The organism is Actinomycetes bacterium, from assembly GCA_022396035.1.
In the GTDB taxonomy this organism is placed as follows: domain Bacteria; phylum Actinomycetota; class Humimicrobiia; order Humimicrobiales; family Humimicrobiaceae; genus Halolacustris.
On record JAIOXO010000014.1, the window covers coordinates 1 to 43390 of the forward strand.

The window sequence follows — 43390 nt, forward strand, 5'->3', positions numbered from 1 at the left end:
GGCACCCCAAAACACAAAAATTGCCCGAATTTTTACCTCCAAAACTTCTACATGGAAAATGTTCTGTAAAGCTAATGTTAAAATGTTCCCATTTTTGCAGGCGTTTGGGGTAAAATTGATAGAAGATGATTAATCGCTGGGTAAATTATTAGTTAATTTATTTTCACAGGTTATTAGTATAGAATAAAAATACAATTACTGCTTATATAAGGCAGTAAAAATAAAGGGGGCCCTGAGCTATGGAGAAAAAGGTTTCTAGAAAGAAATCACAGGAAATAGGCATAAGCGGCCTAAACAGCATAAGCAACCTTGAAGCCGGTATAATGAAGGTAGTCTGGGAGAAAGAAAAAGCCACAGTAAGGGAAGTACACGAACTGATGCTGAGAAAGGAAATGGGAAAAAAGCAGAACGGGTTTATCCCCTACACCACGGTTATGTCTACCATGAACACCCTGGCCGATAAAGGGCTGCTGAAGCAAGATAATTCAGCCAAGACCTATATTTATTCACCGGCAGTAACTAAAACCCAGCTGGCAAAGAGTATCTTTCAGTCAGTGGCAGACAAGATTCTTGATGGTACCAACCAGCTGACCAGAGTAAATCAATTCTTAAAAAACATGAAATAGCCAGTTATTGCTGGATCTTTATGCTATCCACCTTGGCTACTATGACCGAATCGATACTTTTGTCTCTGGTCCGGTCGGTCATGCGTGCAGAACTGCCGTTTACTACCAGAACCTTCTCTCCTATCCCAACCCCTACCAGATCAACTGCCACCACAAAGGGTTCCAATAATTTACCGTCAAGGTCTATCGCTTTTACCACCATAAGTTTTTTGCTATCCAGGCTGCTATCTTTCTGGGTGCAAACCACATTTCCAATTACCTGCCCTAAAACCATAATTAGCCAATCACTTCCTGCCAATATTTACTTTATCTATTAAGGCTACAATGGTAGCATCAGTGGGCACATTTTCTTCATCAAAAGCCCATGAAGCCTCAGAACCATCCTCATAGCCCACTATATCTCCCATGCCTGAAGAAGTTACATCCAAAGCCACCAGAAACTGCCCCTCTTCTTCTCCGGTTTCCAGGTCCAAGGGCTGTATCACCTGTAACTTTTTTCCTGTCAGGCCTTCATACTTGATGGTAGCCACCACATTGCCTATAACTTTAGCATAATACAAACTGCATCATCTCCAACCATGATGATAGCATACCGCTCAACTTTGACCAATAGCCAGTTTGGCTGCTTTTACTGTGTTCTTAAGCAGCATGGCAATAGTCATGGGACCCACCCCTCCGGGTACCGGAGTTATATATCCTGCCTTAGGCTCGACATTCAAAAAATCCACATCCCCTATAAGGGTAGCGCCCTTTTTCTGGAAATCCTCTTTTCTCCACTCCAGCAAATCGGGACCGGCCTTATCCCTGGTAATCCGGTTTATGCCCACATCAATAACCACTGCCCCCTGTTTTACCATATCCTCCTTTATAAGGTAGGGCACCCCGGTAGCCACAATCAGGATATCGGCATCCCGGGTATGGAGGGAAAGGTCTCTGGTCTCTATATGGCAGACAGTAACCGTAGCCCATTCATTTAAAAGAAGTAAAGTAGTGGGTTTACCCACAATTTCGCTGTGTCCCACCATGGTTGCATTCTTACCCTTTATGGTAATGTCCTCTCTTTTCAGCATTTCGATTATTCCCGAAGGTGTTGCCGGAACCAGGCAATCCTGCTGGGCCACCAGCTTGCCCATATTAACCGGATGAAAGCCATCCACATCCTTTGCCGGGTCTATGGCCATTAAAACCTTTCCGCTGTCTACCTGTTTGGGCAGGGGGAGCTGCACCAGTATGCCGTGGATATCCAGCCGTTGATTTAACTGTCCTATCTGGGCCAGTACATCCTCGGTACTCACCGTATCATCCATGTTTATAGTTTCGGATTTGATACCTACCTGATTGCAGCCTTTTTCCTTACTGGCCACATAAACCTTGGAAGCAGGGTTATCCCCCACCAGTATTACCGCCAGACCAGGTACTACACCCTTGCTTTCCTTCATCTGGTTTATTTCCGCTTCTACCTCTTGTTTTATCTGGGCAGATATGTCTGTCCCGCTTATTAATTTAGCTATTTTAATCACCCCTTGAAAATAGGAATATTTAATAAAACTTATCTAGAACAGGCCAACAATATTGCCCTGATCATCAAGATCCACCTTGGTGCCTGCGGGAACCTTGGGCAGGCCGGGCATGGTTCTCATCTCTCCCAGAAGAGGGTAGAGAAAACCGGCCCCGGCCGAAGCCCGGATATCCCTTATGGGAACCGTAAACCCTGTTGGCCTTCCCTTGAGATTAGGATCATGGCTTAAAGATAAATGAGTCTTGGCCATACATATTGGAAGACCGGCAAATCCCTGCCTGGTATATATATCTATTTTTTCCTGGGCCGCGGGCAGGAAGTTAACCCCGTCAGCACCGTATATTTTGGTAGCTATAGTTTCAATTTTTTTATCAATAGGCCAGTCCAGAGGATAAAGGAACTTAAACTCGGATTTCTTTTCTGCTGCCTTTGCCACTGCCTCTGCCAGCTCTGTACCGCCTTCTCCTCCTTTAAGCCAGACCTTGCTCACTACCGCATCTTCAGCTCCGGCGGCTATGGCCTTTTCCCTTATCACATCTATCTCCTGCTGGGTATCGGTATCAAAATGGTTGATAGCTACAACTACAGGAACCCCATGCATTTTCACATTTTCAATCATCTTCTCCAGATTCTGGCATCCATGGGCTACTGCCTCCACATTGGGGGTGTTCATAAGTTCTTTGTCTACCCCCTGCCCGGGTATAAACTTAAAACCTCCGCCATGCATTTTAAGGGCCCTTACCGTAGCAACTATAACTGCCGCATCCGGTTTGAGGCCGGAGTACCTGCACTTTATATTAAAGAACTTCTCAGCACCAATATCGGCGCCAAATCCGCTTTCAGTAACCACATAGTCGCCCAGCTTTATAGCCAGCCGATCAGCTAAAATGGAGCTGTTTCCATGGGCAATATTGGCAAAGGGACCGGCATGAACAAAACAGGGTGTATGCTCAATGGTCTGCAATAGATTGGGCTTAACCGCATCCTTTAAAAGCACCGCCATAGCTCCCGCGCACTTTAAATCTTCAGCAGTAACCGGGTCTCCGTCCCGGGTGGAGCCTACAGTCATCTTGGCCAGTTTCTCTCTCAGGTCCTTCAGGCTGGTAGTTAAAGCCAGTATGGCCATTACTTCACTGGCCACCGTAATATCATAACCGGTTTCTCTGGGCACACCATTAAGCGGGCCTCCCAGACCCACAACTATATTCCTTAGAGCCCGGTCACTTACATCCACTACCCGGTTAAGGGTTATGCTAAAGGGATCGATATTTAAGTCATTCCCCTTCATTATATGGGTATCCAGGAAAGCTGCCAGCAGATTATGGGCAATTCCTACCGCATGTATATCCCCGGTAAGATGGAGATTAAAATCCTCCATGGGCAGCACCTGTGAATACCCTCCACCGGCTGCGCCTCCCTTAATTCCAAAAACCGGACCCAGTGAAGGCTGCCTGATACAGGTAATGGTCTTTTTACCTATCTTGTTTAAGGCCATACTTAACCCGATGGTGGTTACCGTTTTGCCTTCCCCCAGAGGGGTGGGAGTTATGGCTGTAACATCTATATACTTGCCGTTTGGCCTGTCTCCCAAGCTGTCCAGTGCATCCAGCTTAACTTTAGCCTTGTAGTTACCATACAATTCCAGATACTGCTGGTCCAGGCCCACAGTGTCTGCTATTTCATAAATATGTTCCATATGGGCAGCTTGGGCTATCTCTATGTCGCTTTTCAAGTTGGCTCCTTTCAAAATTTGGCAATAGCTAATATAAGGTGTGGCTTAAATTATATATAAATTAATACCCTGTTACAAACTTATTAGCATACAATTCAGATCAGGAACTACTAACAGAATATTCCTTGAGGTATTTGGGGACTTCCCCCGCTTCCCGGGGCCCTACCACCACTTTCCATTCATCTCCCAACTCTTCTTCCAGCTCGCCCTGCAGTTGGGCCACATAACCAGGAATAATAAGTTCCCTGGTCTTGGCCTTATCCTCTATGCCGCTTTTCTTGACAAACTGGGCTATAAGTTCGGGTATAAATTTGCCTGCTGCCCAGGCGGTCAGAACCGACTGGCCTTCAACATTCATTACCAGCACCCAGCAGGGTACCTTGCTGTTTTCCACCTCTCCTGAAATTATGAAATAGGTAAGGGAAAAGTTGGTGGTTATAAGCACCGGAGAATCAGGACCGGGATTGCCAATTTCATATATCTTCTGTTCAACCTGCATGGGCTGACGGGGATCGGTGTATATATTTTGCCGGTAAACCAGCAAAGGATAAATATTCTGGTATCTGGCATTGGAAAGTACAATTATAGAAGCATATTTAGCTACAAATACAGAAGCAATAACTGTCTCCGTGGCCTCATCCTGGCCCAATTCATCTGCAAATACTATGGTAGGATAACCAAACAGCCGGTTCTTCTTTTTAATAGCTGCCGTACGCAGGGTTATCTGGTTGAATAAATCTTCCTTAATATCTCTGTTGCCTATATCTATAACCATGTTTTTAATGCCTGCAGACCTCAATTTATCGGTAACCTGGGCAATATCATCAAAGGTTTTACCCCTGACTGCTATGGGACAGCCGGTTTTCTTGCCGATTTCTATAAACTGGTCCGCATTGTCAACAGTAGCTGCATGCAGAAGCGGCTTCCTGTCTGAGAGTTGTTCGGCCAGCTGCCCTAAAACTTGTGCATCTTCGCTTACCAGTATCAGTGCTCTGGAAGTAGCGGAAGCTACATTTTGTACCACCTGCTTAAATTTCTGGCCATCCCCGGATTTATTCTTAATGCATACCGCATCCAGGGTCAATACCTGGCCTACCCGTTCATACTGGATACTGTCTATCTGTTTTACCTTCTCTTCTATCTCTTTTGCATCCATAGTGTCTTCGATGGTTACCGCAAACCCGTTCTGATTGATAAAGGTACGGTCATGCCTGAACAAGACATTCTCTTCACCAACCGTAAAAGAGTTATCTCCTTCTCCAATCTGTACTTTGAGTATGGGGGGCTGGGAAGCCTCTGCCAGCTCGCTTTTTGCCTCCTCTGAAACATGAGGGCATTTTTCTAGCTCTACCTTGCCTGCTGCCAGCTGCATAGCAAAAGCAAGACAGGTTGGAAACCCGCAGTCCTTACAATTAGTTTTAGGAAGTTTTTTAAATATTTCCAGACCACTTAAAGCCATGTTATTACTCCTTTAGTATTAAAATTTTTTCCATTTTATTTACATCATAGGTTCCATTTCCAGTACAGGGTGCCCCACTTTTTCAATCCACTGGGCCACCTCTTCTTCGGTAACCGCCTCTTCTTCGGTAGCTATTTTATCTATAAAATTGTCCAGGTTAAGTTCCTGGGCCCTGGCCTCTATAAGATCCCTTATCTCTTCCTTAAGCTCTTTGGGTATCCACACCAGCCTCTCCAATCCCCCGTCAGCTTTTATAAACTTCTTGGATCCTATAAAGAACTTGCTTATGCCTATAAACCCGGGGGTTTGAATACCCCCGCCAACCATACCCGCTATGGTGGAAAACTTCATCCCGCAGGGGGTTATACTTGAAAATTCCCGGTTTACGGCCATTACTCCATTAGTGGACGGCAGAATGGTACAGATGACCTCAAAACACCCGCAGGAAGTCATGGGGTCAACAATCATGGAGTAAGCAGAAAATGATTCCAGGCTCTGATTGCTGGTTTTAAACACAAAATCATTTACTCCCCTCCATATACCCAGATTCTCATCCACCGTTTCTCCCTTCTTTACCGGCTGGTTGGGGCCGGTGGGGCTAATCTCATAAGCCGCCCTGCAATCCAGCCAGTTATAAGCCCCGCAGAGTCCAGGCCTCTCAGGAGATACCACACATACATGATTGGGGGCAAATGACTGGCACAGGGTACAGGAATAGAAAATATCCACACTTTCATCGGTAAGTGAGCCCATTCTCTCATCCCTGGTTTTAAATATTTTTCTGGCCTTATCCCTTAAAGCCAGAACATCCTCGGTATTGGTGTATATCTTAATCTGCACCTTATCCATTATATTGCCGAAATCTGAATGCATCTTGGCATGAAGGATAGTGCCTATATGCCTTATCTTAAATCCGCTTTTTACTGCATCCTTGGAAAACCTCACCCAGGATATATCCCTCTGGCCCATATGGAAAATCCCGGAAGGATAATTCAGGAAATAGTGTATCTGTCTTTCCATAACCGGCTCAAAATCCTGCTGCATCTTTCTTCCTGATACCTCTACCAGTATGCCTAAGGGAAGGACACTGTCATCCTCAACTTCATCTACTTCCGGCCCAATGACCTCTATTTTACCATCTTCCACCTCTGAGGAATCAGCCATAAGCAAAAGCTCAACCGCCGGGCTTTTATTTCCTCCGAACTCCAGGTAAGTATTTTCTTTTCTAACCCTTTCCCCCTCAAAAGCAGGACCGAAGGGTACCGGTACATCAACCTTGTCTACCGTAATCTTAAGTCCCCTTACCTCTATAGCCCTGCTAACTATGTCCTGTTCGGGGATATTGGATACCACATGCTCATAGGTGCAGACACCCCGGGGCAGTATCTCCGGTATATCGGTATTGGCTATGGTGGGAAAACCAAAATTTATCGCTCCTGCCGCATTGGCGTATTTGTAGTCATCAACCTGGCCCAGGGCCAGTACAAAAGCAAAAACCCGGTTTTTATTATACATAAGCATACGCCGGTAATCTCCCGGCTGTACACCCCCAAAACTCATAGCTGCCCTGGCCGCAAATCCCAGTGAGTAAACAGTGGCAGTTATATCTTTCCCAAAGGGAACCAGCCGGGTATCCCAGCCCAGCTCTACCCCTTCCTGGTCCAGCTGCTCAGCCATGGTTACCCCGTCAGTAGAGCCGCTCATAAACACATAGATATTTTTCTCCTGCAGCTCCCTGGCTATCTTAACCGCCATCTTACTGTCGGTAGCAGCTCCAACACAGGCAGCAAAGCCGGGAGCGGTACCATCAACAAACTCAATTCCTCTCTCCCTGATTATTACATCAGTAGCGGCTCCCAGCCATATACCCTCTACCGGGGTGGGTTCCTCCAGGTATTTTATGGCCTCTATAATTTCTTCCACCCACAGGGTAGCTATACCTGCATCCAGGGTACCCCCCAGATAGGGTATCCACACCTGCTGGCTGGGCACCGCGGGCAGTAGCTTTTTTGCCTCTTCTATAACCTGCCAGCAATCCCCCAGCTTCTCTACTTTGATACCAGCCATGCTGTATATAACAGGTAAAAAGTAACCGGTATTGGGAAATTCCAGTACCTGGTCTTCCCCTTTGCTTTCAATTGCTTCTTTTAACTTCTCTTCCGCCTGGTTTACTATGCTGTAGGCACCGTTAATTGCACTGGTAGCTATAATCTTAGACATTTCCTAACCCCCTTCTTGCTTCCATATCAAACAGTACCCGTTCCTTCTTAACATCAATTTTTAGCGCTTTCCTTTTATCCTGAATATGGGAAATTACATTCTTTAACACCTGGTCAATATCTTGGACATACTCCAGCTTGCCTCCATATTTCTTTTCCCATACATTGGTCATTATATCTACTACTTCCTGGCTGGACATCACCGGTATGGGTTCACCGCTGAATACCACATAAACACCGCTGGCTACAAAGTAGCTTCCAATGGATAAAGCCTTTTCGCTCATCCATTCTGGGGCTATTCCCGCTACCGGTAAATCACTTATATCTTCTCCCAGGCCTCCTTCCGCTACCACCTCGGACAATATGGTCAGAATCCTGGAATTATCCACGCAGGAGCCCAGATGCAGAACCGGAGGTATACCCACTGCTTCACATATGGATTTAAGTCCGTCCCCGGCCTGGCTGTAAGATTCAGGCATCATCAGTCCGCATTTTGCCGATGCCAGGGCCCCGCAGCCGGTCTGCACCACCAGATAATCCCTTTTAATCAGTTCGGTAGTAAGGTAATTATGGTATTTATCCTGGACATGCCTGGCATTATTGCAGCCCACTATTGCCACTACCCCCTGGATCCTGCCATCAATTATTCCGTCATTTAATGGCCTGAAAGATTCCCTGAATTTCCCCCCCAGCATATACCTTATATACTCATGGGAAAATCCCGCTACAAGGTCAGAAGTAATCTTGGGAATATTCAGCTTTTTATTGCGGTTGGGGTAATTATCAACGGCCATGGTTATTATCTCCCTGGCCGTCTCCAGAACCTTTCTTTCATCAAACTGTATATGGGTTGCTCCCGGAATCTTGCACTTTGCTGAAGAAGTTATCAGCTTGGTATGATATTTTTTGGCCAGTGGTCCCAGAGATTGCATAATGCACTGTATATCCACCACCATTACATCCACAGCAGCAGTCAGTATGGCTAATTCCTGGGAAAGGAAATTACCAATGGGAGCCACTCCCTGCCTCATCAATACTTCATTGGCAGTACAGCAAATACCTACCACATTAATACCCTTGGCCCCTTTGGTTTTAGCATATTCTAAAAGCTCCTTATCATCAGCCAGCTCTGCTATTACCTCGGACAGGGTAGGTTCATGCCCATGTACTACCAGGTTTACCTCATCCTCTTTTAGCATTCCCATATTGGTTTTTGCCGACAATGCCTGGGGGGTGGTAAACAGTATATCCGTAATTTCGGTACCAATCATGGAACCGCCCCAGCCATCAGACAAGGCATTCCTTAAAGCATGATCCAGTATATGTTCAGCCTCCTGGTCCACTCCCATATGGGTACGATGCATGGTTTCCACCACTTCCCGGTCAATTCCCCGGGGCATTATATTGTTTTTGCGCCATATTTCCTGCCTCTTTTCGGGCGCAATCCTGGTAAGATCAATTTCTCCTTCCTGCTGGCCAAACAAGGCCAGTGACTTATTTGCAGCATCCAGTGCTATCTCCTTAATCTCTCTGTCCTTGATTTCAATACCCAGGTTACGGGCATAACTCAATAATTTCATTTCATCCTTTATTTTCAGCCCTTCAGCCTTGCCCTCAGCCACATCCTTAAGCAGCAAAGCCAGATCCCGGCCATGGTCAGAATGCGCAGCTGCGCCGGCAGCTATATGCCGGGCCAGGTTTCTGGCGGCAATGGTTCCCATGGTTGCCCCGCACAGCCCGGTTTTTCCTTCCTTTACCCTGCAGGGGCCCATGGAACAATTCTTACAGCAAATCCCTGCCGTGCCCGCGCCGATAGGACAGCACTTCATGCTGCTGGCCCGGTCAAAAACAGTTTCCACTGTTTCATCTAAATTATTGATTATCTCCAGAATAGCCTTATCTTCACTGTATACTTTATCTTTTTTATCTTTGGAATTCATTTACCGCACCATCCTTTACAGTAACTTTCCTATACAATCTTTTATTATTTCCACTGCCTTGGGGTGACGCATAACTACAATATTTGCCCCTGCCATCAACATACTCATAACTGATATGGTTTCCCAGTTAATACCCCTTGGTTCCCTCTCGCCCCACTGGGGGTAATCCTCCTGGCTTCCCTTTACTTCCTTTACCTTCCAGACTTCGGGAGCTATATTGCAAATCATGGGCATCTGGGTCATTTTGTCATCCTGAAGCAATGCCGCTATTTTAAGCCTTTCCATACAGGAATAGCAGTATTCTATGCCATAACCCAGCCCGGAAGTGGAAGGATCCATTACTATCCTTTCCGGTGACAGGCCCAGCTGGGTTAGAAGTATATTTAGTTGTTTGGCAATGTTTACATCCAGGGGATTAAGTGAAACTATATTATGGTTGTAACCCATGCAGGCGGCAGCAATGGTCTTATAATTATCTTCCTCTACCCAGCCAATAAGCAGATCGGTATTCTGGTTAACCTCGGCAACTTTTTTCATAACCTCGGCCACCCTTTCCAGGGGCCCGTCCCCGTAAATTATGACTGGCACCTTTATGGCTTCCCTTACCTGCTTAACCATTTCTGCTGCATCATCTGCAGACATATTGCCTGAATCAGGATTAATGCTTGTCATCTGCAGACAGATGGCATCTGCACCATAGTCAGTCACACATTTCTGGGCCCATTTAACCGGATCCTCCCATACGGATGAAAAATAAGCAGCCACATCTTCCGGCCAGCCCTCAGGTTTGCTGTCGTATACCTCCATGGCTACTATTGGCCGGTTTGGCATCTCTCCTTCAAAGGTATAAAAAGGCAGCGTCTTATCTCCCCCCACTATTACCTCCGATGAATCACTGCCCAGGGTTACATTGCAAATTTCCCCGGCGTACTCGTTTTTTGGAATCTGGAAGCTCAATTTTCCCCTCCTATCCTATTTATAATTGTTACTTAATTGTTACTAAATATACAACCTTATGTAAAAAAATTTACAAATCATATTATTTTACCATTTATCTTTAAAAACTTCAGTTAATTGATTGATTTATTTTGAAAAAATAGGTAATTGCTCTAATAAACTTCTGACTTGCTTTAAAGGTAAATTATCCTTGCTTAAATCAAAAATGGATTGGCCGGATATATCCATATCCATTATTTCCTCATCCTGTCCTATGACCGCAGCCAGTTTAAGGCTGCTGTCCTCAACCTGTTTAATAAGCCTGGGGTCCAAATCGCCGTTCACCCGGTTGACCACCAGAAGCTCCTCTGAGGCTTTTAGTTCCAGCTGGCCGGCCAGATCCCTGATCCTGGCAGCAGTCATTATCCCCCGGGGAGAAGGATCGGACACTATTACCAGGTAATCAATGCCCTGAGTAGTTCTGCGGCTTAAGTGCTCCATACCCGCTTCATTATCCATAACCACATAACTGTAGTTATCCTGCAGTATATCAATATATTTTCTGAACAGGTTATTGGCATAACAATAGCATCCCGGTCCCTCGCCGCGGCCCATAACCAGTAAATCAAACTTATCATTTTCGGCCAGGGCCTGCTGCAGGTTCATTTCCACCACCTGGTCCTTGTACATGCCCTTATCCATCCGGGGTGCTTCTTTTTTAAACTGTTCCCTCAGCATCCCCACCGTATTTATCGAATCTACGCCCAGCACCTGGTTCAGATTGGAATTAGAGTCCGCGTCCAGGGCCAGCACCGGGTGCTTGCCCCCTTCTATCAGGCCCCTTATAATCAGGCCGCATAAAGTGGTTTTTCCCGTGCCGCCTTTTCCTGCTACCGCAATATTTATCCCCATCAGCTAACCTTTCTTATATTTATTATCCAATGACAGTATGAGCTGTTCAACAGTAGGAAAATCCTTTAGATCAGTATAGGGCAGAAAAAGTCCCGCCACATACCTGTCCATGAACTTCATATTAACGCTAAGCTCCACATAGGTAAGGGCATCAGCAATGCTTACCGACTGCTCATATCTTGACTGGGAAAGCAAGCTTATGTATGCTCCGGTAACCGAGGTATTTCCGAGAAAGAAATACTTGTTTATATCAATGTCCGGCAGCATGCCTATGACTATTGCATTATCAATATTTAGATTCTTGCCCAGCCCGCCGGCAATATATACCTTGTCCAGATCATAAACACTTAAATCTACCTCTTCCAGCAAAGTTTTAATGCCTGCATATACGGCAGCCTTGGCCCTCATAAGATTGTCTATATCCACTTCACTTATATATATCTTTTTTCCGTCTGCTGAAGCTTCCCTGCCGGCAATTATATACCGGTATTCCCCCTCTTCCTGCTCCAGATAGCTGTTGCCTATATCCTGGTTAAATTTACCCTTCCTGTCTATCACCCCTTTAAGATACATCTCTCCTATAACATCAATTAAACCGGAACCGCATATGCCCCTGGGCTTTCCTCCTCCAATTACTTCCACCCTGCATCCGTAATGCTCCTGGTCTATATATACCTTCTCTATTGCTCCCTCAATGGCCCTTATTCCGCATTTGACTCCCCCGCCTTCAAAAGCAGGACCAGCGGAACAGGAACAGCCCATCATCCATTCATTATTTCCCACTACCAGTTCCCCGTTGGTGCCCAGATCAATAAACAGGGTTAAATCCTGTTTATGGTTCATTCCGGTAGCCAGCAGGCCCGAGGTTATGTCCCCGCCCAGATAGCTGGCCACCCCCTGTATACAGTAAGTAAATGCATTTTTGATATGCTTTATTCCAATATCTGAAGCCCTGCAGTCCGAGAAACGATTGGCTACGGTTACATAAGGCTCCTCCCTGATGTATTTTGGTGAAACCTCGTAAAACAGGTGCATCATAGTAGAATTTCCTGAAATCATCAGAGACACTATGCTTTCAGAATCTATCTGACATTTTAGCAGCAGCCTCCAGATAAGGTTATTTACAGAATCGGTAACCACTTCCTTTAATTTTTTCAAACCGCCTTTTTTACCGGCAAATACAATCCTGTTTATTATATCTTCACCGAATCTAATCTGCGGATTATACTCAGATTCCGTTGCCAGTATCTTTCCACTCTGTAAGTCCACCAGATACATCACCAGAGTAGTGGTACCGATATCCAGGGCTAGGCCGTAAAGCTGAGGGTCCTTTTGCCGGGTATCAACATCTATGACCAGGTTTTTGCGGGTTTCAATCAAGGCCATTACTTTCCAGTCATTTTCTCTGAGCACCCAGGGAAGTTTCTTCAGTACATCTATGGGAATCTCAATATCTTTTATACCCAGTTTGTCCTTCACCACTTTTTTAAACCGGTAAAGGTCACTGGTCCCGAAAGTTAATGATGGCTTTTCCACCTCAACTTCTATGTTTTTAATCCAGGGTTCCGGTTTTACTGTTTCAAATTCCTGGCTGCTTACTCCGGCATAAGCCTTGGAAACCTGTACAAACTGTCCCTTTTCAATTATGGCCTTCACCGTCCTGGTTTCAGGAATTGCCACCACCAGATCACCGGTTACCCTGGCCATACAGGACAGCACAAAACCTTCATTTACTTTCTCATCGGATAAGTATTTAGTCCTTTTGGCATCAACTTTGCCTTCTTTTACCTGTACCACACATCTTCCACAGGTCCCCACCCCTCCACATGATGAATCTATATGGATCCCGCAATCCAGTATTGCCTGGCGCAGGTTATAGTTTTTGGAAACATCGATTTGTTTATTGCTGGGAAGAAACTGGATATGATATTTGTTTTGGCTTACCATTATTTAAAAAATTATATGAATAAATTATAGCCAAGCATCACTTTTAAAAAATTATAGTATAAGGGATACCAAAAAGCAAAAGAGAAAGAGGTACCTGGACCCTCTTTCCCTTACTGGTAAAAGTCTATATCTGAAATCGCTACATTTCCGAAACCTGCAAACTCAGATTTACCCCGTCTTCAGATTCAAAGATAAATATGTTTACCTCATAGCTGCCCTGATTGGCAACAATATTATAATTAGCACCATCTTCTGCTTCAAAAGTCTGCTCGCTTTCAATCTCCCAGCCGGACAGCTGGCTCTTATACCAGTCAAATAGTTCAGCGCCGGTGCCGCCCTCATAACCGGACATTATGGCATACTGCTGTTTGCCGCCATCCTGGGTGGATGAGCTGGTAAAAATGTTTAAATCTGACGGCAGGGGAACTTCATTGGGAAAACCATCAGGAACATCCAGAGATTCCCCGGAAGTTATCTTGGTTCCCCCCTCATCAGTGGTTATGGTAGCCCCTTCATCATCTGAGCTGATACTGAATTCCTCGCCATCATCACCCTTTATTTTTACCTCTCCGCCGCTTATATCCACATCAACATCATCCCCTTCAGAAGCTGCCGCCCGTTCAATCATCCTTTCAGTTATGTTTTCTGCCGCACGGCTGCAGCCGGTAAATAAAAAAACAGTCATGGATATAGCTATAATGATTATAAATAACCTTTTCATTTTTGCTCCTTTTTGTGGATATTATTAATAGGCTTCCCCTGTAATTAATATAGTTTCTTTTAAGCTAAATAACAACATCTATGCTTTAATTTTCCCAGGCGTTTATTCCTTATTTGGAGAATCTATTTTATAAAAACTCATAAAAGCATCATCAGGGATCTCTACCCGGCCAATTTTTTTAAGCCTTTTCTTACCTTCCTTCTGCTTTTCCAGCACCTTCCTTTTTCTGGTTATATCCCCTCCATACAATCCGGAGGTCACATCTTTACGGTATGGAGCTATCCTTTCTTTGGCAATAATCCTTTTGCCGATAGAGGCCTGGATGGCCACCTCAAAATTCTGCCTGGGTATAATCTTTCTTAACTTCTGTGCCAGCTCTCTTCCCAGGTAATAAGCCTTATCCCGGTGGGTAATGGTAGAAAGCTCATCCACCATATCCCCCGCAATCAGCATATCCAGCTTAACCAGATCAGATGCCCGGTAATCCAAAAGCTCATACTCCAGAGAGGCAAACCCGCTGGTGGCCGACTTGAGCATATTGAAAAAATCTACAATTATTTCTGATAGAGGAAGGCGGTATTTTATCTCCACCCTTTCCATGGATAGATACTGCATGTCCACATATTCACCCCTTTTGGCATTGCACAGCTTCATCACTTCCCCAATATAGTCTTTGGGGGTTAAAACCGTTGCATTTACAAAAGGTTCTTTAATGGTCTCTATCTTCTCCAGGGGCGGAAAATCAGAAGGCCTGGTTACCTCCACTTCCTCCCCATCGGTAAGCTCTACCCGGTAGGCCACATTGGGGGAAGTGGTAATAAGCCTTAAACCATACTCCCTTTCCAGCCTTTCCTTGACTATCTCCATATGCAGCAGGCCCAAAAATCCGCACCGGAATCCAAATCCCAGGGCCTGCGAAGACTCAGGCATAAAATCCAGTGAAGCATCGTTTAAGGCCAGCTTGTTTAAGGCATCCCTCAAATCTTCGTAGTCTCCCCCTTCTAGAGGAAACAGCCCGCAGTATACCATGGGCTTGGGCTTCTTGTATCCGGGCAGGCTTCTGGCTGCCGGCTGGGAAACCGAAGTTATGGTGTCCCCCACAGTTATATGCTCCACTTCTTTTACCCCGGTTATAATATAGCCCACTTCTCCCGGCCCCAGTACCGGCTTGGGTATCATCTTGGGAGCAAGTAACCCTACTTCCTCCACTTCTGAAGTAACTTTTTCCCCCATAAACCGTACTTTCATACCTTTTTGCATGGTTCCATTAACCACCCTTATAAGGGCAATCACTCCCCGGTAGGTATTGTACTGGGAATCAAAAATTAAGGCCTGCAGGGGCTCCTCTCCTGCTCCGCTGGGAGCAGGAATCCTTTCCACGATAGCTTCCAGTATCTGCTCTACACCTTCCCCGGTTTTAGCGCTTACCCTGATTATCTGGCCGGCATCCACTCCCAGAATCTTGGACAGTTCCTGCTCTACCTCATCTATGCGGGCACTATTTAGGTCTATCTTGTTTACTACCGGGATTATCTCCAGGTCATTATCTATGGCCAGGTAAATATTGGCCAGGGTCTGGGCCTGTATGCCCTGGGCGGCATCAACCAGCAGAATTGCGCCCTCGCAGGCAGCCAAACTCCTGGAAACCTCATAACTGAAATCAACATGTCCGGGGGTATCTATAAGGTTTAGGGTATATTGATTGCCATCAGACTTGCTGTTATACAGCACCCTGACTGCATGAGACTTAATGGTGATGCCCCTTTCCCTTTCAAGGTCCATATCATCCAGGTACTGGTCCAGCATATCCCTGGCGCTGACTGTATCCGTGACTTCCAGTATTCTGTCAGCCAGAGTAGACTTGCCGTGGTCGATATGGGCAATTATGGAAAAATTCCTTATTAATCTGTTTTCAACCATTTATGTTCTAAAACCCCTGTCCTTAAATTTTTTAACCAAATCCAATGCAAATTTTATCTCATCCATCTTAAATATATAGGTTAATGCAATATAAACTGCCGCCGCTGCCCCGATGGTAAGAGCCAGGCTGCCTATCAGCTGGCCCAGACCCTGGAAGGCATAACCCTCTAACAGTCTCCATAAACCAAATACACAAAGTCCCATTATAACTGAAGCAAAAAACATCTTAACATAGGACCTGGCTATCCTCTTTCCTCCCAGGTTGCCTACCCTCTTTCTCAATATAATTAAGAGAGCCACCGTATTAAATAATGCAACAAGCGAGGTGGATAATGCAAGCCCTCCCACATCCATAAATTTTATAAGCAGCCAGTCTAAAAAAAAGTTTACCACAATAGAGACAGCAGCCACTTTTAAAGGAGTCCTGACATCCTTAAAAGCATAAAATACCCGGTTTAGTATCATCAGCAGGCCGAAAAATACCAGTCCCAGGCTATGGAAGATAAGAATATAGGCCACCTTCTGGGTATCCTGGGCCGAAAAATTATAATGCTCAAAGAGAACCTTTATAATGGGCTGGCTCATCAATACCAGTCCTACTGTAGCCGGCAGCATTATATAGCCTATCTCTCTTACCCCCAGAGAGAAACTCTCCTTTAGGCCCCTGGCGTCATCAGCGGCTGCCTGCCTGGAAAACAGGGGGTAGAGCACAGTTATAACTGCTACTGAAAAAACACCCAGCGGCAGGTTGGCCACCCTCCAGGACAGGGTAAGGGCGGTAGTATTTCCGGCGCCCAGGCCCAGGGCAAAAAAATTATCCACACTATTATTTAACTGCACCGCTCCCAGGCTGAGTAATATGGGCAGCATCAGCCCAAAAATCTCCTTTACCGCCGGATGCCTTAAATTAAGATCAAATCCATACCTTAATTTAGATACCTTCAGCCGGGGAAGCTGTATGGCCAGATGTAAAATTGATCCCGCCATAACTCCTACCGCCATGGAAACAATCCCCAGCTGGCCCGATATCAATACCACTGCCAGGATAGTGGCTATATTCATAACCAGCGGAGCAATAGAGGGGAGCGCAAATAAATTATGGGAGTTAAGTATACCGGTAACCAGGCCGGATAACCCCAGCGACAGCAGGGAAAAGATCATTATCCGGCTCATAACCACAAACTTGCCTATATCCATCTGGTTATCAGCAATATTGGAAAGCAGCAGACCAATCTGGGGAGAAAATATAAATATCAATATGGATATAATCAGGAAAGCTATTACCATTATATTGGCCACCGAATTTACAAACACTTTTACCCCTTTTTTGTCCGGTGAAGACAGATAGGAAGAATATATGGGTATAAAAGCAGCCACAATCAGGGACTCCGCAATCAATACCTTAAACAGGTTGGGTATAAAATAAGCCCAGGTAAAAGCATCGGTATCATAGCTGATCCCAAAATAACCGGCCATTATCTGGTCCCTGACCAGGCCGCTTATCTTGGATAACAGTATCGCCAGAATCACTATCACCGTAGCATTAAATATCTTCCTGCGGGAGATAAAACTGTCCTGCTGCATACAATTACCTCTTGATATAATGAAAAAAGAATTATATCATTTAAGTTCTTTAAATTATAATATTTTTCAATTTTAGTAAAAAGTGCTAAAATTGGTGTCCGTAATTGGAATTGAAAGGATAAGATAGGATATGCCAAATATCAAGTCTCAGGAAAAAAGAGATAGACAGAACATAAAAAGAAGACTTAAGAATAAAGCTCTGAAAACCAGGATTAAAAGTGTAAACAAGAGTTTTCTGGCAGCTGTAGAGCAAAAAGATGTTGAAGCTGCCAAGAAAAACCTGAGCATGCTGTACAAAGCCCTGGATAAAGCAGCCAAAAAAAGTGCAGTAAATGAAAATTTTGTGGCCAACAATAAGTCCAAAGCTGCCAAAAAGATGGCTTCGCTTAATGCTTAAGCTTCTATAATTTCCATTATCATTTTACACATATGATCGGTAGTTTTCTGCGTATCGCGGAATATCCGGTCATATTTGTTTAATATGCACATTATTTTGCCAATTGCCTCCGGCTGGTAGTAATCAGCGAACTTTTTATACTTGGCTATAATCCGGTTCTGCATATAGCTGGAAGCCCTGATATTGCCCTGGATGTATTCCTGGGCCTCCTGGTCCAGGTTATATTTAAAATAAGCCAGGGATTTAAACATCCGGTGCAGAAGGGTTATAGCACCCATGGAAACTCCTCTGATATCTTCATTTAATTTAATCATGGAATCCAGGGCGCTTAAGGCGCCGTTTTTATCCTTTGACCCTATGGAGTCTACCAGATCAAAAATCTGCAAACTGTACACCCTAGTCACCAGGCGGTTAACCGCCTCCCGGGTTATAGCCTCTTTCCGGGGCCCGGACCCATAGGCATATATTTTCTCATATTCGTGTTTTAAGGTCTCCAGCCTGTAATCCACATTTTCTAAAAATATTTCCATAGCTTTACCGCTGAACTTTAGCTCATCCAGCTCTGCTTTTTCCTTCAGCCATTTTCTGGCATTTTCTGCAGTAGGTTCCTGAATATTTTTAACCGTACCTGTATCCTTTACCGCTGCCATCAGCTTTGCATTAAGTTTCCTGCTGGTAGCAGTCATCACCAGAAATACCCCGCCGGCAGCCAGACCGGGTATTTGGGCAGCCAGGCTTTTTTGCAGGGAAGCCGGGCTGGTCTGAATATCCTTTAATATCAACACTTTATTATCGGAAAAAAAAGAAGGAGTAGATAAAAAAGTAGCAATATCCGCTTCATCTGCAGTTTCATAGCTGTCATAAAACTTATAATCGGTGTCCAGATTTATCTTCTTCTTTATTCCCTTTCTCACCGCTGCTATTCTTTCATCTAATATAGCGCTGCTTCTGCTTATATAAAGAATTACCGGTTTACCCTTTTGGGCCATGTTTGTCCTTTTCTATCAGGTATTTGTATAATAATAACAATAAAAAAAACAAAAGCACATAATAGATTGTTATCCAGAACCGGGGAAAGTCAGCAAATTCCCATTTTAAGACACTTATCCGGCCCACATAATAGGCAACCTTTTCCATATAATATAGAAGCGGCTTGGCCATGATCAACAGGGGGCCTCCCAGCGGCGGCCAGATTAAAATTATAAAAGAAACCAATAGAAGCACTATCATGAGCAGGTAAAAAATGGGCAGTATCAATATATTGGAAATCAGGCTGGTCCAGGTAACCAGGCCAAAAAAGTAAGCATTTAAGGGAAAGGTGGCCACCACTATCGAAAAGGATAAAATCACTGCCTTGATCAGGTAGTTTCGGGATAAAGGGCACAGCTGTAACAGCAACGGAAAGATAAACAGGATAGCCGCTATACATATAAAGGAAAGCCAGAAACCAAGGTCGGTAAAAAAGGAAGGCACCACCAGCAGCAGAACCGAATAAGCGGTAAAGAAAACACCGGTTTTACTGTAAGGCCGGCCCCATGACTGCGACATAGCAGCCGAAACCATCATTACCGATGCCCGGAGCAGGGTTGCTTTTAATCCCACCAGGAAATTAAAGAAGGCCAGTATGAGCATAACCAGGATCAGCATCCACCTGGTTCTTCTAAACAGGAATAAAAAAATATACAAAAGAACTGATATATGTAAACCGGAAATGGCCAGTATGTGATATATTCCTGAATCACTGAAGATTTGTTTAATATTGTCTCCAATGTGGCTCCGGTTACCCAGTATAAAAGCCTCGCACATAGCCCCGTATTTGTAATCCAGGTAAGTATAATAAGTTGAGCTCAAGCAGCTATAGGTCCTCTTCCTTATCCCGTACAGGTCAAAGCAATCACCCTTTACCGCCACTTTTTGGGCCAGAAACTGGCCCTGGGTGTACTGGCCGGATACCTGTATGAAATCATCTCTGGCCAGCTCTACATCAGAGCTGGCTTTTACCGGTAACTCTTGCCCCTTCAGTCTCTGGCTGCCGGCAATCAATCTGTCTGCATCCAGATTGAAATAATAAAAACCATATTTTTTTTCCGGATGGCTGGCTATCCTTCCCCCGGCCTCAAAGCCAGCTTTATCCCCGATATTAAATTCAGCTGGTCCCGGGTGCAGCTGAAAGCTTATCCACCCTAAAAGAACAAACACCACCAAATTCAGGATATAAAATGCTGCCCTGAATCTGTATGCTGCCAGAAACAGGCAAAATATAAACCCCAGCAGGGGTACCAAAACATGAATCTTTAGTTCCATTGAACGGGCCAGCAGCAGCCCAGCAGTTATTCCTGCAGCCCAGCAGGCAGGATAGCCGCCTATATGGATATTAAGTCTTTTATCTCTTGAAATTTTTTATCCCCTATTCCATCAACCTCTTTTAGGTCTTCCTTGCTTTTAAAAGGCCCGTTGGTGTTACGGTATTCAACCATATTCCGGGCTATAGCCGGTCCGATACCGGGAAGGCTCTGCAGCAGCTGGCTGGAAGCAGCATTAATATTTAGGAGGCTGCCATCTTCCTGGCCTGCTTTTGGGATCAGTATTTTTTCCTCATCGGATACTTTCCTGGCCAGGTTCACTGAATCCAGGGCTGCATCCCCGGTCGGTCCACCAGCCATTTCCAGCACATCGCAAACCCGGTCGCCCGGACTTACATCATATACACCCGGATCGAGCACCTGGCCGCAGATATAGACGGAGATGGCGGAAAGCTGGGTAGAATCAGCCTGTCCGTAATAGCTTTTTAAAACATTGTCCTTAACCTGAAGATCTGACTTCATTTTCAGATAAATCCCGGAAAAAACGGTTAGAAGAACCATAACCAAAGCAGCCATCATTGCATAGAAATGCTTCTGCCTGCAGTATCTTAGCCGGTCTATAAATAATTTGAGCCTGAATAGCTTTTCCATAATTATGCAAATACATATTAGCATAATTATATAAAATTAAAAATATGCAATGCTTGATTAAGCATTAAATTATTAGCATAATAATTAGCAGGGAGGTAGATATTATGAATAAAATATTAATGCTGGTTGAAGACTATTTCAGGGATGAGGAAGTAATTTATCCCTATTACCGTTTTCAGGAAGCCGGCTATGAAGTGATTACCGTAGGTCCGGAGAAAGAAAAAGAGTATTATGGAAAATTTGGTATACCCATAACCGCAGATATATCACCGCAGGAAGCTGATTTAAGCCAGGTGGCTGCCGTAATAATTCCCGGCGGCAATGCTCCGGATAAAATGAGGATCAATAAAGGCATGGTTAATCTAATAAAAGAGGCCTACCGGAAGAAGAAAATAATTGCTGCCATATGCCATGGCGGCTGGATGCTGGTAGAAGCAGATATCATTAAGGGCATAAAAGTAACCGGGTATATAGCTATAGCCACCGATCTTAAGAATGCCGGGGGCCAGTACCTGGACCAGGAAGTGGTAGTAGATGATAATATTATAACTTCCAGAAAGCCAGCCGATTTACCGGCATTCTGCAAATCAATACTCCAGCGCATACAATCTTGATTCAGGCCGGAGTTATTTGGCTACCAGGTTTATAAGTTTGTCCGGGACCACGATAGTTTTAACTATCCGCTTGCCCGATAGAAAACGCTGTACATTATCCGAAGCAAGGGCTTCTTCCTTTACTTTGTCCTGGGACAATCCCGCAGGCAGGTCAGCCTTGTCCCTGACCTTTCCATTAACCTGGAACACAATGGTAACCGTTTCTTCCCTGGCTGCCTGCTCATTATACCGGGGCCAGGGGATGCGGTGTATGCTTCCCTTCTGTTCCATTATTTCCCACAATTCTTCAGTCACAAATGGGGCCATGGGCGAAAGCAGTATAAGAAGATTTTTAATGAGCTCAGAAACCAGCACCCTGTTTTTCTGGCCATCGGGCATCTGTTCATCATACCTGTAAAGCAGGTTCACATATTCCATAAGTGCACTTATGGCGGTATTAAAGTTAAACCTCTGGAGAATATCCTCACTTACTTTTTTAATAGTCTGGTGAAGCTTTTTGTAAGCCTCTTTTTCCAAACCCTTCAGCCGGTCCTGGTCTATGCTGCCCTGGCCATTTAAACCCTTTATCAAACAGGCTTTAGAGCTGGCCAGCCTCCATACCCTGAGCAGGAAACGATTGGAGCCTTCCACCCCGCTGTCACTCCAGTCTACCGCTGAATCAGCCGGTCCCATAAACAGGATATAAAGTCTCAGGGTATCAGATCCGTAGCGGTTATAAATTTCTGACGGCCTCACCAGATTTCCCCTGGACTTGGACATCCTTTTTCCCCCCAGGTTTACCACCCCATGGGGAAAATATTTAGTAAACGGCTCCTTGAACCCTACCATGCCGGCATCATATAAAACCTTGGTAAAGAACCGGGAGTATATAAGATGCATGGTAGCATGCTCGATACCCCCGATATACTGGTCAACCGGCATCCAGTAATCAACTTCATCCTGATTAAAGGGCTGCCTGCTGTCATCAGGGCTGCAATACCTTAAAAAGTACCAGGATGAGCATACAAAAGTGTCCATGGTATCTGTTTCTCTTTTAGCTTTTCCCCCACATACCGGACAGACAGTATTTACAAACTCATCACAGTAAGCCAGCGGTGACAGGCCGGTAGGTTTAAAATCAACATCGTAGGGTAGTCTTACCGGAAGATCCTGTTCGGGTACAGGAACTGTGCCACACTTTTCGCAGTAAATTATGGGTATGGGCGCACCCCAGTACCTCTGCCTGCTTATCAACCAGTCCTTTAACTTGTAATTTATTTCAAATTTTCCTATTTTCTTCTCTTCCAGAAACCTGGTAATTTCCTTCTTTCCCTGTTCTGAATCCATATCGGTATAAGGTCCGGAATTAACCATAATACCTTTTCCCTCATAAGCGGAATTCAGCAGCCCGGAAGTTTTTCCGGTTTCTGATATAACCTCCCTGATGGGTATATCGTATTTTCTGGCAAAGTCAAAATCCCTCTGGTCATGGGCAGGTACAGCCATTATGGCTCCGGTGCCATACTCAATAAGTACATAATTGGCTATCCATACCGGCACCCTTTCGCCATTAAGGGGGTTTATGACATGCCTGCCGGTAAAACACCCTATCTTTTCGGTCTCTGCAGATCCTCTCTCAATGTCGGTCTGCTTGGATATTATATTTTTTACCTTTTCTACTTCTTTTTTGTATTCACTGTCAGTTACAATCTGGTCCACCAGCTTATGCTCGGGAGACAGTATAAAAAAGGTCACTCCATACAATGTATCCGGTCTGGTGGTAAACACCGGTATAGAAGTGTCTTCTTTCTCTAATTTAAAATTAACCACTGCCCCCTCGCTCCTGCCTATCCAGTTCTTTTGTATGGTTAGGACCCTTTCCGGCCATCCCTGCTCAATAAGTTTCATATCATCAATCAGCCTCTGGGCATATTTGGTGATCTTGAAAAACCATTGGGACAGAGTCTTCTTGACTACCGGGCTGTCACAGCGCTCACATTTTCCGGTCACCACCTGTTCATTGGCCAGTACCGTCTGGCAGGAATTGCACCAGTTGACCCCCGCTTCCTTCTTTTCAGCCAGCCCCATTTTATGCAGCAGTAAAAACAGCCACTGGGTCCACTTGTAATAGGCGGGATCGGAAGTAATTATTTCATCCTCAAAATTATAAGTCATTCCCATCCTTTTTAGAGCCACCCTCATCTTCTCTATATTGGCCATGGTGCTTTCCCTGGGATGTATGCCGCTTTTTATGGCCGCATTCTCTGCGGGAAGGCCAAAGGCATCAAAACCTATAGGATGAAGGACATTATGGCCTTTACGGTTTAATATTCTGGCTGCAACATCCCCGATGGTATAATTTCTGGCATGCCCCATATGAGGCTCACCTGAAGGATAAGGAAACATTTCCAGCATATAATACTTGGGATCATCTTTGCTGGTTTCTAACCAATATATTCGGTCACTGTTCCATTTTTTAATCCATTTTTTCTCAATTTTTTGGGCATTATAGTTTTTATGGTTGGTTGATTTGTCCAATCGGGGATCCTCTCTAACTGTTTTAGCTATTCCAATCTATAACCTTGGAATCTTTCCATAATCTTTCAAGCTCATAATACTGGGCAACTTCATTGGTGAATATGTGGACCACAAAGTCATCATAATCAGCCAGTATCCACTTTCCTTCCTGCAGCCCGCTTACGGTTACCGGCCTTATCTGCTTTTGTTTTAGGGCTTTGTTTATATCTTCATATATCCTAGCCGTAAGCCGGATATTCTTGGCACTGATTATTAAAAAATAATCAGTAATAACTAGCCTCTGACGCATGTCCAGTATACTGATATAATCTGCCTGTTTCTCATCTGCAATCCTGGCAGCTAATTTTACTGATTCTATAATTTTATTGGCTCTGCTTTCTTTATTACTGATTGGTGTAATCACTCCCCAATATTACGCTGATATCTACATTATCAACATTGCTGTCCGATGATTCAATAACTCCCACTCCCAGTTGCTGCTGTATGCTCTGGGCAAGTTCCGGTACCCCGGCCCCGGAAGTAAATACCATAATCTTGGTCTGGGTGTAATCCCAGTTATCTGCATTTTTGGTCTCTACAATTTCCATTATCTGGGAATCCGCATTGATATTATCATTGAGGATACCCTCCACCGTAGTTGCCAGGCCGGTAGTTCCTTCCCCGTTGAGTATATTTACTTTTATAAGTTCTGAAGTTTGTGGTGCCTCTTCGGCTTCCTGCTCCCCTTCAGTTTCCTGGACAGTAGTGCTTCCAACCGAGGCTGCATCAAAATCCTTGCCCAGTATTACCGTTATCTGGGCCTGGCCAGAGCCTTCATTGGTAATTATGCTCCCGGCATTCAAGAAACTGAGAAGATCCTCTGCTGCACTCATAACATGGCTTTCAGCAGAAGCTACAATTATCTCTGTAGAAGCATAATCAAAATTATCTGCATTGCCTACCTCTCCCACATTAAATTTTGGGTTTCCGTTTTCATAAGCCAGGCTCTCAATCAAGTCCCCGGCCTGTCCGGCTATTCCCGGAGTGCCTGCTCCATTTAAGACATTTACCGTAACCGCCTCGAAGCTCTGCATCTCCTCTACTTCCGCTATCTGCTGGTCGGAGAATATATCACTTATCCTGGAAATATCAGGCACATAATAGGTTTCTCCTTCCAGCTCTACCGAGGAAATATCCAAACCATATACCATATCATTGGTACTCTCTATCTTGGCAAAGGTAGCCAGTGTTCTGGAAAGATCTTCCAGACTCAGGTCAGTATCTATATAGTCGCTGATTGCCGACAAATTCTCAGCCAGCCGCTCGGAGCCTTCCCCATTTATCTTTATAAGCAGAGCATTGAACACAGATTTCTGTTTCTTGGTATCCTCCGTGCTTATCTCTCCTTCCTGGCCGCTGAATTTCTCCAGATAATTTACGGCGGTAACCCCATCCATGTTATTGGGCCCAGCTTCCAAAGTCACCTCAGTACCATCGTCAAGGGTAAGAGTAACCGCATTATCCAAAGGCACACTAATGCCTCCCAGGGTGTTTACCACGTTTATAATGTCCATGAGCAGGTAATGATCTGATTCTACTCCCAGGCCATTTTTCATAGTCAGGCTCAAAAGATCCATTCCTCCATACTCTACTGACTTATCCATGCTTTCCAGCCCGAAACCCGGGATCTCCATTAAGGTTTTTACCGGCATGCACAGAGAGGTTAATCTGCTATCGGAACTGTTAAAGCTTGAAAAAATTATGGAATTCATCTGGGGCTCCAGCAAATTCTCTCTTGCCCCCGCCAATATTACATTAATATCCTGGTCAAGCAACAGGTCTTCGGGTATGGCAATACTCTCCTCTTCAGCAGTTTCATCTCCGGAAAAGAACCTGTTCCTTATAAACCGGTAGCCAAACACTATTCCTGCAGCCACCACCACCAGTATCAACAATATGGCTATTGTGGATACTATGGCTCTGTTTCTTCTCCTTTTGTCCTTTACCCTTCTGGACCGGTAACCGGCTTTCTCAAAATCTTCCTCTTCTTCATCTTCAGATTCTGAACCCAGTTCAAAATCATCATCCTTGAAAAAGTCTTCCAGGTCACGATCTTTTCTACCATTATGGCTATATTTGTTGTCATCATCATTGGAAGTCATTTTTTTTACCTCCGCATATATTATTCCAAATTAAGCTTGTATCAGGGTGCAGCATATGCTCCCTGCTTACATTATAAATTATATTATTTTTATAAACCTCCAGCAGGCACAGGTCAAGGTCCTCAAAGGCTAAATCCCTGAGCCGGTCAATACCATCATAATTTCTGGTTTCTTCTATTTTATCAGAAATAAACAAAATTTTTTCCAAAATACTCATATTCATGCATCCAATAGTATGGTACTTTATTGCCCTCAAAATTTCATGGTCATTAATATTATAATCCCTGGCCACTAAATAATCACCTACAAAACTATGAACTATGGGTTTACAGCCCATTTCAAAATCTGTTAAGCCCAGATTATTTTCTCTTGCTGCTGTCACCAATTGCTCATATGTAAACATTTTACCATAATCATGCAGAATACTGGAAACACAAAGCTTAAAAAAAGTATTAATTTTAGATTTCCCCGCTTCCAGAAGATGCCTGTCTGCCAATTTACATGAAAATTTCAAGGTGCCCAGGGTGTGGGCAAATAAGGATGGGGGCATAACTGATTTTATACGGTCAATTAACTGCTCCAGATAACGGTTTTGTTTTTCCGTAAATAGGCTTTTATTTATATAATCCATGCTTAATTATGTAATGGCTTATCCCCTCCGGAACCAGGTAATCAATGGGCCGGTTCTGTTTGATGCGATTTCTGATATCGGTTGAAGAAATGGCCAGGGCAGGAACCTCCATTACAAAAATCTTACTGCCGCCTTCCTGCTTATTTTTAAACAGCTTTTCCTTCAAGTCATCAATCTTGGCCAGGTTGTAGCCGGGCCGGGTGGCAGCAATAAATTTGGCCAGGGAAATTATCTCTTCCGTATCCTTCCATGACAGTATCTCCAGTATGGCATCGGCACCGGTGATGAAGAAAAGAGAAACCTTGCTTCCATAGATTTCCCTGAGCCTCCTTACCGTATCAATGGTATAGGATTTGCCCTTGCGGCCAATTTCTATCCTGGATACAAAAAAATCATTATTGGAAGCAGTGGCTATAACCGTCATCAGGTACCGGTCCTCTGCACTGGCTATTTCATTTTTAACCTTGTGGGGAGGATCGCAGGTGGGTATAAATATGACCTGGTCCAGATTAAACTGGCTTAAAGCTTCCTGCGCAGTTACCAGGTGGCCATGGTGTATGGGATTAAAAGTGCCACCCATAATGCCTATTCTGGTAAGCCCGTCTTTCGCCTTATAAACACTATTTTCGTATTTGTCCATTACCATATATTAGAAACTTGTTGGTAGTTATTTCTCTAAGTCCCATGGGACCCCGATGGTGTAATTTCTGGGTGCTTATGCCTACTTCTGCACCCATGCCGAACTCTCCCCCATCGGTAAACCGGGTAGATGCATTTATATTAACCGTGGATGAATCAACGGCTTTAGCAAAATAGCTTGAATTATTATAGCTGGAAGTTATGATGGCATCAGTATGATGTGACCCATATTGGTTTATATGGTTTACCGCCTCCTCAAGGCTGTCTACCACCTTTATGCCCATCTTTAGCTCCAGGTATTCAGTATACCAGTCCTGCTGATCAGCCAGAGTTAATGAAGGATAGATCTGCCTGGCCTTATCACAGCCCACCAGCTCTACCTTAAGGTCTTCCAGCCTGGAAGCCAGCCTGGGAAGCAAGTCGCCGGCTATCCTGCTGTGTATCAGCAGTTTCTCGGCAGCATTGCACACGCTGGGCCTCTGGGTTTTGGAATTAACCACAATATCTTCAATGGTTTTATACTCAATGCCTTCCAGCTGGCTGTCCACATAAATATGGCAATTGCCTACACCGGTTTCTATCACCGGCACTTTGGAGTTGGCCACCACACTGTCTATAAGCTGCTTGCCGCCCCGGGGTATAAGGACATCAACATATTCTCTTGCCTGCATCAGCTTTACTGCATCCTCTCTATGGGAAGTAGGGATTATCTGAATTATATCCGGGGGGAAATCATTTTTTGCCAGCACTCCTCTCATGATTTCTACCAGGGCCATATTGGTGTCTATGGCCGAGGAACTGCCCCTCAATATTACACAGCTGCCTGCCTTCAGGCATAAAACTGCAGCATCTACAGTAACATTGGGCCTGGCTTCATAAATAATTCCTATTACTCCCAGAGGCACCCTGATATTATTTAAAGTAAGCCCGTTGGGAAGATTATATCCAAATATCACTTCTCCCACCGGGTCATTGTAATCTATTACCTGGTTTATGCTGCCGGCAATCTTGGCTATCCGCCCCTGGTCCAGCATAAGGCGGTCCAGCAGGCTATCAGAAATCCCTTCTTTCTTAGACCGGCTAACATCCTGGCGGTTTTTCTCTACAATAAAATCAGATTCTGTTACCAGAGCCTGGGCTATATCCCTTAGTACCTTGTTTTTTTGCTCGGTTGGCGCTGTTGCAATAAAAGAAGAAGCCTTCCTGGCCTTTCTGGCAATATCTAGAACCACATCACTCATAATGCCCCCATCAATTTTTCATTAATATAATATAAAGGTTATAAACAATCAACTTTTAAACACCGCCAGGCAATCCCGGTGGACAATCTCACCACAAAGCTCGGATCCAAACTCCGTGCTTATCTGTTGATGGTTTTTTCCCATAATATCCTTAAGCTGCTTATCGGAAAAATTACTTATGCCTTTAGCTATAAGCTGGCCGTCATCGGAATAAACCCTGAGGGTATCTCCCTGGTTAAACCTCCCCCTTACCTCCACCACTCCTACCGGCAGCAGGCTCTTGCCCTGATTGGTAATGGCCTCTCTGGCTCCCTGGTCAATTACTATTGAACCTTTGGTCCTCATGCCAAAGGCAATCCACCTTTTTACACTTTTTACCCTTTTTTGCCTGCCGGGCACAAAAAAAGTCCCCACCTGTTTTCCTTCAATTATATCCTTTAACACCCGGGGCTTTCTGCTGTTGGCGATAACCATGCCCACATTGGAAAAATTGCATATCTTGGCCGCCTTAATTTTAGAGACCATTCCCCCCAGGCCGTATATAGATCCGGCGCCGCCGGCCAGTTCCTCAATTTCCGGGGTTATCTTTTCAACCGTACTTATAATCCGGGCATCTTTATGCCGGCCGGGATGTTTATCATAAAGCCCGTCAATATCAGAAAGCAGAACCAGCAGTCCGGATTCGGTAAGGCTGGCTACCAGGGCAGCCAGCTGGTCATTGTCTCCAAACTTAATCTCGTCTACGGCCACACTGTCATTTTCATTTATAACCGGTATTATATTCATGTCCAGCAATGTATTTATAGTAGCCCTGATATTAAGGTACTGTTCCCTTCCGGTAGTATCTTCATGGGTCAGCAGAATCTGGCCTACTTTTATATTTTTTCTGGCCATGTAGTCCCGGTATATCCTCATAAGCTCAACCTGTCCTACCGATGCTGCCGCCTGGAGCTTGGAAATCTGGCCGGGCCTGCCTTTAATGTTTAAATACTGAAGGCCGGCAGCAATGGCTCCGCTGGTTACCACTATCACCTGTATGCCATGGTTTACCAAACCTGAGACTTCCAGGCAAAATTTTTCCATATTTTCCACGTCTATATTATTATCCGGGGTGGTCAGACTGCTGGAACCAATTTTTACCACTATTCTATTTAAATCTTTTAAGTATTTTTCCCTGCCAGCCATCTCAATCCTTTAATTCAAATACCAGTTTGCCAATAATTACCGTAGCTCCTGTCTCTACCCCCAGCTCTTTTAACCTATCCCCTGTATGCATCTTTTGAAGCCTCTGTCTGAGATAGGCCAGTGCCTCCCCGTTTCCCAGATCGGTCATCTGAACCATGCGTTCCAGTTCCCTGTTTTTTACCACATATTCTTCGCCCAGCTTTTCTACTTTAATTCTATCACTTGCTGCCCGGGTGGTGTATATATCATATACCTTGTATTGCTGTTCTTCGCCTTCACCTTCTTCTGGTTTAGCTCTATGCCTGTCTGTCAAGTCATTCATGGTTCTTACCAGCTGATCCAGGCCCTGGCCGGTAACAGCCGAAACCAGCATAATCGGATTTTCAGTATGCCTGGCAATATCTTCTTTAATTTCCTCCAGTTTCTGTGGACTGCTGATTAAATCCACTTTATTAACTGCTACCACATATTCCTTTTCAGCCAGTTTTGCGCTGTACAGGCTTAATTCTTTTTTGAGGGTTAAAAAATCCTCACCCAGGCCGGACTGTTCATATACCAGTTTGGCTGCATCCAGCACATATACTATTACCGAGGTACGCATAACATGTTTTAAAAACTTGTCCCCCAGGCCCGTGCCCTGATGGGCACCCTCAATCAGCCCCGGGATATCAGCTATTACAAAACTGTTATCTCCGGCAGAAACCACTCCCAGATTAGGTACCAGGGTGGTAAAAGGGTAATCAGCAATCTTGGGTTTAGCCGAAGTAACCCGGCTAATAATGGTTGACTTGCCGGCATTGGGAAAGCCTACCAGGCCTACATCAGCTAACAGACTGAGCTCAAGCTTAATCCACTTATCCTCAACCTTTTCCCCGTATTCAGCAAAACCCGGAAACCTCCTGGCCTGGGAAGTAAAGCTGGCATTTCCCCTTCCCCCTATTCCTCCCCTGGCCATCAGGACTTCTTTGCCCTCCTGGTCCAGGTCGGCTATCAGCTTGCCGTCAGCCTCTTTAACCATGGTTCCCGCCGGGACATCTACAATCAAGTCATTGCCATCTTTACCGTTCCGGTTATTGGGCTGTCCCGATCCTCCATCCGGTGCCTTAAAATGAACCTTTTTCTTAAATCTATAAAGGGTGCTCTGGCTGGAGCTGGCCCTTATAATAAGGCCTCCGCCTTTTCCTCCACTACCGCCGCTGGCAATTTTCTTCCTTCTGGCTTTCAGATTAAAAAAACTAACCATGCCATTGCCGCCGTCTCCGGCCTTTATATTTATTTTTGCTTCATCTAAAAACATATTGTTATAATATTTTGATAATTATGGTTATAGGTTAATTATTATATTAAATGATAGGTATAATTGCTATTGGCTTTAATGGAACCATATACAGTACGGGTATTCAGGTATTATATGGATGAAAATTATATCTTGACCTGTTTGGAATAATCAAAAAAAGTTTCAATTTTTTCCATGGATGTATCATTCTGGATATTATGGGTAGGACCCAGAATTAAACCCCCGTTATAGCCCACTGTTTGAATTCTGGTTAATATCTCTTCTTTTAGAGCTTCTATAGTGGCAAAAGGCAGAGTCTCCTGCTCATCTATAGTACCCATAAAGCAAAGATGCTTTCCAAATCTTTCCTTTATCTGTGCAGGATCCATGCACTTGGGCTGTACAGGATTTAATATATCCACACCTACTTCAATTAAATCATCAATGATGGGCATAATATAACCATCGCTATGAAAAGCAATTTTGACCCGGCTGTTTATGCTTTTAATTTCTTTAATAAGCAGCCTGTATCTTTCTTTTAAGAATTCCCTGAACATTGCAGGTGAAATAATCATTCCGTTCTGCATCCCTACATCGTCACCTATCCAGATTATATCCACCCCTATTGATGCCAGCTTCTTACCGGCAGGTATATAGAATTGCAGCAGCTTATCCATTAGTATATTAACAAATTCTTTGTTTACCATCATATCCATGAGCAAATTATCCATACCCCTCAAATACCAGGATAGTTCAAATATGGTACAGGTAAGGTCTACCATGATAGCATACCGGGCATCGAACTCCTGCTTCATTTCCATAACTTCATAGTATCTTGATTCCTTATCGGGATCCGGGATCTTATAACCTTTTAAATCTTCAAGGGAAGCCTTTTCCAGAGGCTTAAAAATTATCTCAGCATAAGAGCCCTTGCCATGCTTGACTGTTCCAAAACCTATTCCCCACTCATCCAATTCCTGTTCATTCCGGTATATCTTGCCCCAGGAATCAGCCACGCCTACCGGACAATTGACTATATCATTGCCCAGAAAGGTAAGCAGATTATTACCTTTTAACTCATATTTTCGGTAAAGCTTTTCTTCAACCTCAGGCACTAATTCTGCAAACAGGGGGGTACGGTCAGGTTTTTGTAAATTTATTGCTTTAAATACTCTCTCTTTTGAATTCATCCAAGCCTCCCGCAAGGACTAAGATAATAATTTATTATCCCTGTATTTTTGTAAAGTGTCCACTAGGGCCAAAAAATTCTCAGGTTTACAGTCGGAAGTGACTTCATGGGAAGGAGAAATTATATAGCCGTTATTTTTACCCAGTGTTTCTATACAATCTATAACTTCCTGTTTTACCTGTTCAGGGGTGCCAAAAGGGAGGGTCCTCTGAGTGCTTATGCCGCCAAAAAAAGATAATTCTTTTCCAAATCTATTGGATAGCTCTTCAAGATCCATCGCTTCCGGTTGAATAGGGTTAAGCACATCCAGACCGATATCTATTAAATCCGGAATTATTTCCATTATATTGCCACAGGAATGGTGGAATACCGAAAGGCCATTTTCTTTGTATATACCCCATATTTTCTTGTATCCCGGTTTAAAATATTTTCTCCAGGTATCAGGTGACATAACCATACCCATCTGGGTTCCCACATCACTGCCGGTAAATATACCATCAATTACCTTATGTTTAACCAATTTTCTGGCAATCTCTACATGAAACTCAATAATACCATCAAGTAAATAATTAACTAACTTCTGGTTAATGTGTAAATCCATCAATGTTTTCTCGTATCCTCTTAAAAGCCAGAGTCTTTCAAAAAGAGTCCAGTCCTGCAGGGACAGGATATAGTGTTGTTCTCTTTGTAGACTGCCTGTATTATGGATTGTGGACAGCAAATCATCCTTGGGCTCAGGGAATTTGTATTTTAGAGCCTTTTCATCGTCGGTTAAGGGATGATGCCTTATATGGAAACCCTCGGTTAAAACCAGATCCCAGCCAACCCCCCCAATGTCGTACTGGATACCATTTTTTTCATCTACACTGACTTTATCATCCAGAGGCAGGTATTTAAGATGGTTATTTAAGGCTTCATCTATGTCTTCCGGCTTGATCTGCAATAAATTACCTATGATGGTCTTCATTTCGGGAGTTGCATCTATCTGCGTAGGAAAACAGTCTATATTTGTCCTGCTAACTATCTTTTTGACTTTTTCTTTTTTATTCAATTTAGATGCCTTATTCTTTTACTCCGCCAGCAGTTAAGCCTTGTATAATATATTTTTGGAAAAACAGTGCCAGTGCTATAGGTATTATGCTGGCCAAAACTCCTGCTGTAGCCATCATGCTAAAATCAGTAGTAAACTTACTCGAAAACTCACCCACCAATACCGGTAAAGTCTTGGAGGCCATGGTGGTTGTATATAATAAAGCAAAAAAGAATTCATTCCATGAAATTACAAAAATAAAGATTGCTGTAGAAGCAATACCGGGAGCACTTAAAGGCATCACTATTTTCCATAAACTTTTCAGCCTGGAACAGCCATCTATCTGGGCAGCCTCTTCCAGATCCACCGGTATGCCATCAAAAAATTCTTTCATAAACCAGGTGGCCAGGGGAAGATTAAATGAGCAGTATACAAATACAAGGGTTCCTATATTATCTAATATCTGCAGCTTGGATAGTAAAATATATAAAGGAATAGCTAACGATATTGGCGGTAACATATAAGATAGCATCATTATAGTAAAGGTTAACCGCATTCCCCTGGACCTGAGCCTGGAAAATGAATAAGCGGCCATAGATCCAAATCCGATGCTTATAAGTGTAGCAAAAACACTTACCAGAAAACTGTTGAATGCAGTACCTTTAAATTCTCTGGCTGCTCTTGTGGCCATAGAACCACCCAATATTATTTTTTTATAGCCATCCAGATTAATTTTTTCAGGGATCCAGCCCAAAGGTTTCTCTAAAAGATCCGCCCTGGTAGATATGCTGGAAATAACCATCCAGGCAAATGGCGCTAATACCCATAAAACTATAATTGCTATTAATACATACAATAATATTCTAAATCCGATATATCTTGCTTTTAAATTTGTCACTTAACCCTCTTCTTACTCTTTGTTTATTAATAAATTTAACATTCTAGGGTTCTCTAGCTTACCGAACTTAATATATTTCTTCTTATAAAAATAACTGCCAGTATCGCAGTTAGTATAGTCACTATATAAGCTATAGCTGAACCATAACCAAAATTTAAGAATTTAAAAGTTTGTTGATATATATAGTAATTAACCAGCGTCGTACCAGCCTGAGGACCGCCTTTGGTTATTATATATATAAGTTCAAATTCTCTAATCGCCCAGACCGCCTTGATTATAAAAGTGGTTACTAAGACTGGTACTACCAATGGCAAAGTAACCCACCTGAACTTTGAAAAAGGAGATGCCCCATCGATGCTTGCCGCTTCATAAAGCTGTGAAGGTATAGTCTGAAAGAATGCAAGCACCATTATAATTACTACCGGAGTTTCCTTCCACACATTAGCCAGCATTATCAGATTAAGAGCTATGAAGGGATTCTGAAGCCAGACCTGATATGAGTCTATAATATGTAACTGGTGTAAAAAAGCATTAAGTGCACCGTAATTAGCATTAAAAATCCATTTCCACATAACACCATTTACTACTCCGGGGATGACCCATGGCAACAAAACCAATCCCCTCAATACTGTTCTTCCTTTAAACTTCTGATTAAGAACCAGACTTATAAGTATTCCTATTACAATTTCTGCAGATACAGTACCCATCACAAAATAAATAGTTCTCCACATTGACCCCCAGAAGTACTTATCTTTTAGTACTTCCAGGTAATTTTTCAAACCAATAAATTGCTGGGCATTAGGTTTATATAACACCAGGTCAGTAAAGCTTACATATAAAGAATATGCTATGGGAATTATCAAAACCAACAATATGATTATAGAAGCAGGTAGAATCAATGCATAGAAAAATGTTTTTTTGGAAGCAAATGTCGAAATTCTGTTTCCCAACCCGTACTCCTTGTACTCTTTATATAAACAATTATAAACTATATATTTGTAAATATAGAATTATTTTTTGTAGGCCAGCGGGTTAGCTGGCCTACATTCTTTTCGCCTAATTATTGTAGGTTACCCTGTATTTCCGCGTTCAAGTCTTCTAATGCCTGCTCTGTAGTTTTCTCATCAGTAAGCACAGATTGTACCTGAATTTCTACAGAATTAACCCATTCTCCTACCCAGTCAATTCTTGGATATGCCCTTGCATAGGGAAGAACATCCTGAAGGTTGGACCAGTAAGGATATATTTCAGTAAGCTCTTCATCTCCAAAACTTTCTGTCCACACTGGCAATGATCCTATCTCTAAGCTTCTTTCCTTATCTTTTTCCTTGCCGGTTATGAACTTTATATACTCCCAAGCAGCTTCTTTGTTCTGTGAAGTCTTAGGTATGGCAAGAGCTTCTGGTAAGGACATGGTTGCCTGGGTTTCCTCAGTTTTTCCTAAAACCCAGGAAGCAACTTCAACTTGTCCTACTATTGCCGAGCTGTCCGGGTTATTAGACTCGCTTACCAGTCCTGGCCATGCCTGTGGGAAAAATGCTGTTCTGCCTGATATAAATACATTCATTGAGTCTTCCTGAACATAGGTCAGTGAGGCAGGATCAGCAATTTCATCTACATTTAATATATTGTACATGTAGTCTAGCCCCTCAGCAACAGCTGGGTCTTCAAGAAAGGTAGGATTTCCTTCTTCATTAAAGAAATTACCGCCATGAGCCCAAACGTTACCATGAGTTGCATTAGAAAGATGCATTCCTCTTGACCAGAAGCCGGCAATCCCATATTCTGCAAGTCCTGCATCCATTATAGTTTTAGATTGCTCTATCATCTCATCAAAAGTTCTTGGCGGTTCAGCTATTCCTGCATCATCTAACATTTGCCTGTTGTATATGAAAAATCTAATGTCATGGTTCCAGGGGATACCATAAAGATCATCCTGTACAGAGAATATGCCTACTGCTCCTTCGGCCAAACCGGAAATCCATTCTTCTGAGGCATATTCATTTAAGGGAACTACCCAATCAGCATTTACAAATTGGGTAACCCAGGAATTATCTAGTTCAATGACATCATAGGCAGAACCACTCGCAGCCATTTCGGGTATTACCTTATCTTTTACTCTATCCCATTCTGCTTGAATTAATTCTACCTCAATTCCGGTTAATTCTGTAAATTCCCTGGTCTGTTGCTCAAATATCCCCACAGTATCCATCTCATGTTTGGGAAATATGACTGTAATTTGCGTACCAGCCAGATCGCTGGCAGGTTCTTCTTCTGCAGGTTCTCCCGCAGGTTCTTCTGCTGGTTCTTCGCCTGCAGGCTCTTCAGCCGGGGCCTCTTCAGCAGATTCTTCGGCAGGAGTAACTTCCTGGGCGCAACCGGCAAAAACGGTTACTACCATTGCTACTGCCACTATTAATGCGATTATTGTGCTCAATTTTCTAAATATTGACATTTATCCTCCTCTAAGTAATTAAATTCGATACAATATTATTTTATTTTTTTATAGGAACCTCCTTTCTGATATGAATCCCCCCGATCCTGGACACCAAGCTAACTTATCAGAACCAGCTGATAGGACTCATTTCCTTTTATATTTTTATTATTTATATTTTCAAATTCCTCCGGAGGCATATACCCCATTGAAGAATGCAACCTCTTTCTATTGTAGACTTCTTCAATAAAATAGGGAGTCCTTTCAAGGACCTCTGTGTATGTCTCGTATTCAAACATATAGATCTCTCCAACTTTTAATCCTTACCTGTCCAAACTTATGCTGCGCCAGTTATTCAATTCAGATGCCTTATTCCTATATTCCACCACCAATGAGACCCGATAATGATATATTTGTGACTAAAGTTAAGGTAAAATTACTTTGATACCCATCATCCCGCAAAAATCGATTAGGGATTTGTACATTTCCTGGCCATAGCCGAGACATGCATACTCATTTTTCCAATTCTCCAGCAGACTCTCTATATCGCCTTCCACCTTTATAAAAGCATGCGGCCATGACGGTATTCCGCATTCCTTCCTTCTCTTTTCTATTTCATCAGCCGGTGGTTCAAAAATAGAGCATTTTACGATAACCATCTCAAATTTGCCATTATTTCTGCCAAGTCTTGCCAGCACTCCCTGTCCGGGCTTACATACAAGACTAACCGATAAGCCTCCAGCCTTGCCTTCGGTGGGTACACCATGCTCGGCAAATTTAGCTTCTCCTACACTACCCGCAAGCGATGGGGGTATAGCTCCATCCCCTATTATCTTTATTTCATTATTGTCCTTATCTATATGCTGCAGGTCCCCATAGTATACTCTCTCCCTGCTTAGCTTGGTTAGAAGCACCACGGTCATAAGCGTATTGAAATCTGACAGCGTGGACGTAGGTATACCATCTTCAAGCATCATGCTTTGAGCAAAACAAGTGGCAGCATAGTCATCTGCCATACCGGGAAATGACTGAATGGTATAAAAATCAAAGCCCTCTTTCTTAAGTATTTCTTTGAGGGCAAGATACAGCCGGATTGACCTTTGAGCAACTTCATCCAGCTCTGGAACTTCTCCAAAGAATTCTTTAAGCCTGGGTAAAAATTCTGAGATTTGACTATCACTAATGCTTTTTGCTAATTCTATCAGCTGGGTTGTATCCCTTGAATCGATATCTACTCCAAAAACCCGCATCCATTGCGAAGGATCTGCCACCCCGCATGTTTGACCCATTCCTCTTCCTCCAAAAACACCGGCAGTAGTCATATTCAGATAATTTTTCAAGCCGGCTGCTTTACAGTAGCTTATTATGGTGTCAATATCTTTCTTACTATCTGAAGAGCCATAAACAAATTTATGCTTTAATCCAATCTCCTTTAAGGCCGCACTCATAACCAGGCCCCCTACAGGTCTCCATCCCTGTGAACCAGGATGGGTCCAGATAAGTATTTCCTTTCCTGAATTTACATAATCCCTTACTGCTGCAATCAGATTTGCAGCCCAGACCCAAGTTCCGGAAAAAAGTATTACACAGTCAATAGTTTCATCATTCTTCATCTTCCTGAATGCTTCCCTGGCTTCCTTTTTGGTAGCTATAATGGTATCATAATCAACTATTTCCATGCCCTCTTTTTTAAGTGAATCTTTTGAGTTATTGATAATTTCTTCATCAATAAATTCCGTGCCCATTGGATCCTTTAGGCCATCCTTGTGAACACCATAGACAATGAATCCTACTTTTGGTTTTAACATTAGCTACCCCTCTCTAAAATATTAATTTAGAATAGAAAAACTATTCTCAAGCCAACTAATTTATGGCATCTACATTTATATATATATCTTACTTGTTAACATATTATCATAACCATGGTTTACATATTACGTTATATGGAAACCAAACAATCTTATTCAGAACTAAATTATGTCCAAGTTTAATACTTCTAAAATGAAAGTAATAATATTTACCTTCCTGGGTTACCATCTGAAATTATTTTTTTGGGCTATGCACTTGATTCAAGTACCCACTACATATAGTAGTATAAAAACCCATAATCTCATCCTTAAAAATCTTTTCCCGGTAAAGGATCAAGGGCAACAGCCTGTTGTACAAGACGGAAAAAGAGCTTGCCCCGGGATTTAGATGTTCTCCGGTTAAAACGGAACGTAAATTCATCGAGATAATAGTCAAGGTGAGAAGTTTGCACTGCTCCCTGGTGAGTCCCCAGAAGCCAGCGCTTTAGCAAACTTGCTACCCTATTGCACCTGGGCAGCAGATTTTCCCCTACCTCAGCCTCTTTGCGGACTATTTCATGGACATAGCCTGCTGTATTCAGCCCCCTATACCCATTCCATCCATCTGTATATACAAAGCTTCCCGGCTCTACAGCTTTGTCTATAGCCTCCTCCAAACTCTCTCCGGATGCATCGGGCACCCTCTGAAGCCTGATTCTTCCTATTCTGGGTCCGTCAATTTGTGCAATAATTACCACCAGTGCTTTTCTGCCGGCACCCCGGCCACGTTTGCCCTTTCTTTGTCCACCGATATAGGTTTCATCCACTTCCACTACACCGGATAATCTATCACGGCCAGGCCTTACCATGGCACGGCGCAGTTTATGAAGCCACTTCCAGGCAGTCCGGTAACTTCCAAGTTCTAAAGCACGCTGCAAGCCCAGTGCACTAACCCCCTGTTTCTGGTTGGTAGCATACCACATCGCCCTAAACCACAGCAGCAGCGGCTTCTTGGTATCTTGAAATATTGTCCCTGCTGTTAATGCAGTCTGATGGCCGCAGTTTGCACAGTGATACAATTTATTGCCGGTCAACCAGGCTTTTTCTCCCTGGCAGCTGGGACATTTAAACCCATCAGGCCAGCGGACCTTAAATAGGTACTCCCTGCAAGCATCTTCGGTTGCAAATTTTTTCTCAAACTCCATAATTGTCCGTGGAAAATCTTCCATGAGCCATATACTATATGTTGTACCTACTTGAGTCAAGTGCATAGCCCAATTATTTTTTATCAGTTTTTTGACACTATTCTTTTACCGCTCCTGCTGTAAGCCCCTTAATTATGTAACGCTGGAATATCAGAACAAAAAGTACAGGGAAAATAATTGCCAGAATAGCTGAAGCAGTAATATTGCCATATTCTATCTGGTATTTAGTGACAAACTGTGCCAGTGCCAATGGTAGGGTCTGCGTCCTCTCAACATTAACCAAAGCCATTGCACCCATAAACTCACCCATGGAAAAAACAAAACATATGACTCCTGCTGAAACAATTCCGGGTAAGGAGAGCGGTACGATTACTCTCATAAGCGCTCCAACCTTAGATGCTCCATCTATTCGTGCTGAATCTTCAAGGTCCCTGGGAATTGTCTTAAAATAACTGTATAATATCCAGGTTACTATAGGCAATAGCCAGGATATTTGAAGAATTATCAGACCTTGAAGTGTATTGGTAAGCCTGAGTTGTTTAAATATCAAATAAAAAGGTATAAGGAGGGCAACCGGCGGCAACATTTCTACAAATATAAGTGCAATAAACATAATATTTGACCCTTTGAACTTCAACCTGGCGAAAGCATATGCAGCAAAAATCCCGAATATAATACAGGCACCGGTAGTGACTATAGCTACTATCAAACTATTTTTCAATGCTATGGCAATATTTACCCTCCCCCCGCCAAGAACACTGATGAAATTTTGCAAGGTTATATTTCTAGGTATAAAATTCGGAGTTGGCAGATAAAGCTGCCCCGAGGGTTGAATGCTGGTCGCTAAAATCCAGTAAAAGGGAAACAAAAAGAAAATCATAACTGCTATAACAGCAAGATAGAGCATTAATCTTTTTAATCTTTTGACGTTTACCCATCTTTTTTTCATCTTATTGTGCCTCACCGGTCCTTCTTAAAATAATTACATAAACAACGGTTATAGTCATGGATATGGATAGGATTATATATGATATTGCTGATGCGTATGATAGATGATAGAACTTGAAGGCATTATACCAGTCAAATAAAGTTGCATTAGTAGTTATATTTCCTGGTCCACCTCTGGTAAGCACAAAAAATAGGTCAAAAGCATTAATAGCAAAAATTGTCCCTAGAATGGTTGAAATAAAGATTGGGAACTTTACCATAGGTAAGGTTATATAGAAAAAATTCTTTATAGCTCCGCCCCCATCTATTCGTGCAGCTTCATAAATGTCATCAGGAATTGTCTGTAGGCCTGCAAGTATAATAATTACAAAAAAAGGAGTACCTTGCCAGACATCTGCCAGGATAACACAGGGCATGGCAAAAGTCCGGGTGGACAGAAAAGGAATATATGATTCTATTATACCAACTTTATCCAGGAGGAAGTTGATAACTCCGACCTTTGAATGCAGCATCCATTTCCACATAAGTCCAACCACTATAAAAGGTGTGGCCCAGGGAATTATTATTAAAGCTCTAGCCAAACTTCTTCCAACGAAATTTTCTTTCAACATCAATGCTATAAGTATTCCCAGTATAAGTTTTACAAGAACTGCAAAAAAAACAAATGTGGCGGAAACTTTTAAAGAATTAATAAAGGCTGAATCAGTAAACGCTCTAACATATTGAAAAATCCCAACGAAATTATAATCATGTATGTTGGCGAATTTTACATCACCAAAACTCATAACAAATGAATATATAAGCGGATACAAAACAACACCTACGACCAGTATCAGAGTTGGAATAACAAGAACCGCTACTAACTTTCTATTGCTATGTTCAAAATTGAATAGTTTTAAAAAAAACCTTTTCACTGTATTAAACTCCTGCCCATATATTACAGTTTATTTAAGTTGGTACCTTCTTAAGACTTAAGAAGGTACCAACCCGTGGCTTAAAGTACTAATTTTTTGTTAAATTATCCTTGTGGCACCGGTGTAAGCTGGTCAGCAAATTCCTGAAGTGCAGCACAAGCGTCTTCAGCACTCATCTCACCTAATAATGCCGGATGGATCCTGTTAGCTGTTTCTATCCTTAACTCATACGTAGATTCAACTGGCGGGAATTGATCAGCTAGATTACCTTTAACCATTTCGATGACGTCTAGATACGGAAGAGCTTCTGCTATTTCAGGGTCATCATACTGTTCACTATAAACAGGCATAGATTTATCAACCAGCGATCTTGTTTTTGTGTTTTCATAGGTTGCTATAAATCTAATATACTCTGCTGCCAGTTCTGGATTTTCTGCTGATTCAGGAATTAATAGATACTCGTGTCCGTCTAGCGTTCCTGTCATACCTTGCTCTCTTCCCGGGAAAGCAAAATAACCAGTGTTATTAAACTGCTCCTCGGTTAAGAAACCGGAATACATCTCCCACATGGACATCATAGCAATATCGCCCTGGTCAAACAGGGATGAAACTTCCTGCTGGATCTGAACCAGTACTCCAGGATCTATCAGATCTTCCTCTAGTAAAGATCTCATAAATTCTACAGTCATAACAGTTTCTGGAGCATCAAAATTAAATTTTAAGTCTCCATCAACCCATTCATATTCCTCTACGCCTGAAGACTGCATCATCAATATGAAATTAAGGAAGAAATTCTCTGTTGTCCAGTCAGCTACATAGTTATAATTACCATTGAACTCATTCAATAATGCAATGGTATCCTTAAACTCATCCCATGTTTCCGGAATAGTGGCCCCTGCTTCCTCAAATATTGTTTTATTATAGAACATTATCTGATAGCTGGGTAAAAATGGTACACCCATTATATTGTCTCCCAGAGTGGAGTATTCAACAAGTTCCGGTACCATTTGGTCAAATATTTCCGGGAAATAGTCATTAAGTGGTTTGAGTTTGTTGGGAAATTCTATCCATGCATTCTTTCCATTACCCATTACGTCCAGAGGTTCATCGGTAGCAAGAATCTGGGCACTCTGCTGGAACCAGACATCCCAGCCTATCTCATTATAATCAACTGTTACCCCGTATAATTCTTCAAATTCACGAGTTTTCCCCTCCAGGCCGGACATTGCAATATCCGGGGATAATTTAACCACTATGCTCTGTCCCTCAAATTCACTAGTCACCTCTCCGGCAGGCTCTTCAGCTTCTGCAGCCGGTTCTTCAGCTTCTGCAGCAGGCTCTTCAGCTGGAGCTTCTGCAGCAGGCTCTTCGGCTGGAGCTTCTGCAGCAGGAGCGCACCCGGTTAAGGAAAAAGTCGCTATCATTGAAACAGTCACTGCTACTGCTACTAACCATAATAATAATTTCTTCATTTGATTTCCTTTCGCTTCACTCATGTTATTGTGAGCTTTTTGAGTTTACTTCTCTGCTACTGGTTCTGCAATGAATACTAAACTCACCCATTATCTCTCTAACTATAAATAGTCACCTCCTTCCTACAAGGATATAGTGTCAAGATATATAAAGTAGAAAATATCCTTTCTGTAATAATAAATACAGTATTTATTTTTATCGCATTCATTGGGTAGATAATGAATTGTTTGATTATCCATACTGTTTTTACCAGGCATTCCCCAAGAAACAGAGCACTTCCTTTTAGTGTAAATCTAATGCCTTTATCTATAAAATAGTATAGGCAATTATTACAGTTGCTGTCAATAGATATGCTTTGAGATAGTCTGCATACCGCAATAAAAAGATAGGTAGATAAAGCAG

The 43390-nt window shown here is 43.1% G+C and carries 38 protein-coding genes; 3 read left to right on the forward strand and 35 right to left on the reverse strand.

Features of this window, described 5'->3' with window-relative positions; translation table 11 throughout:
* Positions 1-239 precede the first annotated feature (239 nt).
* On the forward strand, positions 240-626 hold the full coding sequence (locus K9H14_05560) for a BlaI/MecI/CopY family transcriptional regulator (GenBank protein ID MCG9479660.1): 387 nt from the start codon (positions 240-242) through the stop codon (positions 624-626).
* 4 nt (positions 627-630) lie between these two features.
* On the opposite strand, the gene K9H14_05565 is transcribed toward K9H14_05560, so the two are convergent.
* From K9H14_05565 to murJ, 13 genes are all read right to left on the reverse strand, one after another.
* Positions 631-900 (reverse strand): EutN/CcmL family microcompartment protein, encoded by a 270-nt coding sequence (locus K9H14_05565; GenBank protein ID MCG9479661.1) that lies wholly within the window; start codon positions 898-900, stop codon positions 631-633.
* A 10-nt stretch (positions 901-910) separates the two neighbouring features.
* Positions 911-1186, reverse strand: a complete 276-nt coding sequence (locus tag K9H14_05570; GenBank protein MCG9479662.1) for a EutN/CcmL family microcompartment protein — start codon at positions 1184-1186, stop codon at positions 911-913.
* A gap of 36 nt (positions 1187-1222) precedes the next feature.
* Entirely contained in the window at positions 1223-2146 is a 924-nt protein-coding gene (gene folD, locus K9H14_05575; GenBank protein ID MCG9479663.1) for a bifunctional methylenetetrahydrofolate dehydrogenase/methenyltetrahydrofolate cyclohydrolase FolD, read from the reverse strand.
* A 33-nt stretch (positions 2147-2179) separates the two neighbouring features.
* Positions 2180-3877, reverse strand: a complete 1698-nt coding sequence (locus tag K9H14_05580; GenBank protein MCG9479664.1) for a formate--tetrahydrofolate ligase — start codon at positions 3875-3877, stop codon at positions 2180-2182.
* A gap of 100 nt (positions 3878-3977) precedes the next feature.
* Complete coding sequence (locus K9H14_05585; protein MCG9479665.1) at positions 3978-5336, reverse strand: acetyl-CoA decarbonylase/synthase complex subunit gamma; 1359 nt, start codon at positions 5334-5336, stop codon at positions 3978-3980.
* Positions 5337-5375: 39 nt separating this feature from the next.
* On the reverse strand, positions 5376-7556 hold the full coding sequence (cdhC, locus tag K9H14_05590; protein MCG9479666.1) for a CO dehydrogenase/CO-methylating acetyl-CoA synthase complex subunit beta: 2181 nt from the start codon (positions 7554-7556) through the stop codon (positions 5376-5378).
* Positions 7549-9495: an anaerobic carbon-monoxide dehydrogenase catalytic subunit gene (cooS, locus tag K9H14_05595; protein ID MCG9479667.1), complete on the reverse strand. Its 1947-nt coding sequence runs from the start codon at positions 9493-9495 to the stop codon at positions 7549-7551. The genes cdhC and cooS overlap by 8 nt, the downstream gene beginning before the upstream one ends.
* Before the next feature lie 15 nt (positions 9496-9510).
* Entirely contained in the window at positions 9511-10452 is a 942-nt protein-coding gene (locus tag K9H14_05600) for an acetyl-CoA decarbonylase/synthase complex subunit delta (protein MCG9479668.1), read from the reverse strand.
* Positions 10453-10578: 126 nt separating this feature from the next.
* The gene (locus K9H14_05605) at positions 10579-11343 is read right to left on the reverse strand and encodes an AAA family ATPase (GenBank protein MCG9479669.1); all 765 of its coding nucleotides are present in this window, start codon (positions 11341-11343) and stop codon (positions 10579-10581) included.
* A 3-nt stretch (positions 11344-11346) separates the two neighbouring features.
* A complete protein-coding gene (locus K9H14_05610) occupies positions 11347-13290 on the reverse strand; it encodes an ASKHA domain-containing protein (protein ID MCG9479670.1) in 1944 nt (647 codons plus the stop codon).
* Between the two features lie 139 nt (positions 13291-13429).
* Positions 13430-14011: a hypothetical protein gene (locus tag K9H14_05615; protein ID MCG9479671.1), complete on the reverse strand. Its 582-nt coding sequence runs from the start codon at positions 14009-14011 to the stop codon at positions 13430-13432.
* A 102-nt stretch (positions 14012-14113) separates the two neighbouring features.
* Positions 14114-15931 (reverse strand): translation elongation factor 4, encoded by a 1818-nt coding sequence (gene lepA, locus K9H14_05620; GenBank protein ID MCG9479672.1) that lies wholly within the window; start codon positions 15929-15931, stop codon positions 14114-14116.
* The gene (murJ, locus tag K9H14_05625; protein MCG9479673.1) at positions 15932-17515 is read right to left on the reverse strand and encodes a murein biosynthesis integral membrane protein MurJ; all 1584 of its coding nucleotides are present in this window, start codon (positions 17513-17515) and stop codon (positions 15932-15934) included.
* Between the two features lie 130 nt (positions 17516-17645).
* On the opposite strand from murJ, the gene rpsT reads away from it, so the two are divergent.
* Positions 17646-17912 carry a 30S ribosomal protein S20 gene (gene rpsT / locus K9H14_05630; GenBank protein ID MCG9479674.1) on the forward strand — a complete coding sequence of 89 codons (267 nt, stop codon included), beginning with the start codon at positions 17646-17648 and terminating at the stop codon, positions 17910-17912.
* Here rpsT and K9H14_05635 read toward each other — a convergent pair.
* Genes K9H14_05635 through K9H14_05645 form a run of 3 tightly spaced genes read right to left on the reverse strand, consistent with a single transcriptional unit; the run spans position 17909 to position 20866 of the window.
* Entirely contained in the window at positions 17909-18901 is a 993-nt protein-coding gene (locus tag K9H14_05635; GenBank protein ID MCG9479675.1) for a hypothetical protein, read from the reverse strand. The genes rpsT and K9H14_05635 overlap by 4 nt on opposite strands.
* A complete protein-coding gene (locus tag K9H14_05640) occupies positions 18885-20216 on the reverse strand; it encodes a ComEC/Rec2 family competence protein (protein MCG9479676.1) in 1332 nt (443 codons plus the stop codon). Before K9H14_05640 ends, K9H14_05635 begins: the two co-directional genes overlap by 17 nt.
* Positions 20217-20275: 59 nt before the next feature.
* Positions 20276-20866, reverse strand: coding sequence for a helix-hairpin-helix domain-containing protein (locus tag K9H14_05645; protein MCG9479677.1), 591 nt, complete (start codon positions 20864-20866; stop codon positions 20276-20278).
* A 104-nt stretch (positions 20867-20970) separates the two neighbouring features.
* Between K9H14_05645 and K9H14_05650 the strand changes: the two genes are divergently transcribed.
* A complete protein-coding gene (locus tag K9H14_05650; protein MCG9479678.1) occupies positions 20971-21480 on the forward strand; it encodes a type 1 glutamine amidotransferase in 510 nt (169 codons plus the stop codon).
* A gap of 12 nt (positions 21481-21492) precedes the next feature.
* Here the strand turns inward: K9H14_05650 and leuS are convergent, their stop codons facing one another.
* The 19 genes from leuS to K9H14_05745 form a co-directional block, all read right to left on the reverse strand.
* Entirely contained in the window at positions 21493-23997 is a 2505-nt protein-coding gene (gene leuS, locus K9H14_05655) for a leucine--tRNA ligase (protein ID MCG9479679.1), read from the reverse strand.
* Positions 23998-24019: 22 nt separating this feature from the next.
* Positions 24020-24400 (reverse strand): ribosome silencing factor, encoded by a 381-nt coding sequence (gene rsfS, locus K9H14_05660; protein MCG9479680.1) that lies wholly within the window; start codon positions 24398-24400, stop codon positions 24020-24022.
* Positions 24381-26138 (reverse strand): LCP family protein, encoded by a 1758-nt coding sequence (locus K9H14_05665; GenBank protein ID MCG9479681.1) that lies wholly within the window; start codon positions 26136-26138, stop codon positions 24381-24383. Before K9H14_05665 ends, rsfS begins: the two co-directional genes overlap by 20 nt.
* Positions 26125-26769: a bis(5'-nucleosyl)-tetraphosphatase (symmetrical) YqeK gene (gene yqeK / locus K9H14_05670; protein ID MCG9479682.1), complete on the reverse strand. Its 645-nt coding sequence runs from the start codon at positions 26767-26769 to the stop codon at positions 26125-26127. Before yqeK ends, K9H14_05665 begins: the two co-directional genes overlap by 14 nt.
* Positions 26753-27409 carry a nicotinate-nucleotide adenylyltransferase gene (nadD, locus tag K9H14_05675; GenBank protein MCG9479683.1) on the reverse strand — a complete coding sequence of 219 codons (657 nt, stop codon included), beginning with the start codon at positions 27407-27409 and terminating at the stop codon, positions 26753-26755. The genes yqeK and nadD overlap by 17 nt, the downstream gene beginning before the upstream one ends.
* Entirely contained in the window at positions 27390-28649 is a 1260-nt protein-coding gene (locus tag K9H14_05680; GenBank protein ID MCG9479684.1) for a glutamate-5-semialdehyde dehydrogenase, read from the reverse strand. Before K9H14_05680 ends, nadD begins: the two co-directional genes overlap by 20 nt.
* A gap of 48 nt (positions 28650-28697) precedes the next feature.
* Positions 28698-29834 (reverse strand): glutamate 5-kinase, encoded by a 1137-nt coding sequence (gene proB / locus K9H14_05685; protein ID MCG9479685.1) that lies wholly within the window; start codon positions 29832-29834, stop codon positions 28698-28700.
* 1 nt (position 29835) lies between these two features.
* On the reverse strand, positions 29836-31131 hold the full coding sequence (gene obgE / locus K9H14_05690) for a GTPase ObgE (GenBank protein ID MCG9479686.1): 1296 nt from the start codon (positions 31129-31131) through the stop codon (positions 29836-29838).
* Between the two features lie 125 nt (positions 31132-31256).
* Entirely contained in the window at positions 31257-32300 is a 1044-nt protein-coding gene (locus tag K9H14_05695) for a hypothetical protein (protein MCG9479687.1), read from the reverse strand.
* An 18-nt stretch (positions 32301-32318) separates the two neighbouring features.
* A complete protein-coding gene (locus tag K9H14_05700; GenBank protein ID MCG9479688.1) occupies positions 32319-33350 on the reverse strand; it encodes a hypothetical protein in 1032 nt (343 codons plus the stop codon).
* Positions 33351-33360: 10 nt separating this feature from the next.
* Positions 33361-34227 carry a carbohydrate ABC transporter permease gene (locus tag K9H14_05705; GenBank protein ID MCG9479689.1) on the reverse strand — a complete coding sequence of 289 codons (867 nt, stop codon included), beginning with the start codon at positions 34225-34227 and terminating at the stop codon, positions 33361-33363.
* Positions 34228-34280: 53 nt separating this feature from the next.
* Complete coding sequence (locus tag K9H14_05710) at positions 34281-35177, reverse strand: sugar ABC transporter permease (protein MCG9479690.1); 897 nt, start codon at positions 35175-35177, stop codon at positions 34281-34283.
* Positions 35178-35287: 110 nt separating this feature from the next.
* Positions 35288-36682 carry a sugar ABC transporter substrate-binding protein gene (locus K9H14_05715; GenBank protein ID MCG9479691.1) on the reverse strand — a complete coding sequence of 465 codons (1395 nt, stop codon included), beginning with the start codon at positions 36680-36682 and terminating at the stop codon, positions 35288-35290.
* A gap of 98 nt (positions 36683-36780) precedes the next feature.
* A complete protein-coding gene (locus K9H14_05720) occupies positions 36781-36960 on the reverse strand; it encodes a hypothetical protein (GenBank protein MCG9479692.1) in 180 nt (59 codons plus the stop codon).
* Between the two features lie 126 nt (positions 36961-37086).
* Positions 37087-38469, reverse strand: a complete 1383-nt coding sequence (locus tag K9H14_05725) for a hypothetical protein (GenBank protein ID MCG9479693.1) — start codon at positions 38467-38469, stop codon at positions 37087-37089.
* Positions 38470-38777: 308 nt separating this feature from the next.
* On the reverse strand, positions 38778-39677 hold the full coding sequence (locus tag K9H14_05730) for an IS1595 family transposase (GenBank protein MCG9479694.1): 900 nt from the start codon (positions 39675-39677) through the stop codon (positions 38778-38780).
* A 73-nt stretch (positions 39678-39750) separates the two neighbouring features.
* Positions 39751-40602 carry a carbohydrate ABC transporter permease gene (locus tag K9H14_05735; GenBank protein ID MCG9479695.1) on the reverse strand — a complete coding sequence of 284 codons (852 nt, stop codon included), beginning with the start codon at positions 40600-40602 and terminating at the stop codon, positions 39751-39753.
* A 1-nt stretch (position 40603) separates the two neighbouring features.
* Positions 40604-41515 (reverse strand): sugar ABC transporter permease, encoded by a 912-nt coding sequence (locus K9H14_05740; GenBank protein MCG9479696.1) that lies wholly within the window; start codon positions 41513-41515, stop codon positions 40604-40606.
* A gap of 104 nt (positions 41516-41619) precedes the next feature.
* Entirely contained in the window at positions 41620-42939 is a 1320-nt protein-coding gene (locus K9H14_05745; protein ID MCG9479697.1) for an ABC transporter substrate-binding protein, read from the reverse strand.
* Between the last annotated feature and the right edge of the window lie 451 nt (positions 42940-43390).

Coding starts and splice junctions, on each gene's coding strand:
- K9H14_05640 (MCG9479676.1), bottom strand. CDS start 20,216: ATGGAACTAAAGATTCATGTTTTGGTACCCCTGCTGGGGTTTATATTT.
- K9H14_05665 (MCG9479681.1), bottom strand. CDS start 26,138: ATGACTTCCAATGATGATGACAACAAATATAGCCATAATGGTAGAAAA.
- K9H14_05695 (MCG9479687.1), bottom strand. CDS start 32,300: ATGAATTCAAAAGAGAGAGTATTTAAAGCAATAAATTTACAAAAACCT.
- K9H14_05745 (MCG9479697.1), bottom strand. CDS start 42,939: ATGATAGCGACTTTTTCCTTAACCGGGTGCGCTCCTGCTGCAGAAGCT.
- K9H14_05565 (MCG9479661.1), bottom strand. CDS start 900: ATGGTTTTAGGGCAGGTAATTGGAAATGTGGTTTGCACCCAGAAAGAT.
- K9H14_05605 (MCG9479669.1), bottom strand. CDS start 11,343: ATGGGGATAAATATTGCGGTAGCAGGAAAAGGCGGCACGGGAAAAACC.
- K9H14_05680 (MCG9479684.1), bottom strand. CDS start 28,649: ATGAGTGATGTGGTTCTAGATATTGCCAGAAAGGCCAGGAAGGCTTCT.
- murJ (MCG9479673.1), bottom strand. CDS start 17,515: ATGCAGCAGGACAGTTTTATCTCCCGCAGGAAGATATTTAATGCTACG.
- K9H14_05720 (MCG9479692.1), bottom strand. CDS start 36,960: ATGTTTGAATACGAGACATACACAGAGGTCCTTGAAAGGACTCCCTAT.
- K9H14_05615 (MCG9479671.1), bottom strand. CDS start 14,011: ATGAAAAGGTTATTTATAATCATTATAGCTATATCCATGACTGTTTTT.
- K9H14_05730 (MCG9479694.1), bottom strand. CDS start 39,677: ATGGAAGATTTTCCACGGACAATTATGGAGTTTGAGAAAAAATTTGCA.
- K9H14_05560 (MCG9479660.1), top strand. CDS start 240: ATGGAGAAAAAGGTTTCTAGAAAGAAATCACAGGAAATAGGCATAAGC.
- yqeK (MCG9479682.1), bottom strand. CDS start 26,769: ATGGATTATATAAATAAAAGCCTATTTACGGAAAAACAAAACCGTTAT.
- proB (MCG9479685.1), bottom strand. CDS start 29,834: ATGGCTGGCAGGGAAAAATACTTAAAAGATTTAAATAGAATAGTGGTA.
- K9H14_05725 (MCG9479693.1), bottom strand. CDS start 38,469: ATGTTAAAACCAAAAGTAGGATTCATTGTCTATGGTGTTCACAAGGAT.
- obgE (MCG9479686.1), bottom strand. CDS start 31,131: ATGTTTTTAGATGAAGCAAAAATAAATATAAAGGCCGGAGACGGCGGC.
- cooS (MCG9479667.1), bottom strand. CDS start 9,495: ATGAATTCCAAAGATAAAAAAGATAAAGTATACAGTGAAGATAAGGCT.
- rpsT (MCG9479674.1), top strand. CDS start 17,646: ATGCCAAATATCAAGTCTCAGGAAAAAAGAGATAGACAGAACATAAAA.
- K9H14_05585 (MCG9479665.1), bottom strand. CDS start 5,336: ATGGCTTTAAGTGGTCTGGAAATATTTAAAAAACTTCCTAAAACTAAT.
- K9H14_05610 (MCG9479670.1), bottom strand. CDS start 13,290: ATGGTAAGCCAAAACAAATATCATATCCAGTTTCTTCCCAGCAATAAA.
- K9H14_05645 (MCG9479677.1), bottom strand. CDS start 20,866: ATGGAAAAGCTATTCAGGCTCAAATTATTTATAGACCGGCTAAGATAC.
- lepA (MCG9479672.1), bottom strand. CDS start 15,931: ATGGTTGAAAACAGATTAATAAGGAATTTTTCCATAATTGCCCATATC.
- nadD (MCG9479683.1), bottom strand. CDS start 27,409: ATGGACAAATACGAAAATAGTGTTTATAAGGCGAAAGACGGGCTTACC.
- K9H14_05635 (MCG9479675.1), bottom strand. CDS start 18,901: ATGGCCCAAAAGGGTAAACCGGTAATTCTTTATATAAGCAGAAGCAGC.
- K9H14_05650 (MCG9479678.1), top strand. CDS start 20,971: ATGAATAAAATATTAATGCTGGTTGAAGACTATTTCAGGGATGAGGAA.
- cdhC (MCG9479666.1), bottom strand. CDS start 7,556: ATGTCTAAGATTATAGCTACCAGTGCAATTAACGGTGCCTACAGCATA.
- K9H14_05735 (MCG9479695.1), bottom strand. CDS start 40,602: ATGAAAAAAAGATGGGTAAACGTCAAAAGATTAAAAAGATTAATGCTC.
- K9H14_05715 (MCG9479691.1), bottom strand. CDS start 36,682: ATGTCAATATTTAGAAAATTGAGCACAATAATCGCATTAATAGTGGCA.